Annotated in this window: 50 protein-coding genes and 4 tRNA genes (2 of these 54 running past the window's edge); 32 read left to right on the top strand and 22 right to left on the bottom strand. The window is 71.7% G+C overall.

What is annotated here, in order from left to right:
- A protein-coding gene (locus J2S42_RS15875; protein WP_307239922.1) for a nucleoside deaminase crosses the window boundary here: on the top strand, positions 1–66 show its end. The gene continues 402 nt to the left of window position 1, outside the view; 66 of the gene's 468 nt are visible here — the last part of the coding sequence; its start codon lies off the left edge, out of view; the stop codon is at positions 64–66.
- Here J2S42_RS15875 and J2S42_RS15880 read toward each other — a convergent pair.
- Complete coding sequence (locus tag J2S42_RS15880) at positions 60–893, bottom strand: class I SAM-dependent methyltransferase (protein WP_307239924.1); 834 nt, start codon at positions 891–893, stop codon at positions 60–62. The genes J2S42_RS15875 and J2S42_RS15880 overlap by 7 nt on opposite strands.
- 52 nt (positions 894–945) lie before the next feature.
- On the bottom strand, positions 946–1,197 hold the full coding sequence (locus J2S42_RS15885) for a hypothetical protein (RefSeq protein ID WP_307239926.1): 252 nt from the start codon (positions 1,195–1,197) through the stop codon (positions 946–948).
- Positions 1,198–1,366: 169 nt separating this feature from the next.
- On the opposite strand from J2S42_RS15885, the gene J2S42_RS15890 reads away from it, so the two are divergent.
- Both J2S42_RS15890 and J2S42_RS15895 read left to right on the top strand, forming a co-directional pair.
- On the top strand, positions 1,367–6,016 hold the full coding sequence (locus tag J2S42_RS15890) for a diguanylate cyclase (protein ID WP_307239928.1): 4,650 nt from the start codon (positions 1,367–1,369) through the stop codon (positions 6,014–6,016).
- A gap of 102 nt (positions 6,017–6,118) precedes the next feature.
- Positions 6,119–7,852: a serine/threonine protein kinase gene (locus J2S42_RS15895; protein WP_307239930.1), complete on the top strand. Its 1,734-nt coding sequence runs from the start codon at positions 6,119–6,121 to the stop codon at positions 7,850–7,852.
- On the opposite strand, the gene J2S42_RS15900 is transcribed toward J2S42_RS15895, so the two are convergent.
- Entirely contained in the window at positions 7,845–8,606 is a 762-nt protein-coding gene (locus J2S42_RS15900; RefSeq protein ID WP_307239932.1) for a GntR family transcriptional regulator, read from the bottom strand. The genes J2S42_RS15895 and J2S42_RS15900 overlap by 8 nt on opposite strands.
- Before the next feature lie 163 nt (positions 8,607–8,769).
- Here J2S42_RS15900 and J2S42_RS15905 point away from each other — a divergent pair, with 163 nt between their 5' ends.
- The 4 genes from J2S42_RS15905 (at position 8,770) to J2S42_RS15920 (ending at position 13,444) form a co-directional block, all read left to right on the top strand.
- Positions 8,770–9,840: a M20 family metallopeptidase gene (locus J2S42_RS15905; protein ID WP_307239934.1), complete on the top strand. Its 1,071-nt coding sequence runs from the start codon at positions 8,770–8,772 to the stop codon at positions 9,838–9,840.
- Positions 9,841–9,982: 142 nt separating this feature from the next.
- Positions 9,983–11,845: a lectin-like domain-containing protein gene (locus J2S42_RS15910; protein ID WP_307239936.1), complete on the top strand. Its 1,863-nt coding sequence runs from the start codon at positions 9,983–9,985 to the stop codon at positions 11,843–11,845.
- 38 nt (positions 11,846–11,883) lie between these two features.
- A complete protein-coding gene (locus J2S42_RS15915; protein WP_307239939.1) occupies positions 11,884–13,158 on the top strand; it encodes a serine hydrolase domain-containing protein in 1,275 nt (424 codons plus the stop codon).
- A 64-nt stretch (positions 13,159–13,222) separates the two neighbouring features.
- Positions 13,223–13,444 (top strand): hypothetical protein, encoded by a 222-nt coding sequence (locus J2S42_RS15920; protein WP_307239941.1) that lies wholly within the window; start codon positions 13,223–13,225, stop codon positions 13,442–13,444.
- Between the two features lie 1,061 nt (positions 13,445–14,505).
- On the opposite strand, the gene J2S42_RS15925 is transcribed toward J2S42_RS15920, so the two are convergent.
- Positions 14,506–14,581: transfer RNA gene (locus tag J2S42_RS15925), tRNA-Lys, on the bottom strand.
- A 209-nt stretch (positions 14,582–14,790) separates the two neighbouring features.
- Here J2S42_RS15925 and J2S42_RS15930 point away from each other — a divergent pair.
- From J2S42_RS15930 to J2S42_RS15940, 3 genes are all read left to right on the top strand, one after another.
- Positions 14,791–16,047, top strand: coding sequence for a L,D-transpeptidase (locus J2S42_RS15930; RefSeq protein ID WP_307239943.1), 1,257 nt, complete (start codon positions 14,791–14,793; stop codon positions 16,045–16,047).
- A 279-nt stretch (positions 16,048–16,326) separates the two neighbouring features.
- The gene (locus tag J2S42_RS15935) at positions 16,327–17,577 is read left to right on the top strand and encodes a L,D-transpeptidase (RefSeq protein WP_307239945.1); all 1,251 of its coding nucleotides are present in this window, start codon (positions 16,327–16,329) and stop codon (positions 17,575–17,577) included.
- Between the two features lie 201 nt (positions 17,578–17,778).
- A tRNA-Lys gene (locus J2S42_RS15940) sits at positions 17,779–17,851 on the top strand.
- 52 nt (positions 17,852–17,903) lie between these two features.
- On the opposite strand, the gene J2S42_RS15945 is transcribed toward J2S42_RS15940, so the two are convergent.
- The 6 genes from J2S42_RS15945 to J2S42_RS15970 all read right to left on the bottom strand — a co-directional run bounded on the left by J2S42_RS15945 (position 17,904) and on the right by J2S42_RS15970 (position 24,680).
- On the bottom strand, positions 17,904–19,106 hold the full coding sequence (locus J2S42_RS15945; RefSeq protein ID WP_307239947.1) for a DUF1996 domain-containing protein: 1,203 nt from the start codon (positions 19,104–19,106) through the stop codon (positions 17,904–17,906).
- Positions 19,107–19,242: 136 nt separating this feature from the next.
- Positions 19,243–19,318: transfer RNA gene (locus J2S42_RS15950), tRNA-His, on the bottom strand.
- 87 nt (positions 19,319–19,405) lie between these two features.
- A complete protein-coding gene (gene orn / locus J2S42_RS15955; RefSeq protein ID WP_307239949.1) occupies positions 19,406–19,996 on the bottom strand; it encodes an oligoribonuclease in 591 nt (196 codons plus the stop codon).
- Between the two features lie 219 nt (positions 19,997–20,215).
- A complete protein-coding gene (locus tag J2S42_RS15960; protein WP_307239951.1) occupies positions 20,216–22,120 on the bottom strand; it encodes a hypothetical protein in 1,905 nt (634 codons plus the stop codon).
- Positions 22,121–22,266: 146 nt separating this feature from the next.
- Positions 22,267–22,995: a YcnI family copper-binding membrane protein gene (locus tag J2S42_RS15965; RefSeq protein WP_307239953.1), complete on the bottom strand. Its 729-nt coding sequence runs from the start codon at positions 22,993–22,995 to the stop codon at positions 22,267–22,269.
- A 14-nt stretch (positions 22,996–23,009) separates the two neighbouring features.
- Positions 23,010–24,680 carry a copper resistance CopC/CopD family protein gene (locus J2S42_RS15970; RefSeq protein WP_307239955.1) on the bottom strand — a complete coding sequence of 557 codons (1,671 nt, stop codon included), beginning with the start codon at positions 24,678–24,680 and terminating at the stop codon, positions 23,010–23,012.
- A gap of 256 nt (positions 24,681–24,936) precedes the next feature.
- On the opposite strand from J2S42_RS15970, the gene J2S42_RS15975 reads away from it, so the two are divergent.
- The 3 genes from J2S42_RS15975 to J2S42_RS15985 are packed head-to-tail and all read left to right on the top strand — an operon-like array spanning position 24,937 to position 27,414.
- Positions 24,937–25,401 (top strand): MauE/DoxX family redox-associated membrane protein, encoded by a 465-nt coding sequence (locus J2S42_RS15975; protein ID WP_307239957.1) that lies wholly within the window; start codon positions 24,937–24,939, stop codon positions 25,399–25,401.
- Positions 25,402–25,408: 7 nt separating this feature from the next.
- A complete protein-coding gene (locus J2S42_RS15980; RefSeq protein WP_307239959.1) occupies positions 25,409–26,125 on the top strand; it encodes a DsbA family protein in 717 nt (238 codons plus the stop codon).
- A gap of 29 nt (positions 26,126–26,154) precedes the next feature.
- A complete protein-coding gene (locus J2S42_RS15985; protein WP_307239961.1) occupies positions 26,155–27,414 on the top strand; it encodes a hypothetical protein in 1,260 nt (419 codons plus the stop codon).
- 148 nt (positions 27,415–27,562) lie between these two features.
- Here the strand turns inward: J2S42_RS15985 and J2S42_RS15990 are convergent, their stop codons facing one another.
- The 4 genes from J2S42_RS15990 to J2S42_RS16005 are packed head-to-tail and all read right to left on the bottom strand — an operon-like array spanning position 27,563 to position 30,046.
- Positions 27,563–28,312, bottom strand: coding sequence for an energy-coupling factor ABC transporter ATP-binding protein (locus J2S42_RS15990; RefSeq protein ID WP_307239962.1), 750 nt, complete (start codon positions 28,310–28,312; stop codon positions 27,563–27,565).
- A complete protein-coding gene (cbiQ, locus tag J2S42_RS15995) occupies positions 28,309–29,031 on the bottom strand; it encodes a cobalt ECF transporter T component CbiQ (protein ID WP_307239964.1) in 723 nt (240 codons plus the stop codon). The genes J2S42_RS15990 and cbiQ overlap by 4 nt, the downstream gene beginning before the upstream one ends.
- The gene (locus J2S42_RS16000; RefSeq protein ID WP_307239966.1) at positions 29,028–29,354 is read right to left on the bottom strand and encodes a PDGLE domain-containing protein; all 327 of its coding nucleotides are present in this window, start codon (positions 29,352–29,354) and stop codon (positions 29,028–29,030) included. The genes cbiQ and J2S42_RS16000 overlap by 4 nt, the downstream gene beginning before the upstream one ends.
- The gene (locus J2S42_RS16005; protein WP_307239968.1) at positions 29,351–30,046 is read right to left on the bottom strand and encodes an energy-coupling factor ABC transporter permease; all 696 of its coding nucleotides are present in this window, start codon (positions 30,044–30,046) and stop codon (positions 29,351–29,353) included. Before J2S42_RS16005 ends, J2S42_RS16000 begins: the two co-directional genes overlap by 4 nt.
- Positions 30,047–30,152: 106 nt before the next feature.
- Between J2S42_RS16005 and bcp the strand changes: the two genes are divergently transcribed.
- The 5 genes from bcp (at position 30,153) to J2S42_RS16025 (ending at position 32,111) form a co-directional block, all read left to right on the top strand.
- Positions 30,153–30,629, top strand: coding sequence for a thioredoxin-dependent thiol peroxidase (gene bcp / locus J2S42_RS16010; RefSeq protein ID WP_307239970.1), 477 nt, complete (start codon positions 30,153–30,155; stop codon positions 30,627–30,629).
- A gap of 35 nt (positions 30,630–30,664) precedes the next feature.
- Positions 30,665–31,048 (top strand): hypothetical protein, encoded by a 384-nt coding sequence (locus tag J2S42_RS16015; RefSeq protein ID WP_307239971.1) that lies wholly within the window; start codon positions 30,665–30,667, stop codon positions 31,046–31,048.
- Positions 30,982–31,140, top strand: coding sequence for an HNH endonuclease signature motif containing protein (locus tag J2S42_RS41950; RefSeq protein ID WP_370879193.1), 159 nt, complete (start codon positions 30,982–30,984; stop codon positions 31,138–31,140). Before J2S42_RS16015 ends, J2S42_RS41950 begins: the two co-directional genes overlap by 67 nt.
- A 34-nt stretch (positions 31,141–31,174) precedes the next feature.
- Positions 31,175–31,249: transfer RNA gene (locus J2S42_RS16020), tRNA-Leu, on the top strand.
- Between the two features lie 106 nt (positions 31,250–31,355).
- Complete coding sequence (locus tag J2S42_RS16025) at positions 31,356–32,111, top strand: hypothetical protein (RefSeq protein ID WP_307239973.1); 756 nt, start codon at positions 31,356–31,358, stop codon at positions 32,109–32,111.
- On the opposite strand, the gene J2S42_RS16030 is transcribed toward J2S42_RS16025, so the two are convergent.
- The 3 genes from J2S42_RS16030 to J2S42_RS16040 all read right to left on the bottom strand — a co-directional run bounded on the left by J2S42_RS16030 (position 32,077) and on the right by J2S42_RS16040 (position 33,559).
- Complete coding sequence (locus tag J2S42_RS16030; RefSeq protein ID WP_307239975.1) at positions 32,077–32,484, bottom strand: hypothetical protein; 408 nt, start codon at positions 32,482–32,484, stop codon at positions 32,077–32,079. The two genes, J2S42_RS16025 and J2S42_RS16030, sit on opposite strands and share 35 nt — an antisense overlap.
- Positions 32,485–32,564: 80 nt before the next feature.
- Positions 32,565–32,855 carry an EndoU domain-containing protein gene (locus tag J2S42_RS16035; RefSeq protein WP_307239977.1) on the bottom strand — a complete coding sequence of 97 codons (291 nt, stop codon included), beginning with the start codon at positions 32,853–32,855 and terminating at the stop codon, positions 32,565–32,567.
- Between the two features lie 74 nt (positions 32,856–32,929).
- Positions 32,930–33,559 (bottom strand): macro domain-containing protein, encoded by a 630-nt coding sequence (locus tag J2S42_RS16040; RefSeq protein WP_307239978.1) that lies wholly within the window; start codon positions 33,557–33,559, stop codon positions 32,930–32,932.
- A gap of 60 nt (positions 33,560–33,619) precedes the next feature.
- On the opposite strand from J2S42_RS16040, the gene J2S42_RS16045 reads away from it, so the two are divergent.
- From J2S42_RS16045 to J2S42_RS16060, 4 genes are all read left to right on the top strand, one after another.
- Entirely contained in the window at positions 33,620–35,170 is a 1,551-nt protein-coding gene (locus tag J2S42_RS16045) for an ADP-ribosyltransferase domain-containing protein (protein WP_307239980.1), read from the top strand.
- Positions 35,171–35,379: 209 nt separating this feature from the next.
- Complete coding sequence (locus tag J2S42_RS16050) at positions 35,380–36,069, top strand: hypothetical protein (RefSeq protein ID WP_307239982.1); 690 nt, start codon at positions 35,380–35,382, stop codon at positions 36,067–36,069.
- A 23-nt stretch (positions 36,070–36,092) separates the two neighbouring features.
- Entirely contained in the window at positions 36,093–36,446 is a 354-nt protein-coding gene (locus tag J2S42_RS16055; RefSeq protein WP_307239984.1) for a hypothetical protein, read from the top strand.
- Positions 36,447–36,490: 44 nt separating this feature from the next.
- Positions 36,491–36,877 carry a hypothetical protein gene (locus J2S42_RS16060; RefSeq protein WP_307239987.1) on the top strand — a complete coding sequence of 129 codons (387 nt, stop codon included), beginning with the start codon at positions 36,491–36,493 and terminating at the stop codon, positions 36,875–36,877.
- Positions 36,878–37,010: 133 nt separating this feature from the next.
- Here J2S42_RS16060 and J2S42_RS16065 read toward each other — a convergent pair whose 3' ends face one another.
- Positions 37,011–37,733: a winged helix-turn-helix transcriptional regulator gene (locus J2S42_RS16065; RefSeq protein ID WP_307239988.1), complete on the bottom strand. Its 723-nt coding sequence runs from the start codon at positions 37,731–37,733 to the stop codon at positions 37,011–37,013.
- Positions 37,734–37,937: 204 nt separating this feature from the next.
- On the opposite strand from J2S42_RS16065, the gene J2S42_RS16070 reads away from it, so the two are divergent.
- Positions 37,938–38,177: a hypothetical protein gene (locus J2S42_RS16070; RefSeq protein ID WP_085067341.1), complete on the top strand. Its 240-nt coding sequence runs from the start codon at positions 37,938–37,940 to the stop codon at positions 38,175–38,177.
- Between the two features lie 55 nt (positions 38,178–38,232).
- Here J2S42_RS16070 and J2S42_RS16075 read toward each other — a convergent pair whose 3' ends face one another.
- The 3 genes from J2S42_RS16075 to J2S42_RS16085 are packed head-to-tail and all read right to left on the bottom strand — an operon-like array spanning position 38,233 to position 45,799.
- Entirely contained in the window at positions 38,233–43,101 is a 4,869-nt protein-coding gene (locus J2S42_RS16075) for a DNA repair ATPase (RefSeq protein ID WP_307239993.1), read from the bottom strand.
- Positions 43,098–45,110, bottom strand: a complete 2,013-nt coding sequence (locus J2S42_RS16080; protein WP_307239996.1) for an SPFH domain-containing protein — start codon at positions 45,108–45,110, stop codon at positions 43,098–43,100. Before J2S42_RS16080 ends, J2S42_RS16075 begins: the two co-directional genes overlap by 4 nt.
- A 50-nt stretch (positions 45,111–45,160) precedes the next feature.
- Positions 45,161–45,799, bottom strand: coding sequence for an OB-fold-containig protein (locus J2S42_RS16085; RefSeq protein WP_307239998.1), 639 nt, complete (start codon positions 45,797–45,799; stop codon positions 45,161–45,163).
- A 285-nt stretch (positions 45,800–46,084) separates the two neighbouring features.
- Here J2S42_RS16085 and J2S42_RS16090 point away from each other — a divergent pair, with 285 nt between their 5' ends.
- The gene (locus J2S42_RS16090) at positions 46,085–46,603 is read left to right on the top strand and encodes a GNAT family N-acetyltransferase (RefSeq protein WP_307240000.1); all 519 of its coding nucleotides are present in this window, start codon (positions 46,085–46,087) and stop codon (positions 46,601–46,603) included.
- A 16-nt stretch (positions 46,604–46,619) separates the two neighbouring features.
- Here the strand turns inward: J2S42_RS16090 and J2S42_RS16095 are convergent, their stop codons facing one another.
- Positions 46,620–47,606, bottom strand: a complete 987-nt coding sequence (locus J2S42_RS16095; RefSeq protein WP_307240001.1) for an expansin EXLX1 family cellulose-binding protein — start codon at positions 47,604–47,606, stop codon at positions 46,620–46,622.
- Positions 47,607–47,717: 111 nt separating this feature from the next.
- On the opposite strand from J2S42_RS16095, the gene J2S42_RS16100 reads away from it, so the two are divergent.
- The 8 genes in view from J2S42_RS16100 to J2S42_RS16135 are tightly spaced (at most 36 nt apart) and all read left to right on the top strand, a layout consistent with a single transcriptional unit that may run on beyond the window.
- Positions 47,718–48,560 carry a MurR/RpiR family transcriptional regulator gene (locus tag J2S42_RS16100; RefSeq protein ID WP_307240003.1) on the top strand — a complete coding sequence of 281 codons (843 nt, stop codon included), beginning with the start codon at positions 47,718–47,720 and terminating at the stop codon, positions 48,558–48,560.
- 17 nt (positions 48,561–48,577) lie between these two features.
- A complete protein-coding gene (hutU, locus tag J2S42_RS16105) occupies positions 48,578–50,200 on the top strand; it encodes a urocanate hydratase (RefSeq protein WP_307240005.1) in 1,623 nt (540 codons plus the stop codon).
- Positions 50,197–51,390: an allantoate amidohydrolase gene (locus J2S42_RS16110; RefSeq protein ID WP_307240007.1), complete on the top strand. Its 1,194-nt coding sequence runs from the start codon at positions 50,197–50,199 to the stop codon at positions 51,388–51,390. The genes hutU and J2S42_RS16110 overlap by 4 nt, the downstream gene beginning before the upstream one ends.
- A complete protein-coding gene (locus J2S42_RS16115) occupies positions 51,387–52,697 on the top strand; it encodes a formimidoylglutamate deiminase (protein WP_307248794.1) in 1,311 nt (436 codons plus the stop codon). Before J2S42_RS16110 ends, J2S42_RS16115 begins: the two co-directional genes overlap by 4 nt.
- The gene (gene hutI / locus J2S42_RS16120; protein ID WP_307240008.1) at positions 52,685–53,851 is read left to right on the top strand and encodes an imidazolonepropionase; all 1,167 of its coding nucleotides are present in this window, start codon (positions 52,685–52,687) and stop codon (positions 53,849–53,851) included. The genes J2S42_RS16115 and hutI overlap by 13 nt, the downstream gene beginning before the upstream one ends.
- Positions 53,848–55,383, top strand: coding sequence for a histidine ammonia-lyase (hutH, locus tag J2S42_RS16125; protein ID WP_307240010.1), 1,536 nt, complete (start codon positions 53,848–53,850; stop codon positions 55,381–55,383). The genes hutI and hutH overlap by 4 nt, the downstream gene beginning before the upstream one ends.
- A gap of 36 nt (positions 55,384–55,419) precedes the next feature.
- On the top strand, positions 55,420–55,959 hold the full coding sequence (locus J2S42_RS16130) for a SigE family RNA polymerase sigma factor (RefSeq protein ID WP_307240012.1): 540 nt from the start codon (positions 55,420–55,422) through the stop codon (positions 55,957–55,959).
- Positions 55,959–56,411, top strand: partial view of a hypothetical protein gene (locus J2S42_RS16135; protein ID WP_307240014.1) — the 5' portion only. The gene runs 264 nt beyond the window's last position; 453 of the gene's 717 nt are visible here — the first part of the coding sequence; it begins with the start codon at positions 55,959–55,961; its stop codon lies beyond the right edge, outside the window. Before J2S42_RS16130 ends, J2S42_RS16135 begins: the two co-directional genes overlap by 1 nt.

The raw sequence follows: 56,411 nt of genomic DNA on the forward strand, positions 1-56,411 counted from the left end.
GACGCGACCGACCGGGTGGCGCCGTTCACCGCGTGGGCGAACCGGGCGGACCGGGTGGATTACTGACCGGACGGCCCCGTCATGGCTTCGCGACGGTGCCGGACGTCGCCGCCAGCGCGCGGCCGGGCCGGGTCGCGGCGCAGGACCACCACGTACTCGCTGCGGGCCGCGTCGAGCAGGCCCAGGCTGAGCGCGCGGACCAGGCCGCGGACCAGCGCCCAGCGCCGGCCGGTGATGCGCAGCCGCCGGCGGAACCGGGCCTGCTTCTCGTCCTCGAAGTAGCCCTCGAAGACCGGTGCCAGACCGTGCCGGGCGACCAGCGCCGCGATCGCGGCCGGTGCGATGGTGCGGCGCAGCGTGGTCGGGTACGGGCCGTAGCCGGGCTTGCCCGCGTTCGGGAAGCCGAGCACCCGGCGGCGGAACCAGACGTGGAACGCGTGCGGCGTGAGCTTGGTGAACAGCGACTTCGGGCTCCACAGGTGCGGCACCGCGAGCACCACCAGGCCACCCGGCGCGATCATCCGGGCGAACCGGGCGATCAGCTCCTCGGGCCGTTCGACGTGCTCCAGCACGTACCAGCAGGTGATCAGGTCGAACGAGTCCGGCGGCGCCGCGTAGTCGTGCAGGTCGCCGACCACGCGCTCGTGCAGCCGCGGGTTCAGGTGCATCGCGGTGTCGTCGGTGTCCACGCCGACGATGTACGCGTCCTCCGGCACGTCCAGGCGGATGCGCTTGCCGGCACCGGCCTCCAGCGCGCGCAGCGGTGCCCCGGCCGGCGCCCGGAGCAGCGCGGTCACCGTGCGCTGGAGCGCGGCCGTGACCTCACCGGGGGTGCCGAGGACGGGATCGGCACCCCAGCTGACCCGTGGCCTCTTGTCCGATTGTTCCGACATAAAGGCATTATTCAGATTTGGCGAGCAGGGTCCGGTGTGCCGCGCCGGAACGTCAGTCGAGCGGACGCTTGAAGTGGTAGCGGTGGACCTCGGTGGTGCCCTGCAGATTGTTCACGTCCTCGGAGGCGGAGATCATCTCCCACCCGGCTGCGCCCGCCTGGTTGAGCTGCGAGATCACGGCGGTGCCGTACATCGTCACGTCCTGCACCGTGCCGTCCGGCGCGTACCAGGCGAAGCTGATGACCCACTGGCCGCCGTCCGGCACACGGCGGCGGATGAGCAACGCGTACTCCCACTTGACCATGTGGACATTATGCGGACCGAATCACCCGATCGGTGATACCCGGCACGGACCGGACGCACGCGGATGTGCGTGAAACGAAAAGCTGAAGACGACCGGCAGGGTGCCGAATGGGAGCGTGACGGGTGCTTTTCCGCCGCCCGGTTGACGTCCCGCTGGAGGCACGGCCGCGATGGTCCTGGTCGACGAGGTGCTCTACGAGAGTGACCGCACCCTCGTGACGCGCCGGGTCACCGCCGGGGTCGTGGTCAAGCGACTGCGCGGGCCCGGCGCGGAGGCGCGAGCCCGGCACGAGCGCGCGATGCTGACCCGGGCGGCCGGCGTACCGGGCGTGCCGGCGCTGGCCGAGAGCGGCGACGACGACACACTGGTGCTGGTGGACCCGGGCGGCGGCCGGACGCTCGGCGCCGCGCTCGCGGACGGCCCGCTGCCGGTGACGGACGCGCTCCGGCTCGCCACCGGGCTGGCCGGGACGCTGGCCGGACTGCATCGGCGCGGGCTGCTGCACCGCGACATCACACCGGCGAACGTGTTGCTCGGCCCGGACGGCACCACCACGCTGATCGACTTCGGACTGGCCACCGCGCAGGTGGAAGGGCCGGACGCGGGCCGGCTGATCGGCACGCTCGCCTACGTGGCGCCGGAGCAGACCGGGCGCACCGGGCGGGGTGTGGATCAGCGGGCCGACCTGTACGGGCTGGGCGCCACGCTGTATGCCGCGCTGACCGGCCAGGCCCCGTTCCCGGAGGACGACCCGCTGCGGCTGGTGCACGCCATCCTGGTCGCGGTGCCGGAGGAACCGGCCGTACGGAACGAGAACGTGCCGATCGTGCTCTCCGCGATCGTGATGCGCCTGCTGGAGAAGGAGCCGGACCATCGCTACCAGAGCGCGGAAGGGCTGGCGCACGACCTGGACCGGGTCGCGGCCCGCCGGCTCACCGGCTTCACGCTCGGCGAGCGAGACTTCCCGGCGCGACTGGTCGCACCGCCGCGCCCGGTCGGCCGGGCCGCGGAGCTGGCGGCGCTGCGCACGGCCGTGACCACGGGCGTGCCGCTGGTGACGATCGGCGGCCCGCCCGGGATCGGCCGGAGCAGCCTGCTCGCCGAGATCCGGCCGCTGGCCGAGGACGCGGGTGCGCGGTTCGTCAGCGGGCGATGCGATTCGCGGCTGGCCGGCGGCGACGGCGACGGGCTGCGCGAGGCGTTCCGCGCGCTCGGCGGGCTGCTGCTGACCGAGCCGGAGACGGTGCTGGCCGCGACGCGGGACCGGCTGCGGGAGGGAACGGGCGAGAACGCGCCGCTGATCACGACGCTGGTGCCGGAGTTCGGGCTGATCCTGGGCCTCGATCCGGGGCCGGAGCCGGGGGCGGTCGATCCCGCGCAGGTGGAGAACCGGCTGGTGCAGACGACGGCCGCGGTGCTACGGGCGGTGGCCTCCCCCGCGTACCCGCTGGTGCTCGCGCTCGACGACGTCGATCTGGCGCCGCAGATCGCGGCCCGCTCGATCGAGGCGGTGGTGGCCGCGGATCCGGTCCCGGGCGTGACGCTGGTGGTCACGCACCGCGCCGTGGGCCCGGTGTTCGCCGAGGCCGGCGGCGACGCGCTCCGGCTGCGGCTCGGCGGGCTGACGCCGGACGCGGTCACCCGGTTGATCACGGAGGTCCTGCGCGCGCCGGTGGCTGACCCGGCCGGTCTCGCCGCCGCCGTGCACGAACGCACCGGCGGGCACCCCGCGGAGACACTGGCGCTGCTCAACGAGCTGCGGGCGACCGGGACGCTGCGGATCGGCACGGACGGCTGGACCTGGGACGCGGACGCGCTGCGCCGGCACCTCGGCGAGGGCGACGCGGGGGAACGGTTGGCGACCCGGATCCGCGCGCTGCCCGAACCGGCTCAGGAGTTGCTGACCGCGACTGTCTGCCTGGGTGGCGACGCCGCACCGGAGCTGCTCGGCGCCGTGAGCGGGCGGCCGGCCGGCGCGGTGCTGGACGCGCTGGCACCCGCGCTGGACGACGGGCTGGCCGCGTTCGCCGGCGAGTCCGTGCGGATCCCGCACGAACGGGTGCGGGACGCGCTGCGCCACGGCGCGGTCGTGGCCCGAACCGGGATCGCGCGGCGGCTGGCGGCCAGCCCCGCGTACCGGCCGGCGGCAGCCGCGCTGCTGCTCGATGCGGAGCCGCTGACCGGCGCGGACGACCGCGCGCTGGCCGGGCCGCTGTTCGCGGAGGCGGCGGCCGCGCTGCGGATTCTCGACCCGGAACGCACCGAGCGGTTCCTGTCCGCGGCGCTGCGCGTGGACGGCGGCACCGACCGGAACGCGCTGCTGATGCTGCACGTCGAGCGGCACGCCGCGCTCTGCCGGCTGGGACGGTCGACCGAGGCCGACGAGGAGTACCGGTACATCGAGACCAACTGCCCGGACCCGATCGGCCGGGTGCCCAGCGCATGCGTGCAGATCGGCTCACTGAACGGCCGCGTCCGGTTCGCGGACGCGCTGGACCTGGGCAGCGACCTGCTCGGCCGGATCGGGGTGCCGGTCGTGCGCGAGCCCGGGGAGCTGCGCGCGCTGGCCGACACCGGTATGGCGCGGCTGGCCGAGTGGGCGGCGGCACTGCCGGAGACCGGCGACCCCCGCCCGGAGAACCGGGATCGCGCGCATCAGGCCCGGGCCCGGCTGATCAGCGCGCTGCTGCCGAACGCGCTGGTGGCCGGCCCGATGGTGATGGCATGGCTGCAGACGACCGCGCACCGGCTGTGGACCGCCGACGGCCCCGCGGCGTGGCTGGCCGGGCCGGTCGCGGCGAGCGGGTTCGGGCTGATCGCGGCGCGCGGCGACTACCACAGCGGCTACCGCATCGCCCGGCACCTGCTGGCCGAGGCGGAGCGGCGCGGATGGGAGCGGTCCGCGGCGGAACTGCGGTTCATCCTGGTCTCGTGGACCGGGCACTGGCACGAACGGCTGGAGGACGTGCTGCCGGTCGCGCGGGCCGCGTTCACCGGGCTGACCCGCGCGGGTGCGACCACCCAGGCCGGGCTGGCGTGCAGCGGGCTGGCCGCCTACGTGCTCGACTCGGGCTCGCTGGAAGCACTGGAGGAGCAGGTCACCGGCGCGCTGCGGTATGCGCGGCGCACCGGGCACGCGCAGGCCGGGCTGATCCAGACCGCCTACCGGCAGTTCGTACGGGCGATGCAGGGCCGGACCCGCACGCCGGGCGGGTTCACCGACGACGGGTTCGACGAGGTCGCGCACCTGGCCACGGTGGCCGGTAACCCGCCGGCCGCACACACCGCGTACGCGCTGCGCGGGCTCGCCGCGCTGATCGCCGGCGACGACGAGGCGGCCCGGGCCGCGGTCGCGGAGGCCGCGGCACGGATCGACCGGAACCCCGGCTTCTACCTGGTCACCACGACCACCGTGCTGTGCGTACTGACCGGCGTGGACCTCGACCGGGCCGCCGGGTGGCTGGCGGCGCGCGCGGAGAGTGCACCCGGCAACTTCTCCCACCTGGCCTCGCTGGCCGAGGCGGAGCGCGCCCGCCGGGACGGCGACCGGTGGACCGCCACCGTGGCCTACGACCGGGCGCTGCGCGAGGTGAGCCGCCGGCGGCGCCCCTGGCACTACGCGGTCATCGCGGAGCGGGCGAGCGCGTTCCAGCTGGCCGAGGGCAACGAATACGCCGGGAACGGGCTGCTGCGGCTGGCCCGGGACGGGTACGCGGCGTGGGGCGCGACCGCGAAGGTCCGCGCGCTGGAGGCCGCGCACCAGTGGCTGCGCGGCCGGCCGGCCGAGTCGAGCCGGTCGGTGAGCAGCACCGGTGGACTGGACAACTCCGACCTCGACCTGCTCGGCGTGCTGGACGCGGCCCGCACGCTCAGCTCGGAGACCCGCGTCGACGCGCTGCGCGAACGCGTCGACGAGGTGCTGCGCGCGCTGACCGGCGCGACCGACGTGCTGCTGGTCGCCTCCGGCACGGACGCCGGCCCGCGTTCGGTGATCCGGTACGTGCAGCGCACGCACGCGGCCGTGGTGAGCGAGGACGCGGTGCGCGACGATCGGTTCGCGCGCGACGAGTACTTCGCGGGCGTGTCCCAGTGCGCGCTGCTGGCGCTGCCGGTGGTGACGCGCGGCGAGAACCGCGCGGTGCTGATCCTGGAGAACCGCAGCAGCCGCAACGCGTTCACCGCGGACCGGCTGGACGCGGTCCGGCTGGTCACCGGCCAGCTCGCCGTGTCGCTGGAGAACGCACAGCTGTACGCGTCGCTGGAGGCGAAGATCGCGGACCGGACGCGCGAGCTGGAGGAGGCGAACGCGCGGCTGGAGCAGCTCGCGGTGACCGACCCGCTGACCGGGCTGACCAACCGCCGCCGGCTGGACGCGCTGCTGACGGCCGAGTGGCGGCGGGCGGCGCGGCCGCGGCACCCGCTCTCGGTCGCGATGATCGACATCGATCACTTCAAGGGGTACAACGACCACTACGGCCACCAGGGCGGCGACCGCTGCCTGGCCACGGTTGCCGCGACCGTGGCCGCACACGTGCGCTCCACCGACCACGTGGCCCGCTACGGCGGCGAGGAGTTCTGCATCATCCTGCCGGAGACACCGCTCGCCGACGCACTGGTCGTGGCGGAACGGGTACGGTCCGCGGTGGAGGCACTCCACGAGCCGCATGCACTCGCACCGAACGGCATCGTCACGGTCAGCATCGGCGTGGCGGCCGCGCTCCCCCGCCCGGACGGCGACGTGGACACGCTGGTGAAGGCCGCGGACGAATGTCTCTACACCGCCAAACGCGCGGGCCGGAACAGGGTCTCCACGGACTGACAGAGATCCGATAGTGGTGTAAGGGCCGGTAGCGGCCTTGTGTGACGAGGTTTGACGCACCGGGTATCAACTCACTGGTTTCGTCCGGGTACGGTCCACTTCGTGTCCGACACCCCGCAGCGCGAGATCGCCGGCCGCTATCGACTCCTCCGCCCCCTCGGCCAGGGCGCCATGGGCCGTGTCTGGCTGGCACGCGACGAGATGCTGCAACGCGACGTCGCGCTCAAGGAGATCGTGCCCCCGGCCGGGCTGACCGGCGACGAGGTGCAGGAGCTCCGGGAGCGCGCGCTGCGCGAGGCACGCGCGATCGCGAAGGTCAGCCAGAGCAACGTGGTCCGCATCTTCGACGTGCTCCGCACGGGCGAGGAGCCGTGGATCGTGATGGAGTACGTCAACTCCACCTCGCTGCAGAAGGAGATCGCGACGAACGGGCCGATCACGCCGGCCCGCGCGGCGGAGATCGGGCTCCGGGTTCTGGGCGCGCTGCGGGCCGCTCACGCGGTCGGCGTGCTGCACCGCGACATCAAGCCGGCCAACGTGCTGCTCGGCGCGGACGGCCGGGTGGTGCTCACCGACTTCGGCCTGGCCACCGCGACCGACGACCCGGGCATGACGCGCACCGGCGTGGTGATGGGCTCACCGGCGTACCTCGCACCGGAGCGGGCCACCGGCGGGCAGGTCGGCGCGGCCGCGGACCTGTGGTCGCTTGGTGCCTCGCTGTACGCGGCCGTGGAGGGCCGCGCGCCGTACACCCGGCCGTCCTCGATAGCCACGCTGGCGGCGCTCGCCACCGAGCTGCCGCCGATGCCACAGAACGCCGGCCCGCTGCTGCCGGCGCTGGAGGGCCTGCTGCGCCGCGACCCGGCACGCCGGGTGGACGCGTTCGAGGCCGAGCGCCTGCTCCGGCACGCGCTGTCCGGCGCTCCCGCGCACGCCGGTTCCGGCATGCCGTCCGGCACCTGGGCCAACCCGGACGCGGCCGCGTCCGGTGGGAACAGCGCCGCGCACCAGCAGGCCGTGCCGGTCGGCACGCTGTCGCAAGCCCGGCACCGGCACGTGGTCGGCGGTCCGACCACGGTGCTGCCGTCCGCGACCACCCGCCCGGACGGCGGACCGACCGTGGAGATCCCGCCCGCGCCGTCCGTGCCGCTGCCCGGCTTCGGCGGCCCGCCGGCGCGTTCCCGCGGCGAGAACGGCTCGCTCTACCTGCTGATCGGCGCGCTCGTGGTAGTGCTGATCCTCGCGATCGTGCTCGGCATGCGCGTGTTCTACCCGTCGAACAGCGGCGGCAACATCAGGAACGAGCCGGACTTCACGCTGCCCACCCTCGCCACGTCCACGTCGCGGACGCCCACCGCCGCGCCGACGCCCACGCCGTCCCGGACCCGGAGCGCGCCGCCGTCGCCGACCCCGCCCGCGCCCACGTCCGCCGCGCCGCAGGTGATCACGCCGGTCGCCGCGGACCGCTCGCTGGTCAACGTGGGCAGCAACCGGTGCTTCGCGGTCGCCGGCAGCAACCCGGCCGCCACCGAGCCGATCCACATCTGGGACTGCGACGGCACGCCGGGCACCAAGTTCACGCTGCCCGGCACCGGCGCGCTGCAGGTGCTCGGCAACTGCATACAGGCGGACAGCCCGACCGTCGGCAGCCAGCTGCACATCGCGCCGTGCACCGGCGAGCTGTCCCAGACGTTCGGCCTCAGCGGGGGCGGCGACCTGATCAGCATCCAGAGCGGCAAGTGCCTGGACGTGACCGGCGGCATCTTCGCCAACGGCACGCCGGTACAGCTCTACGAGTGCAACGGCACGCCGGCGCAGAAGTGGTTGCTCAGCTGAGCGGCTCGTCAGCCCGCCACCGCCGCTCGAAGACGATGCGGTGGCGGTCGCCGGGCAGCACGTTGACCGTGCACTGCACCGGGCGGTCGTCCGCGGTGTAACCGGTGTCGTAGTGCAGTGCGACCGGCGTGCCCGGCCCCAGCCCGAGTCGGCGGATCTCGTCCGGCGTGGGCATACGGACGAAGATCTCGTCGACCGCGCGCTCCTGCCGGTGGCCCAGGCCGGCCAGTACCTCGTCGGTGCCGCGCGGGATGTAGGCCGGTGACATGATCTCCGAGTCCTTGACCAGGTCCAGCGGGAAGTGCGAGTCGTTGATGTTGACCGGCTCGCCGTTGATGAACCGCACCCGCCGCCGGATCACGACGGCGGTGCCCACGTCGACCCGTAGCCGCTCCGCCAGGTCCGGTGCGGCCTGCACCAGCGCGACCTCGATGTGCATGCTCGGCACCCGGCCCTCGTCGCTGATCTGCTGCGAGAACCGGTCCATCGTGGACCGGGACGGCATCGGCCGGGACTTCTCCTGCGGGCGGTAGAGCATCCGCTCCCACTCGCGCACGAAGTATCCGTGCGGCCGGCGTGCCACGATCAGCCCCTCGGCGACGAGCACGCCGAGCCCGCTGCGCACGGTCTGCCGTACCACGCCGAACTCCTCGGCGATCTCGTGCTCGGTGGGCAGCCGCACGCCGGGCGCCAGCTCACCGGACGCGATCTTGTCCCGATAGACGGCGGCGATCCGCCGATAGGTCGGCTCCATGCCCCTCCCCACATCGTCCAGACAATCTAAACCACAGCCTCTTTTCCCACGTCCGGCGTGGTGGCGTTCCGAGTGCTCCCGCGAGCACCGGTCCCGCGGTGGTCCCGCACACCTTGACCAGTTGCACTATATTGTCTAGTCAATCTAGTTTTGGAGGTGCACCGTGCACGCAGGAGAGATGACGGACGACCTGGCCACGCTGGTCGCGGTGGAGTCGCCGTCGACGGACGACGAGGCGCTGGCGGTCAGCGCGCGGGTGGTCGCCGCGCTCGGCACCCGGCTACTCGGCACCGCGCCGCAGCGGCACGGCCCCCACCTGGTCTGGCGGCACGGGCCGACCACGGTGCTGGTCGCCGGCCATCACGACACGGTCTGGCCGGTCGGCACGCTGGCCCGGTGGCCGTTCACGATCGACGGCGACCGCGCGACCGGCCCCGGCTGCTTCGACATGAAGGCCGGCCTGGTCCAGCTGTTCCACGGCCTGGCCACGCTGCCGTCGCTGGACGGCGTCACGGTGCTGGTCAACGCGGACGAGGAGATCGGCTCGACCGGCTCGCGCGGGCTGATCGACGAGGCCGTTACCGGCGCCCGGGCCGCGCTGATCTGCGAGCCGAGCGCGACCGGCGGCGCGCTGAAGACCGCGCGCAAGGGGATCGGCCGCTGGCGCGTCGAGGTCACCGGGCGCGCGGCCCACGCCGGGCTGGAGCCGCATCTCGGGGTGAACGCGGCCGTCGAGCTGGCACACCAGACGCTCGCCGTGGCCGCGCTCGGCCGCGGCGACACCACCGTCACACCGACCCTGGCCGACGCCGGGACCAGCGACAACACGGTACCGGCCGGTGCGGCGCTGACGATCGACATGCGCGGGTTCGACCCGGCGGAGTTCACCCGGGTGGAGACGGCGCTGCACGACCTTCGCCCGGTGCTGCCGGGCGCCGCGATCACGGTGACCGGCGGCGTGTCCCGGCCGCCGATGCCGCCGGACGCGTCCGCGGCACTGCACCGGCTGGCACACGTCGCGGCCGCGCGGCTCGGGCAGCCCGCGCTGCCGGGCGTGGCGGTGGGCGGCGCGTCGGACGGCAACCTGACCGCCGCGCGCGGCGTGCCGACGCTGGACGGGCTGGGCGCGGTCGGCGGGAACGCGCACGCGGAGGGCGAGTGGGTCGATCTCGCGGCGATGCCGGGACGGGCCGCGCTGCTGGCCGCGCTGATCACGCAGATCCGGAGCGCCTGACCGTCCGCCCACTATGCAGTGACACAGCGTGCCGTCACGTACGGTGGCGAAAATACTTTTTGGACGCCGATTGAACTAAGGCACACCCGTTTTCGTTTTCCTGGCGGATTCGGCCTAGAGAGGGTTCCCCGCTGTGCCTCAGATGAGCCTCCGGACACTGACCGATGTCGGCCGCGGCGCCACCGGCATCGTCCTCACAGGACTCGCGATCGTCACGTTGGTCGCCGCCACCATCAGCTGGGGCGTCGCGATCGCCGCCGACGACGACCTCACCGGCCGCACGGTCGACGACCGGCAACTCGCCGCCGTCCTCAGCGCCGCGCACTCCTGCCCGATGCTCTCCTCACACCGGCTCGCCGGGCAGCTGATGGCCGAGTCCGGCCTGAACGCGGCCGCGACCGGCACCGAGTCCGGCGGCTCCGGACTGGCCGGGCTGACCGACGAGGACTGGAAGAAGTGGGCGCCGTGGCCTGGCGCCGCCCGCACCGACACGTACGCGTCCGTGCTCGCGATGGCGCACAAGATGTGCTCGCTCAGCGGCGAACTGCGGCAGGCCGGCCTCTCCGGTGACGCGTGGCGGCTGTCGCTCGCCGCGTACCGGTCCGGCTCGGCCGCGGTCGTGGCCGCGAAGGACGTGCCCGAGGCGGCCGCCGGCTACGTCGACCGCGCCAGCGGGTACGCGTCCTACTACGAGAAGCTTCCCCAGTTCGGCCGCGCCGGCGCACCGCTCGCCGAGGACGCCTCGGCCACGCCCGAGGCGAAGCCGCTCCCGGAGGAGTACGTCAGGCTGGTCGCCGCCGCGGGCACGCGCTGCCCGGAGATCTCGGCCGCGACCGTGGCCGCCCAGCTGATGGCCGGCTCCGGGTTCGACCCGAACCACCTCGGCGCCGCCGGCCGGGAGGGCATCGCCCAGTTCCGCAGCGACGTCTGGGAGCGGTACGGCCCGCGCGGCTCCGTGTGGGACCCGGCCATCGCCATCCCCGCGGTCGGCACCGCGCTGTGCATCCTGACGGCCGAGCTGAGCGGCGTCGAGGGCGACCCGTACATGCTGGCGCTCGCCGCGTTCAACTCCGGACCGGACACGGTCCGCCGCGCCGGTGGCATCCCGGACGCGGTGACCCGCGCGCACCTGCAGAAGGTCACCGACTACACGTCCTTCTACGGACTCGACACCCGGATCGGCGGCAAGCCCGCAGCCGCCGGCCCGTCCGCGTCGGCGTCCGCGCCCGCCTCGCCCGGCCCGTCCGGCTCGGCGAGCCCGGGCGCGTCCGGTTCCGCGTCCCCGTCCGCCGGGTCCGCCGCGTCGGCGGCCGCCGCTCCGGGCGCACCCGACGCGGCACCGGCCAAGCCGGTCAGCTTCAGCTACCCGAGCTTCGGTGGCACCAGCGGGCTGCGGCTCAACGGCGCCGCGAAGGTCACCGGCGGCAAGCTGGCCCTGACCAGAGCCACCAGTCAGGTCGGCAGCGCGTACTCGACCACCGCGATCGACCCGGCCAAGTCGTTCAGCACCTCGTTCACCGCGGTGATCAGCCAGCCCACCGACGGCATGGCGTTCCTGCTGCAGAGCGCCGGCGCGGGCGCCATCGCGGCCGGCACCGGCGAGTCGATGGGGTACAGCGGGATCAGCCCGAGCGTCGCGGTCGAGTTCGACACCTGGGACAACAGCGGCAGCGGGCACGGCGACCCGGCCGGGCAGCAGCACATCGGCATCATGTCCAACGGCAACGTCAAGACCCACCTGGCCTGGGCCGACCCGCGCTTCGACATGCGCTTCGGCCAGGCGTTCCACGTGTGGATCGACTACGACGCCGGCGCGAAGCGGCTCTCCGTCTTCGCCAGCCAGAGCACCGGCAAGCCGGGCTCGCCGATGGTCAGCCACACCATCGACCTGGGCAAGAAGTTCGGCGGCGCCACGGTCTACGCCGGGTTCGCCGGCGCGACCGGCAACACCAACCTGACCGACTCCAGCGAGTCGGTCACGAAGTGGACGTTCACCGGAAAGTAGGGCTGTGACCGGCCCGTCGGCGTGCCATCATCGTCGGCGTGCCGGTCACTCGCCGTACCGTCGTCAGATCCGCTCTTCTGGCGGGCGCGGCCGCCGGCTTCGGTGGCTGCGCCCGGCCGGACGCGTCCGCGGCCCCGGGCAGGTGGGTGCACCCGTCCGGCTCCCCCGCCGCGCCTCTCTCCGCCGCCCCCGCCTCGCCCAGCCCCGCGGCCTCCGATCCCGCGTTCGATGCCGAGCTCGAAGCGATTCTGACCACGCACCTGTCGCCGACCCGCGACAACCCCGGCCATCCCGGGTACGCCGGGGCGGTCGCGCTGGCCTGGCGGGACGGGCTGCCGCTGGCGAGCGCCACGGTCGGTGACGCGCTCCGGTACCGCGCCGGGCCGGTCGAGCTGCCGGCCGCCGACCGCGTCCCGATGCGCCCCGACTCGGTCTTCGACCTCGCGTCGATCACCAAGGTCTTCACCGCGGTGCTCACGCTGCGCCTGGCCGACGCCGGCACGCTGGACCTGGACGCACCGCTGACCCGGTTCCTGCCCGAGTTCCCCGCGCCCGGCGTGACCGCCGCGATGCTGCTCACCCACACCGGCGGCATGCCGGTCTCGCCGTCGAGCCCGCGCGGCTTCCTGACCACCCCGCCGGTGGCCGCGCCCGGCACCGTGTTCCGCTACTCCGGCGTGGGCCCGATGGTGCTCGGCCGGCTGATCGAGAAGCAGACCGGGATGCGGCTGGACCGGGCACTGCGCGAACACGTCACCGGCCCGCTCGGCCTCACCGCCACCGGCTACCTGCCCCTGGACTGGGTCACCGACGTGGACCGGATCGCGGCCACCGACGCCCGCTCGTCCCGCGGCCTGCTCCGCGGCGAGGTCCACGACGACATCAGCGCCACCCTCGGCGGCGTAGCCGGGCACGCCGGCATCTTCGCCACCGCCGCCGACGTCGCCGTACTGGGCCAGGTGCTGCTGGACGGCGGCACGTACCGCGGCACCCGGCTGCTCTCCACGTCGATCGTGGCACGCATGCTGACCAACGCGAACGCGGGCGTGCCGCTCGCCCCCGGCGAACGCCCCGGCCGCACCGCGGACTACGGCCTCGGCGTGGTGATGAACCAGCCATGGTTCATGGGCTCGCTGTCGTCACCCGGCGCTTTCGGCCACACCGGCTTCACCGGCACGTCCCTGCTCGTCGACCCGGTCCGGCGCACGGTGGTCGTGCTGCTCACCAACCGCGCCCATCCGAACTGGAACTGGGCCGAGCCCGACCCGTACCGCGTCGCCGTCCACGACGCGGTCGCCGGTTTCATTTCCTGACGCCCGGGTACGAATATCCAGGTAGACAGATGAACGTGACGATGCCGGAGAGGTGAATCATTCGATGGCAGGCAACGAGCACGAGGTCAACCGCAGCACCAAGAGCGGCCGTTTCGTCAAGCAGAGCACGGCCGACCGTTCCCCCGACACCACGGTGACCGAACACGTCGGCGGCGACTCCGACGGCGGCGACCGCGAGGTCAACCGCAGCGCCGCCACCGGCCGCTTCGTCCGCGAGACAACCGCCGAACTGCACCCGGCCACCACCGAGACCCAGCGAGTCTAGCTCCGCTCGGGAGCAGGGCGCGGGCCGAATCTCGGCCCGCGCCCTTTCGCATTCGCATACTTCCCTCGGGTAAGTATGCGATCAGCCATATCGCCGACTCACTTCACCAATGCAGGTGTGTCCTGCACTCCCGTCCCGGGACCAGCGGTTGGAGCTTGCCATTCTCGAGCGCGCCGAGTCGGCGCTGCAACGCAGCGCCGACATCGACTCCGGTGGGGTCGCGAGTCCCTGACCGGCAGGCTGTGGTGCTGGTGATCCGCGTGCTTTGCACGCCACCACGGGCGGGCCGATGCCCGGGATGACCTTCCATCCGGGTGGAATCGAAGATCCAGGTGTCGTCGTGACCGCTTCGCGCGGATCGAAGCAGCCGGCAGCGGCGTGCAGATCTCGCACCGCACCACCGAGCCGGCGACCGCCGCACCCCACGCCCGAAATATCGCGATATCGGGGACGAGGCGTCCGGCGACTCTCCGCCGGCCCGGCGCGAAGGCGGCGCCGCCAGCGCCGAGTGATCAATCAGTGGTACGAAAAGGAGATCAAATATCGAAGTTGATCGCCATTTTGTACCACTGATTGATCACTCAGCCGGGCAGGCGGGATTCCCGCGGACACGGACACCCGAAGGCAGAGCCAGATATGGCGACATTTCGCACGCGGCTTCGCACGCGCTCCGAAGCAGCCACTGCGTGCGCCGCGCTACGCCGTCTGACGCTGCGCTTCGCGCGTTCGTGTGGTGCCCGGCACGCCCGCGCCAGGCCGGGTGTCGTGCCTTCCGGCCGGGTCGCGCCTCCAAGCCGGGTCGGGTATCCGGGCCGGGTCAGGTCCCCGTGGGGGGGCGCGAATCCCTGGCCGGCGCAGATGCCGTCCCATGCGGTTCGGCGGGCAGGGAACAGATGCGGTGGGGCGCTTCGCAGAACCCCGGCCAGAGTCCGTAATCAACTTAAGCTGGGTGTCATTGGACCGGTGCCCGCGGGAGCATGCGGAAATGAAACCGCCGGAAGCGGGTATATCAATGGCCACAAAAGCGAATCCCCTGAGCGATTCACTCAGGGGATTTTCGATGGTGCGCCGCGTAGGACTTGAACCTACAACCCGCGGATTAAGAGTCCGCTGCTCTGCCAGTTGAGCTAGCGGCGCTCGTCGGCAACGGAGAGAACACTAGCACGGGCTTACCGCGGTCTTCCAATCGGTTGGCGGGGTGTGGTCTACGCAACGTGACGGGACGCGGCGGCGATGCGAGGGTGGCGATCGTCGGGCAGGATGGGGCGGGTGTCTCGGCAGGTCAGCGGATCAACCGCCCCGAGACACGCCCATGGCGGGACAAATATGCATAAAGGACGGGTCGGATGAGGCGTACCGCGTTGGTGGCGGCGCTGGCGATCATGATGCCCCTGGCGCTGGCGGCGTGTGGGAGTGACGACGAGACGGCGGCGGAGGCCGCGCTGCCGTCTGCCGCGCCTCCGCCGCCGGTCGCGACGTCGAGCGCGCCGGCGGTGCCGCTGGCACTGGAGATCACGCCGAAGGACAAGGCGAAGAACCAGCCGGCGAGCGTGGAGATCGGGACGGCGGTGGCCGGCGGCACGGTGGAGACGGTGAAGGTCGTCGACGGCGCCGGCAAGGAGGTCGCGGGCGAGATGCGGGCGGACGGCAGCTCCTGGGTGCCGGCGAAGACGCTGGCGTTCAACGCGTCCTACACCGCGACCGTGACCGCGAAGAGCGAGGCCGGTGAGTCGATCACGCGGACCACCAGCTTCTCGACGATGGGCCGGCCCGGCAAGGAGACCGGCACCGGGCTGTACCTGTTCGACGACCGGAAGTACGGCGTGGCGATGCCGGTGGTGGTCGAGTTCATCCCGGGCGTGCCGGAGAGCCACCGGGCCGCGGTGGAGAAGCGGCTGTTCGTGGAGACCGACCCGCCGCAGCCGGGCGTGTGGTCCTGGGTGAAGGGCGGCGACCAGGCGTACTACCGGGCGCCGGAGTTCTGGCAGCCGGGCACGAAGCTGACCGTGCGGATAGGGATCGGCGGGCTGGAGACCGCGCCCGGCACCTACGGCAACGAGGACCGGACCGCGACCGCGGAGATCGGCCGGAAGCTCGAGATGCGGGTCGACAACTCCGACAAGCAGATGAAGGTGTACGAGGACGGCAAGCTCACCCGGACGCTGCCGGTGAGCCTCGGCAAGCCGAAGATGCCGTCGGCCAGCGGCGTGATGGTCGTGATGGAGAAGAAGGAAGCGACCGTCTTCGACACGTACGAGCAGTTCGGCCCGGAGGAGGGCTATCGGGTCGACGTGGAGTTCGCGCAGCGGCTGACCTGGACCGGCCAGATGATCCACGCGGCGCCCTGGTCGAACGCCTCGCAGGGCCGGGAGAACGTCTCGCACGGCTGCGTCAACGTCTCCCAGGAGGGCGGTGAGTGGCTGTTCGGCAAGACGCTGATCGGCGATCCGGTCACCGTCACCGGCACCGGCGTGAAGCTGGACGAGGGCAACGGCTGGACCGCGTGGAACGTCAGCTGGGAGCAGTTCATCAAGGGCTCCGCACTGCCGATTCCGGACAATCTGCGGAACGTCACACCGTCGCCCACGAACAGTCCGTCGTAAGTCTCGGCGAGGCGACCAGCGACCATGACATTGAGTAACTGGTCGCCTCACCATTAAGTTGCGGTTACGACGATCGGTTCGTCCTTTCGGCTCTGTGTGATCATGTCGCCTGCGGGTACCGTTACGGGCCTGGCGGGCAGTGCGACCGTGCACTCCAGCCACCCGAAGGGTCCGGGTGCCTTCACGCGTCTCCTCTGCGCGGGGTGCAACCAGGGCCCGTCGTTCCACGTGTTCAGTGCGGCAGGTGGAGTCGGGATCGAGACCTGGGGTTAGGGGAAAATGCACGCTACCCGTTCCGAGCGGGCACCGTGGGGTGTGCCCGGCTCACGCATACGCCGGCGCGCTTTCGGCGCGCTCGTTCTCGCCGGAGTGATCGGCTTCGGCAGTGCCTGCAGCGGTGGTGACTCGTCGCCCACCTGGCAGAGCAATGACGCCGGCGCCTCCGCGGGCCCGGCCGCCACCACGGAGAGCCCGGCACCGATCGGCGCGACGCTCAAGTCGCCGGCCGAGGGCAGCAAGAACGCACCGATCACCACGGACATCTCGTTCGACCTGGTCAACGCGGTCTCCGGCGCGGTCGTGGTGAAGAACGCGAAGGGCGAGCCGGTCCCGGGCAAGCTGTCCGAGGACGGCAAGACCTGGGCGCCGGACAAGAAGCTGTCGTACGGCACGACGTACACCATCGAATACACCGGCACCGACGCGTCCGGCCGGACCGGGTCGACGACCGGCACGTTCACCACCATGGGCGAGCCGAAGAACACGGTTCGCACGGTCAGCTTCATGGGCGAGGGCGCGACGGTCGGCGTGGGCATGCCGCTGATGCTGTCGTTCAGCCGGGAGATCCCGGAGGAGTACCGCGCCGAGGTGGAGAAGCACCTCACGGTCGTCTCCGACCCGCCGCAGGAGGGCACCTGGGGCTGGCTGAGCGCCGACTCCATCCAGTTCCGCCCGGCGGAGTACTGGAAGGCCGGCACGAAGATCACCTACGGTGTCGACCACGCCGGCGTGGAGATGGGCAAGGGCTGGTACGGCAAGACCGACTACGAGGTCAACGTCACGATCGGCTCCCAGTTCATCATGGAGGTCGACAACAAGACCAAGCACATGACGGTGATCAAGGACGGCAAGAAGGTCAAGGACATCCCGGTCAGCCTCGGCCAGCCGAAGTTCCCCTCGGTCAGCGGCACCATGCTGATCATGGAGAAGCTCCGTAAGACGACCTTCGACACGTACGGCCAGTTCAGCGACGAGGACGCGTACCGCGTCGACGTCGAGTACGCCCAGCGCGTCACCTGGGGCGGCCAGTTCATCCACGCCGCGCCCTGGTCCAACGCGTCGCAGGGCCGGGAGAACGTCTCGCACGGCTGTGTCAACGTCTCCCAGGAAGCCGGCAAGTGGCTGTTCGAGCAGACCAAGCTCGGCGACCCACTGATCGTCAAGAACACCGGCGTCCCGTTGGTCAACGGCGACGGCTGGACCGTCTGGAACATGAGCTACGACGACTTCAAGGGCCTCAGCGCGCTCTGATCCGTCGAGGGGCCCCGCCGCGCATCCGCGGCGGGGCCTTCTCACATCCCGGCATACCCGCTCCTGGGGAGCAGGGTTCCGCCTGCTCCCGCGGGCTACGGTCGTCGCCGGCGCTCCCCCCGCACGATCCGTGGCCGCACGGACCAAACCGATTGGAGCCGCGCCGGGAGGCCGTGCTAACGTTCCCTCCGTTGCCGACGAGCGCCGCTAGCTCAACTGGCAGAGCAGCGGACTCTTAATCCGCGGGTTGTAGGTTCAAGTCCTACGCGGCGCACATAAACGAAAGGCCCCGACCGTCCGGTCGGGGCCTTCTCCGTTCCCGGGGGCTACTTCAGGTAGCCGTAGTTGTCGCAGGTGCGGCGCTGCTCGACGCAGTTCTTCGTGCGCTTGTTCATGGTGTCGACGTCCCACATCACGAACGCGTCGCCGTGCATGGAGGAGGAACTGCGGACGTCCTTGTCGGAGGCGAGGTAGTAGCCGGCCTGGCTGCCCTGGACGCCGTACTGGATGTCGAACGTGATCGCGGGGATCTTCACCGGGTGGCTGGCCGGGCAGGCGTTGTCCCAGCCGTACGCGACGTGGTCCTTGTGGTTCGGGCTGTCCAGGTGCTTGCCGTCCCAGCAGTCCGGGAACTGCAGGATGAAGTGCAGGTAGGCCTGCTTCTCACAGATCGGCCAGTTGCCGTTGGTGCTGCGCGCCACGCCGTCCGCGTCGTGACCTGGCTCCCAGTAGGCGCAGTAGAACTGGCCGGTGGCGCCGCGCGGCGTCGGCACCTTCTTCTTCGCGTCCCCGGCGATCATGCGCAGGCCGTTCGGCATCGGCAGCTGGCCGGCCGAGTCGTTCATCAGCGACCGGTAGTAGACCCGGAACCCGGTCGGTTCGGCCGCCTTGTTCGTCCCGGCGTCGTAGAGCGTCGGCACCCAGTACGACGAGTGGTCCTGCTTCGGCTCGCACGTGGTCGCGGTGAACCGCACCAGATCATCCGCGACGGTCCCGGCGTCGACGCCCTCGTTGCCGAAGAACGAGTGCATGTGCGACGCACCGGGCAGCCCCGGCGCGACGATCGGGTCGTCCGGCAGCGAGTGGCTGTACTCGCAGTCGGCCCGGAACTCCGCCAGGTTGCCGACGCTGGCCGGCGCGGGCTCGTACGACAGCTTCTCGTACGCGGCGACCTGTGCCTTCCACGCCGCCTGATCCACCGCGATCCAGCCGGTCTTCGGCACCACCGGCTCCGGCGCGGCCGCCGCCGCCTTCGACGGCGACGCCGCGGACGGCGACACGGACGCCGAGGCGGATGCGGACACGGACGGCGACGCGCTCGCCGGCCCGGACGGGCCGGCCACGGCCGACGGCGGCACCGCGACCGCCGCACCCGCCGGGTCCGGCTCCGCCGCCGCGTCCGCGAGGGACACGGCCGCGGCCGCGACCGCGATCACGACGACGGCCACCCCGGCACCACCGGCGGCCAGATTCCGCTTGTTCACGGCGAGTCGCCGCAGGAAGCCGGCACGCGGCGCAAGATCAGACACGGATCACTCCCACCGAAGGACAGGACGAGCTGCCGCGGATGGTAGGCGCTCCCGGCCCGTACCCGTTAGGCCTTTGGACCCAGAACCACCCGGGCAAAGAAAACGAGGCCGGTCCGGAAGGACCAGCCTCGATTCATGGGGTGATCGACGGGACTCGAACCCGCGACCCCCGGGACCACAACCCGGTGCTCTACCAGCTGAGCTACGACCACCATGCGTCTCCACCCGGACCGACCGGCCCGTGTGGGGTGCTGACCAATGATAGCCATACCCCTCCGGGGGCGGTCGAGCGGGTTACCTCAAAGCTGTGCGGCGATGGCCTTGGCGGTCTCGACGTCCGGGCCGGGGGCCGGGACGAAGATGGCGCGGCGGTAATACTCCAGCTCGCGGATGCTCTCCCGGATGTCGGCGAGCGCGCGGTGGGACAGGCCCTTGGCGGGCTGACCGAAGTACGTACGCGGGAACCAGCGGCGGGCCAGTTCCTTGATCGAGGAGACGTCGATCATGCGGTAGTGCAGGTGGGCGTCGAGGCGGCGCATGTCGCGGGCGAGGAAGCCGCGGTCGGTCGCGATCGAGTTGCCGCACAGCGGCGCGGAGCGCGGATCCGGCACGAACTGGGTGACGTAGTCCATGATCATGTCTTCGGCCTCGGCCATCGTGACCGTGGAGGCGCGGACCTCCTCGGTGAGGCCGGACTTCGCGTGCATGTCGCGGACCACGTCCGGCATGCTCGCCAGCGCGGCGTCGTCGGCGTGGATCACCACGTCGACGCCCTCGCCGAGCACCTGAAGGTTGGGGTCGGTCACCAGGGCCGCTACCTCGATCAGGGCGTCCTTGCCCAGATCCAGCCCGGTCATCTCGCAGTCCACCCACACCAGAAGATCAGCCACGACGACAGCCTACGCGCAGCACTGCGTCACCGGCGCAGCGTGAGGCAGAGATTCCGGCTTCCCGCACGGCGCACGCGCTATAGCAGATCACCGTCTAGATGGACAGATCTGGTCGGATACCGCCTAAATCACTAAACTGTCTCTTATCCCCGCAATACCGCACCGTTCCCCCGGTGAAGCGGCCCTCCACCCCCGTGGAGGGCCGCTCGACGTGCCGGCCTAGCGCGCCGGACGCACCTCGTCGTCGGCCGCCTTCCGGCGTCGCCCGGCCCGCGGAGCGGGAGCCGCAAGATCAAGGGCACCATCCACCGGTACGGCCGACGCCTCCCCGGGTCCGGCCACCGATCCCCCCGCCGCTCCACCGTCACGATCCGCGGCCGGCCGGGCCGCCGGCGCACCGCCGCTCCCCCGCCGGCCCGCACCCGCGTCCCCGTCGGCCGCCACCGGCTCCACGACCTTGGCCGGCACCTTCCGCCGCGGCTGCCGCTTGACCGGCGCACCGTCCACCGGCGCACCGTCCACCGGCGCCACATCCACCGGCGCCACATCCACTGGTGCCGAACCCGCCGGTGCCGCGGACCGGACCAACGCCGAACCGGCGTTGGTGGCGCGCTTGGCGGGCGTCTTCCCGGCCGACGCAGCCGGCGCCTTCGCCATATTCGCCGCCGACGCCTTCGCGCCACCCGGGTTCCGTGCCTTCCCGGTCTCCGCGGCCGATGCCTTCGCTCGTTTCCGCGGCGCGGCGACGATCTCCGCGGTGTCGGGCTCATCGGGTCCGGCAGCCGCGGTACCCTCAACCGCCGTGGCCGGTCCCGGAACGGCGGCCGGTCCCCCGGCCGGCACCGGCGCGGCAGCCGGCATCGTGGTCGCGGGCCCGGCCGATGCCCCGCCCGAAGCAGCGTCGACCGCGGTCACCACGGATCGTCCGCGCACATCGGGGCAGGGAACGCCGGCCCGGATCGGCGGTTTGGTGTCCCCGGCCGGGTCCCGGGTCAACGGCGGCCAGGTCAACTGCGGCGTGACCGGCGGCCGCGCCGCGGGCCGGGCTTTCGTTCCCGCCATGGCACCGGCGCCGCCCTCTTCGGTCGCCCCCGCGCGCGCCGCATGAGTCACGACCGCTGCCGGCGCGGCCGGCCCCACTCCGCGTTCCGGCCGCGACGCGTCCGCTAGCGTGGCCGGCCGCACGTCAGCCGAACCCTCTCCGGCTCCCGTGTCAGCCGGCGCACCCGCGGACCCCGCGTCAGCCGGCGCATCCCCGGACCGCACGTCAGCCAGCGCACCCGCGGACCCCGCGTCAGCCGACGCACTCGCGGACCGCGCGTCAGCCGACCGGTCCGCGCGGCGGCGGGGCCGGCTGGTGATGCGGGTGACCAGCCGGTCGTCGTCGTTGGCCGCGTGGATGACCGAGGCGTGTGCGCCGAGCCGGGCCGCGACGTCCGGCAGCCGGTCCGGTTCGACGACGTAGACCAGTTCGCGGGGCCGGGACGGCCAGACGAGCGCGATCATCCCGCCGATGATCAGCAGCAGGCCGCCGCCGAGGCCGCCCCACGTCACGGCCATGAGCCAGGTGGGGCGGAGTTCCGCGGTGATCGCGACCGTACCGGCGGGCCGGCCGTTCGGGGTCATGACGACCAGCGCCAGGTCGCGGTTGCGGATCTCGCCGGCGGTCCAGGTCAGGCCGCCGATGCCGGAGCGGGTCCAGAAGTCCTGGCGGGCCGGGTCCGCGACCGGGGTGCGGGAGCCGGCGATCGTGCCGGCCCGGACCGGCAGCGGGCCGCGGGTGAGCGCGATCTGCTCCACCCGGGTGTGGCGGGCGGACCGCAGGTAGGTGGTGACCTCGGCGGCCGGTGCCAGGCCGACGAACGCGGGGCCCTCGTCGGTCGCGGCGGCGATCCGGATCCGGGTGTCGCCGGCCCGGGCGAAGGCGGCGTCGCGCCGGAGCAGGCCGTCGAGGTCCGCGACGAGCAGTGCCTGGCCGGGTACGTCGACCGGCTCGAGGTCGGCCCGGAACGCGCCGTCGGCGTCCCGGTGCTGGCCCACCGTCCACAGCCCGCCGGCGGTGAGCAGGAGCGGCAGTCCCGCGGTGAGCAGCAGTGTCCCGACGATCAGACGGATGATGCGCATCGGCTTCCCCCTTTGCCCGTTATCGGACCATACAGAGCGAAACGTCGGAATAAGTCGTATCGACACGGCTCGGATGTCCGGGAAAACCGGGGAAACGCGGCGGCCCGGCCCCACCACGGGACCGGGCCGCCGGACGTACGAGGAGATCAGGCGCTCTTCGCACCCTCCACGGGCGCTGCCGGGCGCGAGCCGCTCCGGGCGAACGCCAGCCCGCCGAGCACCAGCCCGACCAGGCCGGCGACCAGCCCCGCGATCGCGATGCCCAGTGCCGGCCCGGAGTCCGGCTCCGCGGACGCCACCGGCTCGGCCGCCGGTGCCTCCTCCGCGGCGGCCGCGGCGGTCAGCGTGAGCACCGGCGCGGGACTCTCCGGCTCCTCGCCGCCCGCGACCGGCTCGTCGATCCAGCGGACGACCTCGCCGTCCGAGTACGTCTGCAGCGCCTTGAAGACCAGCTGACCGGTCTCCGGCAGCGGGCCGAGCGAGACCGGGAACTCCTGGAACGTGCCGGGTGTGATCCGCGCGTTCTCGTCCGCGGTCCAGGTGATCTTCTTGACCACCTCGGTGATCTCCGCGCCGTGCGCGGTCACCGGCACCGCGGGCGCGCCCTTCTCGACCGCGACGGTCCAGCCGGGCACCGGCTTGGTCGACACGGAGCCGATCGGCGCGTTCTCCGGCAGGAAGATCTCCACCTTGACGGTGGACTCGGTGTCGCTCTCGTTCGGCACCCGGAAGTCCACCTTGGCGTACCCGCCCTGGGTGGCCTCCCGCGGGTTGACCGTGACGTGCGCGGACGCCGGGCCGGCGAAGGTGAGCACGCCGACGACCGTGGCGCCGAGGCTGAGCAGTGCCGCGCGGGCGGCGGTACGGGGAGACATGGCTGTCCCTTCAGTCAGGAGGCGACGTCAATCGTGACGGTGACGGTGGCCTGATCGATCTCGGTGGTGCGGAGGGTGAACTTGAACTCCCACGCACCGGCCGCCGGCAGCTGGAACTCGCTGATCGCATGGTTGTCGGCGACGCGGAGCATGGGTACGTCGATCGGCTCGATCCCGGCGGCCGGGAGCGCGGCGGTGGTGGTCCACTCCTCCGCCTTGAGCAGGTTCGTGGTGCCGGGTTCGTACGCGTACAGGTGCATCGAGTTGCTGCCGACCTTCGCCGGGTCCAGCTCGACCTGCAGCGTGTAGAGCTGGCTGTCGACCAGCACCGAGAAGTAGCCCTCGTCGGCCAGCACCGCGTTCTCCGACTCCGTGCGCGCGGGTGTCTGCTGGACCAGCACGGAGGTGACGCCGAGCACCACCACGGTGATGGCCAGCTCGGCCCAGACCGCGGTCCGGATCCGCCCCGGGTTCTCCGCGGTGACCCGCTTGCGGACCAGTGACCGGGAGTACGCGGCCACCCCGATCACGGCCGCGAACAGCACGGTCTTGGCGATGATGAACCGGCCGTACGTGGTGCCGGTGAGCGCGGCCGGCGTACCGATCTCGATCAGCGCGTTGACCACGCCCGCCAGTAGCAGCGCGCTGACCGCGAGCGCGGCCCACCGGGACCAGATCGGCAGGATCGCGCCGAGTTCCCGCTCGCTGGCCTGGCGCAGCAGGAAACCGACCAGCATGACCAGGCCGCCGAGCCAGACCGCCATGCTGATCAGGTGGATCGCGTCCACCACGACGGAGACGGCCGCGACCGGGGAGGCGGACGGGTGGCCGGTCAGCGGCCAGGTGAAGATCGCGGCGGTGCCGAGCGCGGCCAGCACGATCAGGTCGACCATGTTCTCGCCGGTGCGCCCGCCGTCGCCCCGGGTGGCCAGGATCGGGCGGAGCATGATCGCGATCGCGATCAGCAGGCCGAGCCGGACCAGCAGCGCGGTGCCGAACGAGCTGGCGACCACGTCACCGAGCCCGCCGGCGTCCAGGATGTTCCCGCCACTGGTGTACGGCGCCTGTAGATAGAGCGCGCCGAGCGTGCTGAACGCGACCAGGCCGAGGCCGGTGCGGACCAGCCGGGCCGGCACCCGGCGGCTGAGCCGGGCCGGCCAGAGGAACAGCAGCACCAGGACCGGGCCGACGATCAGCACGAGTCCGGCGTACCCGATGAACTTGACGACCGGGATGGTGTTCTTGACCACCGGGTCGGTGTCGTCGCCGTCCTCGCCGAGCGCGGGCACCGCGGACGTGGCGCCGACCGAGAACGTGAACGCGCCGCTGACCGGGTGGCTGTCCGCGGAGATCACCCGGTAGCTCACCAGGTACGTGCCACGCTGGTCGGCGGTGACCGGGATGATCAGCGTGGAGCCCTCCGCGCGCGCGTCACCGCCGACCCGGTCGCCGTTCGGCGCGATCACCTGGATCTTGCCGGTGACCGGGCTGACCCCCTCGCTGAACGTGAGCTTCACGTCCCCGGGAGCGGTCTGGACCACGGACTGGGCGGCGGGCGTGGTGCGCTGCAGGACGGCGTGCGCGCTGGCCGGGCTAGCCGGTCCGACGAACACCGTGAGCGCGCCCAGGACGAGCGCGGCGAGCACGGCCCAGCGGCGTCTTCTCTCGGCAGTCATGCCGGACATGCTCTCCCACGGATGTGGCGGTGATCGCCGGTGGTCGGCGTGGCGTGTGCCGCACTTACCGTTTCGACCCCAAATATGGAATCAAAACGGACAAAAAGCGGGGGGCGGGAGGGCATGCCCGGTTGGTCGGGTGGCCGGACCGGAAAGTTCCCGGCGATCACGGGACCTTCGTCCGTACCCGCCGCGTCGCCGTGCCGTCACCGTGGGCACGGAACCGGGCGACGGCCCGGAACGACCAAGGGAGGTGGACTTCTCTGTGCAGGATCGAGCCGGACCGTGGGCCGGACTCGCCGCCCGGCTCGGGCTCGCGGCCGTCTGGCTCTACGCCGGCGGCGCCAAGGTCGGCGATCTCGCCGGGTCGGCGCGCGCCGTCAACGCGTACCAGCTGCTGCCCTTCGACGTCGCCCAGGTGATCGGCGCGATGCTGCCGTTCGTCGAGGTAGCGGTCGGGTTGCTGCTGCTGGCCGGGCTCGCCACCCGGGTCTCGGCCGGGTTCTCCGCGCTGCTGCTGATGGTCTTCATCGCCGGCATCGCCAGCGCATGGGCCCGTGGCCTGCAGATCGATTGCGGTTGCTTCGGCAGCGGCGGGCAGCTCGCCGCCGGGGAGAGCCCCACCTACGGCTGGGAGATCGCACGGGACGTCGGGTTCCTGCTCCTGGCCGGCTACCTGATCGTCCGTCCCGACTCCAGATTCTCCGTCGACCGCTACCTGACGAGGTAATGCACCCATGAGCTCACGCAAAGATCAAAAACAGGCCAATCGCATGGTACGCGAGCAGCTCGCCAAGGAGCGGCGCCGCAGGACCACGCTGTGGACCTCGGTGGCCGCCGCCGCGGTGCTGCTCGTCGCCGCCGTTGCCGGGTACGGCTTCTTCGCCGCCCAGCGCTCCGGGGAGGTGATCACACCGGCCGCCGCGACCGCGGACGGCACCGGCTTCGCGGTCGGCACCGGGTCCGTCACCATCGACGTCTACGAGGACTTCATGTGCCCGGCCTGCGGCCAGTTCGAGAGCGCGGCCGCGTCGACCATCGACCAGCTGGTCAGCGAGGGCAAGGTCACGGTGGTCTACCACCCGATCTCGATCCTGGACCGTTACTCCAACGGCACGAACTACTCCACCCGCGCGTCCAGCGCCTCCGCCTGCGCCGCCGACGGCGGGAAGTTCACCGAATACCACAAGGCGCTCTTCGACAACCGGCCCGAAGAGGGCACGAACGGCCTCGACGACGCCAAGCTCATCTCGCTCGGCACCACGCTGGGTCTGGGGGATGACTTCACGCAGTGCGTCGAGGACGGAAAATACAAGACGTGGAGCGCACAGATCACGGACCGGGCGAGCGAACGCGGGGTCACCGGCACGCCGACCGTCTACGTCGCCGGAACCGTGCTCAAGGACCGTTCCGCGGCCGGCCTGACCAGCGCGGTCGAGGCCGCCGTCAAGTAGGCCGGCTGGCGGCCGCGGCAGGCCGCCTGGTGGCCGCGGTCGTGGCCGGCGCGCTGGTCGCGCCGGTCCCGGCCGGACCCGCGCTCGCGCACGGGGCGGACGCACCGGCCGGCACCAACTACCGCGCCCGGCTCACCGGCGTCTCCTCCGCCGTGCCCGGCCTCCGGCTGCGTGTCATCGAGGCCGGCGCCCGGCTCGAGCTGACCAACACCGGCAGCCGGGAGATCGAGGTGCTCGGCTACGAGCGCGAGCCGTACCTGCGGATCGGGCCGGACGGCGTCTTCGAGAACGTGAACTCCGCGGCCACCTACCTCAACGCCGGCATCTCCACGTCGACGACCGTGCCGGCCGGCACCGGGCCCACCGTGCCGCCGGTGTGGCGGCGGATCGCCGACCGGCCGTCCGTCCGCTGGCACGACCACCGCACGTACTGGATGAGCGAGGACCGGCCACCCGCGGTCGCCGCGGACCCCACCCAGCCCCATCGGGTACGGGACTGGACCGTCGACCTCCGCGACGGTGTCACCCCGATCACCGCCACCGGCACGCTCGACTGGGTGCCGCCGCCGTACGCCGGCGGCTGGTGGGCCACGGTCGTCCTGGTCGCGGCCGCGGTCGCCGCGCTCGGGTTCCTCCGCGGCCGGCTCGCGCTCTGGCCGATGGCCGCGGTGTCCGCGCTCGCCGGCCTGTCCGCGCTCGCCTACACGGCCGGGCGCGAGATCGACGCGGGCAACGACACGCTCGGCACCGCGCTGCCCGCGCTGCTCTCCACGCAACTGTGGCCCGCGCTCACCGGCGCCGGCGCGCTGGCCGCCGCCGCGTTCGCCGCCACCCGCCGGCCGTCCGCGGACTTCGCGCTCGCGCTGGCCGGCGTCTGCACCGGCGTCTTCGTCGGCCTCGCCAACGCGGGCGCCCTGATCAACTCCGTCGTCCCGGCCCCGTGGCCACCCACCGCGGCCCGCATCCTGGACGTGATCGCGCTCGGCGCCGGCTTCGGCCTCACCGCCGCCGCCGTCCTCCGCATGCGCGCCACCGCCCTCGCCGCGTCTTTCCACCTCCCGAACCCGTCACACCCCACCGGCTCGCCGGACTCGACCGGCTTGCCGGACCCCACGGGTTCACCGGGCGCCACCGGATCATCGGCCGCAACCGGATCGTCGGACCCCACGGACTCGTCGGCGGCCGGCGACACTCCGCCCCTCGTCGGCACCCGGCCGCGCGCCGGCCGCCCGCGCCGCGCTCCCCTCACGCTCAAAGCGGCCCTCGAAGATCCTCCCGACAGCGACTGACCAGCGCGGCCACCGGCAGGGAGTCGCGACGTGTGGGGTTCGTGGTGACCGCCCACCCAACCGGAAGGGAGGCCGCCCGCGGCCGACCGGTGCCCGCGGGAGCATGCGGGCAGCACCACGCCGGAAGCGGGAAAATCAGCATTTGATCCTAGATTGCCGGCACCGAGAAGCCGTAGGGCAGTTCGAGGCGGTGGGCGGCCAGGAGCGCGGTGTCGGCGAGGAGTGTGCGGGTCGGGGCGTCCGCGGTGATGCGGCCCGCGTCGAGGATGACGGCACGGTCGCAGAGTTCGAGTGCGTACGGCAGGTCGTGGGTGACCATCAGGACCGTGACCGGCAGGCCGCGCAGGATGTCGGCGAGTTCGCGGCGGGAGGCCGGGTCGAGGTTGGAGCTGGGCTCGTCGAGCACCAGGATCTCCGGGCGCATGGCGAGGACCGTGGCGACCGCGACCCGGCGGCGCTGGCCGAAGCTGAGGTGGCTGGGGATGCGGTCGCGGTGCTCGCGCATGCCGACCGCGTCCAGTGCCTCGTCGACGCGGGCCTGGAGTTCGGCGCCGCGCAGGCCGAGGTTGGCCGGGCCGAACGCGACGTCCTCCGCGACCGTCGGCAGGAACAGCTGGTCGTCCGGGTCCTGGAAGACGATGCCGACGCGGCGGCGGATCTCGGTGAGCGTGGCCCGGTCGCGGGTGACGGTCAGGCCGCCGACCGTGACCGTGCCGGTGCCGCCGCCGAGGATGCCGTTGAGGTGCAGCACCAGCGTGGTCTTCCCGGCGCCGTTCGGGCCGAGCAGCGCGACGCGTTCGCCGCGTGCGACGCGCAGCGTGACGCCGTCCAGCGCACGGTGTCCGTCGGGGTAGGCGAACGTGACGTCACGGACGTCCAGGCTCGGTGCTTCGGTCATATGAGGATGGTCGCGCCGACCGCGATCGTGGCCGTCACCAGGGGTACGGTCGCGGCCGCCGCCCACTCCGCCGCGCTCGCCCCGCCGCCGGCCTGCGGCAGGCTGCCGGTGTACCCGCGGGACAGCATCGCCAGGTAGACGCGCTCGCCGCGCTCGAACGCGCGCAGGAACAGCGCGCCGACGCCGGACGCGAAGCCGCGCAGCTGCCACAGGAACCGTGGGTCGTCGCCGCGGGCCAGCCGGGCGGTACGCATGCGCCGCGCCTCGTCCGCGAGCACGTCCAGGTAGCGGAGCATGAACGTGGCGATCTGGGTCAGCACCGGCGGGCAGTGCAACCGGTCCAGGCCGACGATGATGTCCCGGGTGCTGGTGGTCGCGGCCAGGATCAGCGCGACCAGCACCCCGAGCGTGCCCTTGACCAGCAGGTTGAAGCCGCCGTACAGCCCTTCCACGGACAGCTGCAGGCCGTGCCAGTCGACCTTCTCGCCCGCGACCGCGAACGGCATCAGCAGCGCCAGCAGCACGAACGGCGTCTCCACCAGGCTGCGTTTCGCCAGCCAGCCGGCCGGGACGCGGGCGGTCGCGGCGAGCGCGACGACGATCAGCGTGTGCACCCCGAACGCCCAGACCGCCTCGCGCGGCGTCGCCACCACCGCCACCGTGATCGCGACGGTCGCGGCGATCTTCACCTCGGGTGCGAGGCGGTGGATCGGGCTCATCGCCGGGTACGCCTGAGCAGCCAGAAAACGCCACCGGTGACGGCGAAGACCAGCAGCACGCCCGCGACGCCGGAGAGGCCGGTCGACAGGTACGCGTTGTCGATCCCCGCGACGCCGTAGTCGGCCAGCGGGCTGTCCGCCAGCTCGTGCTCCTTCGCGCCCTGCGCCATGCACGTGCCGCCGGTGATCTCACCGTCCGCGTTCGTCGTGCAGCCCCGCGTCGAGGCGGAGTCGAGACCGTCCGGCGCGGACGACGCGAAGCTGCTCACCACACCGGCCAGCAGCAGCGCGGCCAGCAGACCGGCCAGGACGAACTTCCTCATGCCGGAACTCCGATCCTCGGCTTGACCGAACGCAGCGCGTAGACCAGGTCGGGGCGGACCCGGGCGACCGTCGCGACCGTGGCCGCGCTGATCAGTCCTTCGCCCACGCCGATCAGCACGTGCGTGCCGGCCATCGCCGCCGCCACGCCGGTCAGCCCGACGCCGGTCAGCTCGGTGGAGCCGCCCAGCGCGTACTGCAGCACGAAACTCTGCGACGCCGCCACCACGCTCACCACGGACGCGACGAAAACCGAGATCGACAACCCCGTGGGGGTACGCGGGAGCATGCGCAGCAGCAGCACCGTGACCCCGAACGCGACCGCGGTGGAGACCAGTCCCATGTTCGTGATGTTCGGCCCCAGCGCCGTGATGCCACCGTCCGCGAAGAACAGCGCCTGCGCCGCGATCACGATCGTCACGCACAGCGCGCCGACCCACGGCCCGACCAGGATCGCGGCCAGCGCGCCACCCAGCAGGTGCCCGCTCACCCCCGGCAACACCGGGAAGTTGAGCATCTGCACCGCGAAGATGAACGCGGCGACCAGCCCCGCCATCGGCACCAGCCGGTCCTCGAGATCACGGCGGCCGTTCATCAGACACACCGCGATGGCGACGGCGGCCAGCACGGCATATGCGACGGAGACGGGCCCGTTGAGGACACCGTTCGATATGTGCAGGGCCTCGATGTCCATTGAGCGCCGCTCCCCTCCTCGGGTCGCGCTCAGACTATTCGTCGCTGCGCTCAGTTGCCAAGGAGTTGCAACTGTTGGCTTCGGCACCGCCGGTAGGGTTGCTCCCATGACCGAAGCCATCCGCCTCACCGCCGGTGACCCCGCCCCCACGTTCACCCTGCCGACCGACACCGGCGACCAGCTGTCCCTGGCGGACCTGCGCGGACGCAAGGTCATCCTGTACGTCTACCCCAGCGCCATGACCCCCGGCTGCACCAAGCAGGCCTGCGACTTCCGCGACTCACTGGCCTCACTGACCGCCGCCGGCTACCAGGTGGTCGGCATCTCCCCGGACACCCCCGCCAAACTGGCGAAGTTCCGCGAACACGACGCGCTCACCTTCCCGCTGGTCTCCGACCCGGACAAGTCCGTGCTGACCGCGTACGGCGCGTACGGCGAGAAGAAGCTCTACGGCAAGACCGTCGTCGGCGTCATCCGCTCCACCTTCGTCATCGACGAGGAGGGCACCATCGACCGCGCCCTCTACAACGTCAAGGCCACCGGCCACGTCGCCAAGCTCCGCAAGGACCTCGGTCTGGACTGAGCCGAACTGCCGGAGGGTCCGGCTAGCGTTCCGGCGTGGTCGAATACACGCCGGAGGCGCTGGCCCGCGCCGCGGCAGTCTCCCAGAGCGTCTACGGCGTGCTGCGTGAACTCGGCATCCGGATCAGCGGCGGCTCGCACGCGCACATCAGCCGGCGGCTCAAACAGTTCGGGATAGACACGTCGCATTTCACCGGTCGCGCACACAATCGGGGGAAACGCGATTCCTACCGGCTGACCCCCGACCAGGTCCTGGTGCGACGCCCACCCGACGCGCGCCGCGTCCCCGGCCCCGCCGTCTCGGCCGCGCGCTGCAACAGCGCGGCGTCCCACACGTCTGCGCAGCGTGCGGCGTGGGCGACCGCTGGCAGGGCCGACCGCTCAAGCTGCACGTCGACCACATCGACGGCGACTTCCTGAACAACACGGCAGAGAACCTCCGCTTCCTCTGCCCGAACTGCCACAGCCAGACCGCCACCTACGCCAACCGCAAACGCACCGGTCAACTATGATCCCGGAACAGCGCAGGTCACATCGTCGCTCGTGGGGGCCGTAGCCCAATTGGCAGGAGGCAAACGGTTTAGGTCCGTTCCAGTGCGGGTTCGAGTCCCGCCGGCCCCACTCCTTCGCCGCGCCTACCGGCCGCGGACTTCCCGGGCCCACCAGGGATCTCTCGACAACCGTTAACCGCTCGTCGAGAGCTGGCCCTTCTTCTGCCCTGGCTCAGGTGAACGCTTCGGAACTACTAGTCGCCTTCACCCTCGGAGACTCGGCCCCTCTCGGCAACATCTGGCGCATCACCGCAAAAAAGACAGACTTCTATATTGACCCTCTGGGTGAGGTGGACGCCTTCCACTTGTCTGCTCACGGGCCGAGCGCCAGCAACCCCAGCGGGCATCGGTTCCACGTCAAGGCAGACCGCAAGGCCGTGGCCGCAGTTAGGGGTAGGGGCGACTTCGTCCTTTACAACCTTCCGCGAAACGGCCGCACGTTCGCTGGTCAGCAGCTCGCTCCTGGAGTGTTTCGCGTGGCGCGCATCCGCTGGTCCTGGCATCTGCAACGGCCGCGCTACCGACAAGCCGCCTCGCTACCTGGCCCTTTGCCGGACATCACCAGTTCTCGATCGGGCGCGCGACTCTCCAGAGAACTCGGACTGAACGATGCCGCAGATCTCGACCTCATAGTGTCGTATGGCACGCCTTATTGGCCTGACGAGCACCGGACCTCGCGAGACAACTCCCGGCTCGGGCCGCTGCGGAATGATGCCGGGATGTGGTTGACCGCCACGTCGTACCGGCGGTCACAGATGACTACTCCGGCTCCGGAGGACCTCACGATGCCGCTCCCAAAGCCTGGCGATTCGCCCAATCGAATCATGGGGGCCGCGCCTGGTCGGGACGAGACCGGCGAAATGTACTGGTTCGTGGAGAGCATTACTTCGCGCGAGGTCATCGAAGCGTCCCGACTTGAAGCAGAAGCTTGAAAGACCCGCGGGACGTCAACCCGACCTCACGATGTGGTGGTTGCGCCGGGCAACTCGCCGAGTGGCCGTTGTCGGACGGGCTTGCCCGGCTGTTCGCGATGGGTTCAGGCCCAGGGAACTCCGGGAGATCGGGGCGGTATTGGCGCACCACCTCGCGTTCCGGCTGGCCCGCGAGAAAGTGCCAGTAGTCCTCGACCACCGATCGCACCAGGTCAATCGGATAGCTACCCTCCGCGCCCGGGAGCCAGTTGTTCGACACGGTGAACGCAGTCGGGCTGAACGAGACCTCGTAGTCGGAGCTGCTCCACCGCCGGTCTGTCGCGTGGTAGACCGGTGCGTCGTACTGGTCCATCGAGAAGGTGACAGCAGCCATGACGTGCCTCTCGGATCAGGTGACGGGCACGGGCGAGCCGTGCGTGAAGCCGCCCGAAGCATCGTAAAAACGTTCGATCGTCACGCCCCCGTACGAGCCCGCCACGTGTTGCCGGTCCGGGTGGAGTTCTCGAAGGCACCGGCTATGGCGTTGTCCACCTGAGCCGGTGTCCAGTCGTTCGGGAAGAACGTACTGACCCCCTCGTTACCGGCCTTCGGCTTCCAGCGCCCGGCGGGCGGATCCAATGTCGGATCGAAGAACTCCGGCTCGGCCTCGTAGACACCGTTCGCGCGATCGACCCTGGCGCCCGGGATCAGACGGCGGTCCGCATCAGGCGGCCGCTCGCCTGCCCTCTCCCGGTGGCCACCCACGCAACGTACCGTGATGTTCGTCGACTCGTTGCTCCGCCGGTGGCGGATTGCCTCCGCCACCGGAACGCCGGCGGTCAGGAGCGGCGGATGCGGGTGCGGGACGTGGCCGCGCCCAGTTGTGTGGTGACCGTGTCGCGCAGTTCGTCCCACGAGGTGAAGGCCGCCTCCTCGCGGAACAGCGTGTAACCCGCCCACATCAGGTTCGCGCAGACCTGCGGCGGCACCTTGCCGGTGGCCGCGCCCATGCCCACCAGCGCGACCGACCGGACGCTCCCCCGCTGTGCCGCGTTCTGCATGTGGACGGCCTGGAACGCGGCCGCGCAGGCCAAGGCGACGTTGAGCGTCTCCCGCACGTTCTCCGCGGAGTGCTCCATCGTGGGCGTGGAGATCAGGTACGCCGGGTTCGCGGCGCCGGACGGGACGCAGACCGCGCTGCCGATCGGCAGCGCGCCGTCGAAGGCGTCGCGGATGGCGCGCTGGACGCGCATCTGGATGCCGGGCCCGAGGTGGCGTTTGATGACCGCGTCGACGCCGCCGTTCATCGCACCGTGGCTGTTCGTGGGCGTGACCCAGGCGTCCACGCGCTGGTCGAGCAGCGAACCGCGGACGATGGTGACCTCTGGATTCTCGGCGAACGCGGAGCGCCAGGCGTCGACGACGCGCGCGTTGACATCGGTGAGGACCACGGAGAGCTCGGTTGTCATGGCGGGGACCGTAGCGGCGGGGTACGACAAATGTCAGACCCCGCCGCTACGGTCCCCGCCATGACTGACGCGAACGATCTGGCCGCGCTCTTCGAGGGTGGCGGCGAGGGCTGGCTGCCGGTGCTGCGTCCGCTGCTGGAGCGGCCGGGTGCGGAGACGTTCATCGGGCCGGGTCGCGGGCCGTCCGTGGTGCCGGTGCGGGAGCTGACGTTCCAGGCGCTGAAGCCGAATCCGCCGGCGAAGTGGAAGGTGGTCGTCTTCGGGCAGAACCCCTATCCGCGGCCGGAGAGCGCGACCGGCATCGCGATGTTCGACAACACGTTCCATGACTGGGCGGACAGTCAGTTCGGCCGGGTGGTGAGCATCCGCTGCATCATCAAGGCCGCGGCGATGTGGAAGTACGGCATTCCGAAGAAGACCCCGATCGCGGACGTGCGGGCGCTGCTGAAGAAGCACGGGACGGTGCAGCCGCCGGAGTGGTTCCAGGCGATGCTGACCCAGGGCGTGCTGCTGCTCAACGCGTCGTTGACCGCGAGCAGCGACGGCGCGCTGAGCACGGACGCGCACACCGGTTTCTGGCGCCCGGTGGTCGAGCAGATCATCGAGGAGATCCTGCGGGCGAAGCAGGAGTCACCGGACCCGGCCGACCGGGGCGTGGTGTTCGCCTGGTGGGGTGCGCACGCGAGGACCCTGAAGTCCTTCGTCCGCAGCATCGAGCCGCACTTCCCGGACGTCGAGGTGCGGCACATCGACCACCCGAACCCGGCGGCGCAGGGCGACATCTTCTGCGACAACGAGCACTTCGCGGCGGTCAACGCGGCACTGGAGTCGCTGCGGCTGGACCCGGTCGACTGGCTGCCCAGCACCGGCTGGAACGCGTCGCTGGGCAGCCAGGACGCGGATCGGATGGGCGCGTTCATCACCTCCACCATGGAGCTGCACCAGCTCTATCTGGAGCGGCTGGCGAGCGTCAAGGACGAGGGCCTGGCGCTTCCGGCGATCACCGGGGTCGCGGGTACGCCGATGATGGACTTCCTGTCCGCCACCGCGCCGATCGCGGCGGTGTCGTCCGGCCTGGCGAAGCGGTCGCTGGTGTTCGGCGAGAGCACGACGGACGCGCACGGGCTGTCCCCGGACGAGGTGGCCGCGCTGTATCTCTACACGTGCGAGTCCGCGTTCTACCGCGAGATCAACGCGACGCTGCGGCACCCGGACCGATCGCGGATCACGCCGTACCTCGGCTATCTGCGGTTGTTGTTCTCCGCGATGTCACGCCTGCCGGTCCGCACCGGCCCGCTGTGGCGCGGCGTGGCCCTGGACATGCGCGCGCAGTACCCGGTGGGCCGCACCGTGACGTGGTGGGGCGTGTCGTCGTGCACGTCCGAGCTGGGCGTCGCACGGTCGTTCCTGGGCGGCCGCGGCCGGCGAACCCTGTTCGAGGTCCAGCCACGGCGCGCGGTCGGCATCCGCCGCTTCTCCGCCTTCACCGGCGAGGAGGAGTTCATCCTGGCCCCGGGCACGCAACTGACCGTGACCGCGGTCCGGCAGGAGCGCGGCGGCCTGTGCACGGTCCGGCTGACCGAGCTGGAGGGCGAGCGAATGGTCGCCTGACGGCGCCCTCTCCACACTTCCATATTCCCGCTTCCGGCGTGGTCGCGTTCCGAGTGCTCCCGCGGGCACCGGTCGGCCGCAGGCGGCCTCCCTGCCGGTTGGGCGGGCGGCCGGGAAAACCCCGCGGCTCGGGTCCGGCCCGCGTCGCCGGCCTGCACGGATGGCGAGGAGCTACCATATCGATCGATCCGTCGATCGAAGTGGGGACGATGGCGCGACCGAGGGGCCCGCAGGGTGACGGCGACGGCACGTCACCGCGACGCCGCGGATCCGGGGACCCGTCGGCGAGTGTCGCCGAGGGGCAGGACGTCGCCATGGCGCTCGCCTACGACGGGCGCCCGAGCGACCCGAGCGTGTCGGGAGGCCGGTCATCGCCGGCATACGACAGCGACCCGGCCACGAACGAGCTGATGGCGAAGTACTACGGGTACGGCGACACGCCACCGAGGTTCGACATCGACCAGAACGACGGCGCTCACCCGCGGGCACACACCCGAGACCGGCACGGAGCCGACATTCCGCTTGAGCGGGACCCGGGCACGAAGACCATCGAGGGCCGGATCTACGGTGATACCGGCTGGCATGACGCCTCGAACTGGTCGTACCGCTGGACCGACGACTCCACCATGACGCGAACGATCAACGATTACGTCGCCCGGAACTGGGACGCGATCCGCAGCGACCTCGCGCAAGACGACAGGCACAGCGCCTACTTCAACGCGGGCCACAAGGTGGGTGAAGGTTACTTCAACACCGGGATGTACAGCTCCGCGCCGGACCAGTCGCGATTCTCCACGACCAGCCACGTGCGAATCACGATTCTCCCGGACCGCGGCACCGACCCACCCACTCCGTACATCCTGACCGCGTTCCCGGCTCCCAACCCGCCCGAGAAGTGATTGGCTAGGTTTGACTCATGGATATGTCCGCCCTGCCCGAGCCGATGCGGGCGAGACTCGCGGCGAAGAACGCCATGCCTCCGATGGAGGTCCTGCGTGAGTTCCTGATGGGCGACGTGGCCGACTTCAGCCTCGACGAAGTTCGTGACAATCTCGCCGAGATCGCCCGCGGCAGCACCCGCTCGCACGAACGTGCACTGGCCGCCATCGAGGCGGTGCTCACCGACCCGCCGCCGGCCGGAGAGCTGCTGCACCTGGTTAGTTGGTACGCGAACCGGGCACTTCGCGACAAGACGGATGCGGGCGCCGCGGGATTTCTCCGCGAGGTCGCCGACATCCTGCGCGACGTGATCACCGAAGCGACGCCCGGCCGCTGAAGCGCTGTGCGGCCCGGTTGCCGGGCGTGCCTAGCGTGGCGGGGGTGGATCGGGAGGAAATGCGGGCTCATTTCACGGAGCGGCTGCGGACGTGGCGTGAGGAGATCATGACGAAGCCGGACTGGGAGGCGGTCCGAGACTTCATGGGCGAGTTCGTCCACGACTGGGGCGGCGAGGACGAGTTTCGCGCCGAGCTGCACCGGGCGATGCGCCCCGACCCGTGGCGGATGGGCTACCTGCTGCGCTCCTTCGAGGCGTTCATGGCCGACCCGCCCCGCGACGGCACGCTGGCGTGGCTGGTCGAGGGCTACGGCAACTGGGGCGTCGACTACGGCACCGACGAGAAGTACATCGAGATCCTCGGCTACCTCCTGCGAATCCTGCGCGAGGAGTACGCCGCTGTCGAGGCGGAACGGCAGGCCTGCGGCTGACCTCAACCGGCGGGGGTCGGGACGCGGAAAGCCGCGTAGGCAGCGCGACCTACGCGGCTTTCGGTGGTCAGAAGCGGAACCGGTTCACCGTTCCGGGTATGCGGGCGACGTCCGGTTCGCCGTCTCGAATTCTTCAGGCCAGGATGCGCTCGATCTCCGGGGTCAGCAGCTGGGGCTCCGGGCGGGGCGGGAGGACGAGCTTGTAGCCGACCTGGCGGACGGTGCCGATCATGGACTCGTATTCGGAGCCGAGCTTGGCGCGGAGGCGGCGGACGTGGACGTCGACGGTGCGGTGGCCGCCGAAGTAGTCGTAGCCCCAGACCTCGCGGAGCAGCTGGTCGCGGGTGAAGACCCGGCCGGGGTGCTGGGCGAGGAACTTGAGCAGCTCGAACTCCTTGTAGGTGAGGTCGAGCGGCACGCCCTTGAGCTTGGCGGCGTAGGTGGCCGGGTCGATGAGCAGCTCGCCGGCGGTGACCATGCCGTTGGTGCCGGCGGCCTGTGCGGTACGGCGGGCGGTGACCAGGCGGAGGCGGGCTTCGATCTCGGCGGGGCCGGCGGTGACCAGCACCACGTCGTCGACCGCCCACTCGGCCGAGACCGCGGCCAGGCCGGCCTCGTCGACGACGGCGACCAGCGGGCTGGACAGGCCGGTGGCGCGCAGCAGGCGGCAGGTGTCGCGGGCCTCGACGAGGCCGGAGCGGCTGCCGAAGCCGTGTGCGCCGTCGACCAGGACGACGTCCGGGTTCGGACCGGTGATCAGCGCGGACACGTCGCGGGGCGCGATCCGCAGCGTGTGCGGGAGCAGGTCGAGCCCGGGGAGGACGCGCCGGGCGCGCTCGCCGGCGATGGCGGTCATCAGAAGGATCTCCACGGTGCCCCTAACCCCCGATGGTGTGCGGTCGGAAAGGCCAGATTCCAGCAGGTTTGTTTCCGGCTGGATACCGGGTGGGGAACACCACGTTTACCGGCCGAGATCACATCTGACGTGCGGTTAAGTCGTAACCGAACCGATCAAGATCAAAATATTCGGTATGGCCACGACCTGGGGTACGGTCCGGTAGTGAGAGTCGAATGCCACTGGTGGAACGGGAACCGCACCCCGAAGGGTCGTCGCGACGTCTACATCCGGACGGATGGTTCCCGTTGGGAGGTCGAGGCGCAGATCGGCGGCGCTTCCGGCAAATCCAAGGTGCAGGAGTGCCCCAGCCAGGCCTCGGCCGTGATCCTCGCCAACGCCTGGCGGGGCTCCAACCCGAGCTGGTTGGAGGTGCCTCAGCCGCGCACCCCCGCGCACAGCTGAGACACCGGCGCCGTGGCAGCGGCGCCCGGAAGATCCCACACAACCCCTCAGGAAGTCAGGGCGCCATCGACCGCGTCGCAGCGGCGCGGTCGATGGCCTCCGACACCCGGTCCGCGAGCAGCCCGACCGCGCCGACCGCGCGGCCCATCGGGTCGTCCCCGGCCCCGCCCAGCGCGGCCTGCCGGAGGAATGCGGCCTTGACCTCTTCCCAGCGCGCGGCCTGTGCGGGCGTGAGCCGCCCACGCAGGAGAGCCAGCTTCAGCAGGTTCGCCTCCGCGCCGCCGGTGAGCGTCTGCGCCTCGCCGAGGTAGTGGTCGTCGAGCACCAGTTCCAGCTCCGCGTCGTTCATCACCGGCACGATGCGTTCCGCGAGCTTGTTCATGTTCCGGTACGAGCCCTGCAGCTTGAACGGCGGCTCGGTGCGCGACTCCTCCGCCTGCGCCGCGGACGCGATGTAGGCGCGGTTGACGGTGAGCACGACCTCCTGCACCCGCAGCAGCTTGCGCAGCACCGCGAGGATGCCCTCCAGCTCGACCGCGGAGTACGGGTGGGCGAGCTTGTCCGCCTGCGCGGTCTCGTCGCCGCGGGCCAGCCGGACCAGCAGCTCGATGTCGCCGCGTTCCCGGGTGGAGAGCGGCGCCAGCACCGCGTTCGAGGTGAGCGCGTTCTCGATGTAGGACAGCGCGAACAGGTCGTCCCGCCCGGAGAGCACGTCGCCGAGGTTCCACACGTCCGCGCGGTTGGCCAGCATGTCCGGGATCCGGAAGCGCTGGCCGGTCTCGGTGTACGGGTTGCCGGCCATGCACACCGCGAACCGCTTGCCACGCAGGTCGTACGTGCGGGTCTGCCCTTCCCAGACGCCCTCCATCCGCCGCTGCGCGTCGCAGAGCGAGATGAACTTCTGCAGCAGCTCCGGGTTGGTGTGCTGGATGTCGTCCAGGTAGAGCAGCACGTTGTTGCCCATCTCCAGGGCGAACGAGATCTTCTCCACCTCCTGCCGCGCGGTCGCGTTCGGCGCCTCGGCCGGGTCGAGCGAGGTCACGCCGTGCCCGAGCGCGGGCCCGTTGACCTTGACGAACACAAGGCCGAGGCGGCTGGCCACGTACTCCATCAGCGTGGTCTTGCCGTAGCCGGGCGGCGAGATGAGCAGCAGCAGGCCCATCTGGTCGGTGCGTTTCGCGTCACCGGCCGCGCCGAGCTGCCGGGCCAGGTTGTCGCCGATCAGCGGCAGGTAGACCTCGTCGAGCAGCCGGTTGCGGACGAACGCGCTCATCACCCGCGGCGTGAACTCGTCCAGCCGCAGCCGGGCGCGTTCCGCGGCGGCGAGCGCGGTGCGCTGCCGCTGGTACTCGCGGTAGGCGGGCATGCGCTGCTCGCGGAACCGGCGGGTGCGCGGCAGGAACTCGTCCAGCCGTACCGTCAAGGACCGGCCGGCGATCCGCGGGTGCGCGCCGAGCAGGCCGGTGACCTCCAGCGACAGCGCGGCGGACGAGTCGTGCCGGGGCAGGTCCGCGGTCAGCAGCAGCGCGACCGCCTCCGGGAGTTCCGGCGGAAGATCAGCACCGGAGGAGGCCAGGTACGCGCCGAGCCACGCGGACGCCAGCTGATGCCGGGCCGCGAGATCATCGAGGGCGCGCAGGTCCTCGTCGAAGTCGCGTCCCGAGGGCGCCGCGGCGCCGCCGAGCGCACGGCGGAAACGATCCAGCAGCGTACGGGCGTCGGCGCTGGTCACGAACCCGAACGGCTCGCCGCCCAGCTCCTCGACCAGGTACTCCCCCAGCTGCTCCGGCTCGTCCACCGGCAGCCCGGCCGCGCCGAGGAAGACGGTCGCGGCGGCACCCAGCTCGGACGCCAGCGCCACCAGAGCGGGCCCGGCCGTGCCGAACACCGCACGCGCCCGGATCAGGGACGACGCCCGGCGGGTCCACACCGCGCGGTCGTCCTCGGCCACGCCGTATGCCCAGAACAGCTGCGCGGCCGCGCGCACCGCCGCCGGGTAGCGCAGCAGCCCGGCACCGGCGTGCAGGCGCACCAGCGCGTCCAGGATCAGCGCCGCGTCGACGTCGTGAACGCCGCGTTCGTACCCCTCGTCGTACCGTGTCTCGGCTTCTCTGCGGGTCAGGTCGCGCAGGTCGGCGGCCTGAAGGCCGGGGGTGAGCAGCGTGGCCGCGAGGTGCTCCGCGCGGTAGACCTCCGGGGACTCGGAGACCAGCAGCTGCTCCCAGAACGGCTTGGTGGCCGCGAACGCGGGGTCGCGGACCGGCGAGCGGAAGTCGGTCGCGGTGACCGCGAACGTCATCTCGCCGTCGTGCGGGACCATGGTCAGGTCCACGGCCTGCGTGTTGACCGCGAACCGGTGCTTGCCGAGCCGGATCGTGCCGCCGCCGTCCGCGAACAGGTCGAGGCGGTCGCGCAGGGACCGGCCGGCCTCCTGGCGTGCGGCCTTGACCCGGCCGGTCAGCTCCTCCGCGCGGACGCTGTCGCCGAGTTCGCGCAGCTCGTCCGCGACGGAGTGGAGTTTCGCGACCATCGGGTCGGTGGCGAAGTAGGTGTTGACGTCGTCCAGCGTGGCGAGCGTGGCGACCCGGCGGCCGACGCTGCCGAGGATCCGCTCGGCGGAGTCGACGAGCCGGTCCGCACGCCGGGACCGGTCGTCCAGCAGCGCCTGCTTGCGCGACGAGAACGCCTCGTAGACGTCGGTGCGTTTGGTGGACAGCTGCGCCAGGAAGTCGTCGAACTCGGCGAACCGGGACTCCAGGTTCTCCAGCTGCAGCATCAGCCGGCCGAGCTGCTCGTCGCAGCGCGCGGGCGTGTCCGCGACCGCGAGCGCGCCGGTGATCGCCTGGCCGAGCAGCGCGAACTCGGCCGCGAACTCGGCCCGGCCCTCGCGGTCGAGCAGCTGCCGGCGGCGGCCGTCGAGCACGGCGCGGGCCCGGTTGAGCCCGCCGAGCACCTCGCCGACGCGTTCCAGGATGCCGACCCGGATCGTGGCGTCCGCGATGTCCAGCGAGCCGACCACCTCGGTGACCGTCTGCAGCCCGGCGGCCTGCTCGTCGAGCCGGGCGACGACCCCGGCCGCGGACGCCACCGTCTCGATCTTTCCGGCGTCAATTTCAAGATCAGAGACGACCGCGTGGTACGGGACGAACGCGTCCGCGTCGCTGAGGAACGTGACCGCGCGCTGGGCGAACGCGGACGTCTCGGCCTCCAGATCGGCGAGGAGTGCATCGAGCGCGGAGAGGTCCACGTAGCGCAGCTCGCGCAGCGAGACGAGCCGGCCCTGTGCGGCCCGCAGCGCGGCCAGCCGGGTGATCCACTCCGGCGTCGAGGTCGGGGTCTCGCCCCGGGACCGCCGGATCATGGCGGTGATCTCGGACGACGCGGTGGCGAGCGCGGTCGCGGCCTGCGCGGTGAGCGCCTGCACCTTCTCGAACTCGTCCAGCACCTGCGACGCGGTCGCGCGCACCTCGGCCAGCGGCGTGGCCAGGTCGCCCAGCTCCTGCTCGCCGAGCCAGTGGTAGTGGTCGAACGCGCGCGTGCAGGCCGCGATCAGACCCTCGTAGACGGCCTGCGACGGGGACATCTCGCCGACCATCCGGGCCACCGAGACCGCCTCGGAGATGCCGCGGACCAGTTCCGCGTTGCCGATCCGGGCGAGCGTGCCCTCGCCGGCCGGCTGCGCGGCCGCGTACGTGTCGGACAGGAACGGCGTCTGCCACACCTGCACCGGGTGCACCCGGGTCGGCTCGTCCGTCGCGGACCGGAACACCACCAGCGTGCCGTCGTCGAACAGCGAGTACCCGTGGCAGGTGAACGGGTTCGCCACCTCCTTGCGGATCAGGTTGTACGGCAGCAGCAGGTAACGGCCGTCGGCACGGGCGTGGAAGACGTACAGCACGTCCTCGCCGTTCGGTGACCGGATGACCTTCTCGAACTCCAGGTCCGCCGCGTCCGTGTCGAACGTCTTGGTGACGCCGGTGTCCAGGTAGTAGCCGCCCGGGAAGATGATCCCCTGGTCCTCCGGCAGCCGCTGGCAGGCCTGCCCGATGCCGTCCAGCCGCACCACGGTCCGGGTCCGGGTGTTGAACACCAGGTACCGGTGGGCGGTCTCCTTGTACGGCAGGATCTTCAGCAGGATCAGCGTGCCGACCCGGGCGTACGAGATCTCCGCGTCCGCGAGGCTCTGCAGCGGCTCGTCGACCGGCTCGCCGTAGATGCCCTCGCCGTCCTCGGTGTTGTTCTCCACCTTGATGGTGAGCGTGCCGCCGACCGTCTCGACGAAGACCTCGTCCTCGATCGAGACGTGCGGGTGCCGTCCGAGGACGTGCTGGTCGCGGGTGGTCTCGGTCCACTCGAAGTCGTGCGCGGCCGGGAAGACGTGCTCCCGGTCGCCCCGGCCGTCCAGGTAGGAGACCGTGCCGTCCGGCGCGATCTGCCAGCGCAGCACGCGCAGGTCGTCGGCGCGGGCGCCGGTCTGGAAGACGGCCAGCAGCCGCCCCTCCAGCCGGCGCAGCTGCAGCAGGCGTGCCTGCCGGTAATACTTGTACAGCTCCGCGAACTCGCGCTGGAACCGCTCGTCGTCGAGCAGGCCGGGCAGCGGCGCCGACTCGGAGAACTCGAACGCGTCGCCGGTGCGGGCGAAGCCGTGCAGCGCGAACACGTCACCGACCGACGTCTCCGACTTGAGCCCGATGAAGACGTTGTAGCCGAACAGCATCCGCCCGCCCACGGACACGATGTCCCGCGGCACGCAGTTGTTCTCGGTCCGGATCCGCTCGGTGCCGAGCAACCGCAGCTCGGCACCGCCGAACGTCTCCGCGCGCTGTGCGTTGAGACGTTCGGCACGGCGGGCCAGCTCCGCGGCCTGCTCGGCGAGCCGGCCGCGGAGTACCTCGTAGGTGCCGGCGTCCAGGTTTTCGGTCACTTGGCGGCCGGGGTCAGCTCGGCGACGGACTTGTCCGCCACGCCGAGGCGGCGCGCGCTCTCCAGCAACTCACGCAGTTTCGCCTCGTCGGCGCTGCTGGCGGACTTCATCTGCTGGATCAGGAACGCGGACAGCGTCAGGTTCGACACGTCGGCCGTGGAGATCGAGCCGAGCAGCCGGCCGAGGTCCGCCGGGAGGTTGCCGTTGCCGTTCACATAGGGCGCGACGAGCGTCTGGGCGACGTCGGAGTTCGCCACGAACCCGTCCACGCTCTTGCCGAGCGTGATCGAGCCGAGCAGCTTGTCGAAGAAGACACTGTCCCCGCCGACGATGTCGATGTTGGCCTTCTCCAGGCCGGCCGCGACCACCATCGCCTGCGACTCCGCGACCTGCCGGTGCACGTCGATGCCGGCCAGCCGGATCTCCTTCTCCGCCTCCAGGCGCAGCCGGTACTCCTCGTGCTCACGGGACGCGTCGGAGAGCGCGGCCATCGCGGCCGCCTTCTCGGTCAGGCCCTCGGCCTCGCCCTTCAGCTTCTCGCGCAGCGCGTCCGCGCCCGCGAGGGCCTTCTCCCGCTCGACGATCGCCTCGGCGCGGCCGACCTTCTCGATCGCCTCCGCGCTGCGCTCCTTGACCTGGGCCTCGGCGAGACCCGCGGCGGCCGCGGTGGCCTGCTTGGCCTCGGCCAGCCGGATCTCCGCGCGGGTGTCCAGCTCGGCGGCCTGCTGCCGGGCCTCGGCCAGCGTCAGCTCCTCGCGGGCCTTGAACTTGGCGGCCTGCTCCGCGGCCTCGGCGGCCTTGATGTTCTTGACCAGCGTCTCCTGCGCCTCGGCCTCGGCGTTGATGATCACGGCCTGGCGGGTGCGCTCGGCCTCCTCGACCACGCGCAGCCGCTTGATGTTCTCCTCCTGCTCGGCCACGGTCTTCTCGACCGCGATCCGCTCCCGGACGACCTCGGCGATGGCGCGCTTCTCGGCCTCCACCTCCTTGTCCTTGGAGATGGTGGAGAGTTCGGTCTCCCGCTGGCGGGCGATGACCTCCAGCATGCGGTCCTTCTCGATCCGTTCGGTCTCGATCGCGATGACCCGCTCGCGGTTCTTCGCCGCGACCGCGATCTCCCGGGCCTGGTTCTCCGCCTGGATGCCCAGCTGCTCATCGGTGCGCAGGTCGGCCGTGCGGGAGCGCAGGCGCTCCTCCGCGTACACCTTGGAGGTCTCCGCCTCCTCGCGGGCGCGCATGGTCTCGATCTCGCGCTTCTGCCGGATCTCCGCCTCGGCCTGACGGCGCTGCAGCTCGAGGATCGCCTCCCGGGCGTCCACGTTCTGCCGGGTGATCTCCTTCTCCTCGGAACGCTGGAACTCGTTGGTGCGCACGTTCTCGGCCGCGGTGAGCTCGGTGATCTTGCGGATGCCCTGCGCGTCCAGGATGTTCTTCGGGTCCAGCCGGCCGATCGGCGTCTGCTCCAGGAAGTCGATCGCGGCGTCCTCCAGGCTGTAGCCGTTGAGGTCGGTGCCGATCACCGCGATGATCTGGTCGCGGAACTCGTCGCGCTTGGTGTAGAGGTCGACGAAGTCGAGCTGCTTACCGACCGTCTTCAGCGCCTCGGAGAACTTCGCGTTGAACAGCTCCTGCAGCGTGTCCTGGTCGCTGGCGCGCGCGGTGCCGATCGCCTGCGCGACCTTGATGACGTCCTCGATGGTCTTGTTCACCCGCACGAAGAACGTGATCCGGATGTCCGCGCGGATGTTGTCCCGGCAGATCAAACCCTCGTTGCCGGTACGTTCGATCTCGATCGTCTTCACCGAGATGTCCATGACCTCGGCCTTGTGCAGCACCGGCATCACGACGGCACCGGTGAACGTGACGTCCACCTTCTTGACCTTCGAGATGATCAGCGCCTTGCCCTGCTCGACCTTCCGGAATAGCCGGCTGACCAGGAACGCCAGGCCGAGCAGGACGAGCAGGACGACGGCGAGCAGCACGCCGAGACCCGTGGTGAGCACATCCATCGAGAATCCCTTTTTCGTGGGGGGTTTGGGATATGAGAAACGCGCGTCTGTTACGCGGAATGTTCGGAAAGGCCGGGAACCGCGTCCACCGGCATGATCCAGAAGAATTCACCCTGGGCGTCGAAGTCGTAGATGACGGCCCTGGACCCGGCTCGGAACGGTTCGGCACCCGGCTGGCGAACCTGAACGATCGCAGAGGACCCGTCCTTGGCGTGCACCTCGGCCTGACCGAACGTCGCGGTCACCGAACCGGTGCGGACCACGCAGGTGGCGCCCATGAAGTCGCCGCGGGACGGCTGCGGGCCGACCGGCATCAGGCGGGACAGCAGCCCGGCCAGCACCCGGGTGATGCCGAACGCGAGGACCAGGGCCACCAGAATCACCAGCAGCGACAGCACGATCATGACGCCACCGTTCAGATCGGTGGTGCCGAGCACCACGGTCCCGGCCAGGCTCGCGAACCAGGCGAACGCCACCATCAGCGAGATGATCACCGTAACCGGCACGCCACCGAGCCCGAGCCAGGCGAAGAACCCGGTGAGCCCGCCGGCCTCACCCGCATCCCCGTCCAGGCCGTCCACGTCGGCACCGCCGATCAGCACCACGACCCAGTAGCCGACCACGACGACGAGCAGGAAACTGAACAACACCGCCGGGAACCCCAGCGCGGCATCGATGAATCCGCCCATCGTGGCAGCAGCCTCCCCGTGGCCCGTTGTCACGCGCGGTCACCGCCCGGACGGCCATGACCTGCATCTTTTCGACAAAGATGATGATGGCACAGCGGGTCAAGGTCACGATCGACCGTTCAGCCGAGGCCGGTCGGCGGCCTCCGGATGACCGGGACTGCCCGCCGGCCCGCGGCGGCGCCGTCACGTACCCGGGCGGCTTTTATGCGATTTCGTCATGAGATGCCGATCCCAATTCGGGCACGGCGTAGCGAGACAGTGGCTCTCGGCTATGAAAATGATGGGATGAGCGTGACGTGGCAGGTGGATCCGGAGCTGGACGACCGGCTCCGGGAGGAGATCGTCGACCTGTGGCACGCGGCGTCCGAGGCCGGGGGTGCGGTGGGGTTCGTGCCGCCGGTCGAGCGGGATGCGGTGGCGGCGGTGGCGCGGGCGACGTTCGAGTCCCTGGCGGACGGGGAGGATCGGCTGCTGGTCGGGCGGGACGGGGACCGGCTGGTCGGGCTGCTCTTCTTCACCGGGAACCGGTCGGGGCTGCGGATGCACTGGCGCACGCTCAAGCGCGTGATGATCCACCCGGACCGGCAGGGCCGGGGGTACGGCCGGGCGCTGCTCGCCGAGGCCGAGCGGGTGGCGCGTGAGTCCGGTCTGGAGGCGCTGCACCTCACGGTCCGGGCCGGCAATGACACCGAGCGGTTCTACCAGCGCGCCGGCTACAAGGAGGTCGGCCGGGTGCCGGGCGCGATCCGGGTCGGGCCCGGCGACGACCGGGACGAGATCCACATGTGGCTCCCGCTCCGCTGACCGGGCCCGGCCGCGGTCAGCCGCAGGAGGTCTTCTGCACGTCCAGCGTGGCGGCGGCCAGCGGCTGCACGCCGATCTCCGCACCGGCCGTGGCGGACGGGGACGCGGAGGCCGACGGGGACACGGAGGCGGACGCCGAGGCGGAGGGCGACGGGGACGCGGACTTCGGTGCCGCCTTGGCCGGGGCCGGGGCGGCCTGCGCGGCCGGGGCGCCGGCGTCGCCGCCGGAGGCCGAGCCGGTGTTCGCACCGGCGCCGTACATCTTCACACCGCTGGACTGGGTGCTGCCGGGGGCGAGCTTGACGCCGTCCACGGTCGCGGTGTTGCCCTGCGTGTCGGTGGCCCTGATGGTGAACGGCCCGGGGCCGAGGCCGCTGTCCGCCTGCCAGTAGTTGTAGTCGTACTTCTGCAGCGTCACGAAGTTGCCGCCCGCGGTCTTCGCCTGCACCGAGCGCAGCGCGTTGCCGGTGTTGTCGATCCGCACCGAGAACCAGTGCTGCGACGCGCCCTCCTTGACCCGGAACGTGAGCGGGCCGGGCAGCGGCGGGTTCGCGACCGTGGTGTAGGTGACCGGGATGATGCCGTCGACCGGGTTGCCGATCTTGGCGAACGCCTCCTTGCTGAGGTCGATGTGGCCCGCCGCGCACTCCGGGCACTGGTCCACGACCTTGACCCGGACCGAACCCTTCGGGCCGGTCACGTTCAGGTATCCACCGCAGGCGGCCGCGTCCGCGTACTCCCCCGGGCCCATCGCCACGTGCATCAGGTCGGCCGGCGGGCCGTCGTAGGAGCAGTTGCCGCCGCCTCCGGCGATGTCGTAGAACGTGGCCTTGCCGCTCAGCGCGGCCGCGCACGCGGCGGACGAGCCGGTCTGCAGCATCAGCGCCAGCCCGACCACCCCGGCGAGCGCGGCGACACCGGCGGCGGCCAGCCAGGTGACCATCGAGCGCGGCCGGCGGCGCTTGCCGGGAAGCGTGGACAGCAGAGTCGTCTCGTCATGCACGTCCTGGGATGCTTCCGCACGGTACGTAGCGGAGGCCAGATTTCTAATCAGAACCTAAGAGAACGTCACCCGGTGGTTGCTCGTGAATACTTTCATGCATACGATCCTTCCATGAATGAAAAGGGCGCAGATCGGGTGCTCGCGCTCTTCGCCGACGCCCGGCTGACGCCCACCCAGCGGCGGATCGCGCACACGCTGATCCAGCACGCCGGTGCGGCCGCATGGCTGTCCGCGGCCGAGGTGGCCGATCTGGCCGGTGTGAGCCAGCCCTCGGTCACCCGGTTCGCGATGGCGCTCGGCCACGACGGCTACCCGGCACTGCGCCAGCTGCTGCGCGAGGCCGCCACCGCGTCCCCGGCCGAGAACCAGGACCACAAGCCCGACGAAGTGCAGCATGCGGTACGGCGGGAGAGCGCGAACCTCGGCCGCCTCGCCGACGACCTCACCGACCCGAGCCGGCTCACCGAGGCGGGCGCGCTGCTGGCCGGGTCGCGGCCGCTGCCGGTGCTCGGGCTACGGGCCGCCGCGCCACTCGCCGCGTACTTCGGGTTCTTCGCCGCGAAGGTGCTGCCGGACGTGCGGGTGCTCGACTCCGGCGGCACGCTGCTGACCGATCGGCTGGAACAGGCCCGTGCGGCCGGTGCGACCGCCATGCTGGCGATCGTGCTCCCACGGTATCCGCGCGAGGCGCTGGACGCGCTGGGCGAGGCCCGCGCGCTCGGCCTGCGCACCGTGGTGATCACTGACTCGCCGGTCAGCCCGGCGGCGGAACGGGCCGAGTGCGTGCTGACCGCGCCGGTGGGTGCCGGCCTGGTCTTCGACCTGCACACCGCGCCGATGACGCTCGCCATGGTGCTGCTGCAGGCGATCTGCGACGCGGTGCCGGAGGAGACCCAGCGCCGCCTGGAGGAGTTCGAGTCGTCCGCCGTACGCCGGCAGATCTTCGTTCCCTAGCCTGGAGGTTGAGAAGGATGGCGATCAGGGCGCCACGTGGCACCACGCGCACCGCCAAGGGCTGGCCGCAGGAGGCCGCGCTGCGGATGCTGATGAACAACCTCGACCCGGACGTGGCGGAGCGGCCGGACGACCTGGTCGTCTACGGCGGCACCGGGCGGGCCGCGCGGGACTGGCCGTCGTACCACGCGATCGTGCGTGAACTGGGCGACCTGGCCGACGACGAGACGCTGCTGGTGCAGTCCGGGCGGCCGGTCGGCGTGTTCCGTACGCACGAGTGGGCGCCGCGGGTACTGCTGGCCAACTCGAACCTGGTCGGTGACTGGGCGACCTGGCCGGAGTTCCGCCGGCTGGAGAACCTGGGCCTGACCATGTACGGGCAGATGACGGCCGGTTCGTGGATCTACATCGGCACCCAGGGCATCCTCCAGGGCACCTACGAGACGTTCGCGGCCGTGGCGGCGAAGCGGTTCGGCGGCTCCCTCGCGGGCACGCTGACCCTCACCGCGGGCTGCGGCGGGATGGGCGGCGCGCAGCCGCTCGCGGTGACCATGAACGGCGGCGTCTGCCTGATCGTCGACGTGGACCCGGCCCGGCTCCGGCGCCGCGTGCAGACCCGCTACCTCGATCAGGTCGCGTCCGGCCTGGACGAGGCGGTCACGCTGGCGCTGGCCGCGAAGAAGGAGCGCCGGGCCGTCTCGATCGGCGTCGCGGGGAACGCGGCGGCCGTCTTCCCGGAGCTGCTGCGGCGCGGCGTCGAGATCGACGTCGTGACGGATCAGACCTCGGCGCACGACCCGCTCTCCTACGTGCCGCTCGGCGACCCGGCCGGCCTGTCGCCGGAGGAACACACCGAGCGGGCGCGGGCGTCGATGGCCGCGCACGTGGCGGCGATGGTCGGGTTCCAGGACGCGGGCGCGGAGGTCTTCGACTACGGCAACTCGATCCGCGGCGAGGCACAGCTCGGCGGCTACGAGCGCGCGTTCGACTTCCCCGGGTTCGTGCCCGCCTACATCCGGCCGCTGTTCTGCGAGGGCAAGGGCCCGTTCCGGTGGGCCGCGCTCTCCGGCGACCCGGCGGACATCGCGGCCACCGACCGCGCGGTGCTGGACCTGTTCCCGGAGAACGAGTCGCTGGCCCGGTGGATCGCGCTGGCCGGGGAGCGCGTGGCGTTCCAGGGGTTGCCGGCTCGGATCTGCTGGCTCGGGTACGGCGAGCGCGACCGCGCCGGCGTCCGGTTCAACGAGATGGTGGCGTCCGGCGAGGTCAGCGCGCCGATCGTGATCGGCCGCGACCACCTGGACTGCGGTTCGGTGGCGTCGCCCTACCGGGAGACCGAGGCGATGCGCGACGGCTCGGACGCGATCGCGGACTGGCCGCTGCTGAACGCGCTGCTCAACACCGCGAGCGGCGCGTCCTGGGTGTCGCTGCACCACGGCGGCGGTGTCGGGATCGGCCGGTCGCTGCACGCCGGTCAGGTGTGCGTGGCGGACGGGACCGCGCTGGCCGGGGAGAAGATCCGGCGGGTACTGACGAACGACCCGGGGATGGGCGTGATCCGGCACGTGGACGCCGGCTATCCCGAGGCGGCCTCCGTGGCGGCCGAGCGTGGCATCAAGATCCCGATGGCGGCGTCATGAGCGCTTTCACCGACCTCTGGCACGAGATCTCGGACATCGGCGGCACGGCGAAGGACGGATATGTCCGGCTGGCCTGGACGCCGCCCGAGTGGGAGTTGCGCACCTGGTTCGAGGCCGAGGCACGCTACCGGGACCTGGAGTTCGAGGTCGACGGCAACACCACGATGTGGGCCACCTGGAACCCGGCCGGCGCCACCGGGCCGGCCGTCGTCACCGGCAGCCACCTGGACAGCGTGCCGCACGGTGGCGCCTACGACGGGCCGCTCGGCATCGTCTCCGCGTTCCTCGCGATCGAGCTGCTGCGCGCGCGGGGCGTCACGCCGGTCCGGCCGGTCCGGATCGCCGCGTTCGCGGAGGAGGAGGGCTCCCGGTTCGGTGTCGCCTGCCTCGGCTCCCGGCTGATGACCGGCACGTTCGACCCGGAGCGGGCTCGCGCGCTCACCGACGCGGCCGGTGTCACGCTGGCCGAGGCGATGGCCGGCTACGACTTCGACCCGGCGCGGCTCGGTCCGGTGCCGCTGACCGGCATCGCCGCGTTCGTGGAACTGCACGTCGAGCAGGGGCGGGCGCTGACCGTACCGGTGGGGGTCGGTTCGTCGATCTGGCCGCACGGGCGCTGGCGGATGGACTTCACCGGCGAGGGCAACCACGCCGGGACCACGCTGATGGGCGACCGGCGGGACCCGATGCTGACCTACGCGTTCGCGGTGCTGGCCGCGAACAAGGACGCGCGGACGCACGGCGCGCACGCCACGGTCGGCCGGGTCGCGGTGCATCCGAACGCGACGAACGCGATCCCGTCCCGGGTGACCGGCTGGCTGGACGCGCGCGCCGCCACCACGGCCATGCTGGACGAGCTGCTGGCCGGCCTGGGCACCAAGATCGCGACGCGGGCCGCGAAGGACGGCACCACGGTCACGATCACGGCGGAGTCCACCACCGGCGAGGTCGGCTTCTCGGACCGGCTGATCGACCGGTGCGTGACCGTGCTCGGCGAGAAGACACCGGTGCTGCCGACCGGCGCCGGGCACGACGCGGGCGTGCTGTCCGGGTTCGTACCGACCGTGATGCTGTTCGTGCGGAACCCGACCGGTGTCTCGCACGCGCCCGGCGAGCGCGCGGACGACGAGGACTGCGAGGCCGGCGTCGAGGCGCTCGCGGACGTGCTGGCGGAGCTGGCATGCCGATGACCTGGCACGCCGACCTCGCCTGGCTGGGCGACGCTCCGGTCGCGGATGTGCTGATCACCGCGGACGGCGGCCGGTTCACGTCGGTGACGCCGGGCGTGCCGCGGCCACCGGACGCGGAACGGCTGGCCGGGCTGACGCTGCCCGGTCTGGCGAACGCGCACTCGCACGCGTTCCACCGGGCGCTGCGCGGGCGCACACACGCGGGCCGGGGCACGTTCTGGACCTGGCGGGAGCAGATGTACGCGGTCGCGGCGCGGCTCACCCCCGGCTCCTACCTGCGGCTGGCCCGAGCCGTGTTCGCGGAGATGGCGCTGGCCGGGATCACCTGCGTGGGTGAGTTCCACTACCTGCACCACGGTCCGGGCGGGCAGCGCTACGACGACCCGAACGAGATGGGCGCGGCGCTGATCGAGGCGGCGGCGCAGGCCGGGATCCGGATCACGCTGCTGGACACCTGCTACCTGACGGCGTCGGTGTCGGGCGAGCCGCTGAACGGGGCGGCGCTCCGGTTCGGCGACGGGTCGGCGACCGCGTGGGTCGACCGCGTCGAAGTCCTCAAACCGGGGAAGAACGCCCTGGTCGGTGCCGCCATCCACTCCGTTCGTGCCGTCCCGCGTGACCAGCTGCCCGAGGTCGCGGCGTGGGCCGCCGGCCGGGGCGCCCCACTGCACGTCCACCTCTCCGAGCAGCGTGCCGAGAACGACGCGGCCGTCGCCGCGCACGGCCGCACCCCCACCGCCCTGCTGGCCGAGGCCGGTGCGCTCGGGCCGCGGACCACCGTCGTGCACGCCACCCACCTCACCGAGCGCGACGTGGCGACGCTGGGCGGCAGCCGTACCCGCGCATGCCTGTGCCCCACCACGGAACGTGACCTCGGCGACGGGATCGGTCCCGCCGCGGCCCTCGCCGCCGCCGGGTCACCGCTGTGCACCGGCAGCGACAGTCATGCCGTCATCGACCCGCTGGAGGAGGCGCGTGCCGTGGAGCTGCACGAACGCCTGCGTACCGAGCACCGTGGCCATTTCACCGCCGGCGCGCTGATGCAGGCCGCGACCGCGGATGGGCATGCCTCGCTCGGCTGGGACGACGCCGGCACCATCACCGTGGGTGCGCGCGCCGACCTGGTGACGGTCACGCTGGAGTCCGCGCGCACGGCCGGGACCGACCCGGCCGGGATCGTCTTCGCCGCGAGCGCCGCAGACGTCACCGACGTGATCGTGGACGGCGACCGGATCGTCCGGGACGGGCGCCACACCCGCCTGGACGTGCCGCGCGAGCTGCGGGAGGCGATCGCATGGCTCTCCTGATCGACCGGATCGGCGAGCTGGTCACCAACGAGCCCGGCTGCTGCGCACGCGGACACCTGACCACGCTGAAGGACGCGGCGGTGGTCACCGAGGCCGACAAGATCGTGTGGGTCGGCCGGTCCGCGGACGCGCCCGCCGCCGACCACCGCCTCGACGCGGACGGCCGGGCGGTGCTGCCCGGCTTCGTGGACAGCCACTCTCACCTGGTCTTCGCCGGGGACCGGGCGTCGGAGTTCGCGGCCCGGATGGCCGGCGAGCCGTACACCGGCGGCGGCATCCGGACCACGGTCGCGGCCACCCGCGCGGCCACCGACGACCAGCTCCGCGAGGCGGCCGGCCGGCTGCGGGCCGAGGCGCTGCGGCAGGGCACCACCACGATCGAGATCAAGAGTGGGTACGGGCTGTCCGTCGCGGACGAGGCCCGGTCGCTGCGGATCGCCCGCGAGCTGAGCGAGGAGACCACGTTCCTCGGCGCGCACGTGGTCCCGGCGGAATATGCCTCGCGGGTCGACGACTACGTGTCGCTGGTCTGCGGGCCGATGCTGCACGCGGCCACGCCGTACGCCCGGTGGATCGACGTGTTCTGCGAGACCGGCGCGTTCGACGCCGACCACGCGCGGGCGATCCTCACCGTGGGCAAGGCGGCCGGGCTCGGCGTCCGGGTGCACGCGAACCAGCTCGGGCCCGGGCCGGGCGTACAGCTGGCGGTGGAGCTGGACGCGGCCAGCGCGGACCACTGCACCCACCTGACCGACGCGGACGTGGAGGCGCTGGCCGGGATGTGGACGGTGGCGACGCTGCTGCCGGGCGCGGAGTTCTCCACCCGGTCGCCGTACCCGGACGCGCGCCGGCTGCTCGACGCGGGCGCCACGGTCGCGCTGGCCACGGACTGCAACCCGGGGTCGTCGTACACGTCGTCGATGCCGTTCTGCATCGCGCTCGCGGTCCGCGAGATGCGGATGACACCGGCCGAGGCGGTCTGGGCGGCGACCGCCGGTGGCGCCCGCGCGCTGCGCCGCGACGACATCGGCGTGATCGCACCGGGCAAGCGCGCCGACCTGATCGTCCTGGACGCCCCCTCGTACCTGCACCTGGCCTACCGGCCCGGGGTGCCCCTGATCAGCGACGTCGTGCACAACGGAGTGAAGCTATGACCGTCATCGTCACCCCGCTCGGGGTCTCCGCCACCGACGTGATCGCGGTGGCCCGCGACGCCGCCACGGTCACGATCTCGTCGGAGGCGCGGGACAGCATGGCCCGCAGCCGGGACATCGTCGACCGCATCGAGGCGGGTGGCCGGCCGGTCTACGGCGTCTCCACCGGCTTCGGCGCGCTGGCCAGCACGTTCATCGACCCGTCACGGCGGGCGGAGCTGCAGCACGCGCTGATCCGGTCGCACGCCGCGGGCGTCGGCGCGCCGATGCCGCGCGAGGTGGTCCGGGCGATGATGCTGCTGCGCGTACGGTCGCTGGCCCTGGGCCATTCGGGTGTCCGCCCGCTGCTCGCCCAGGCACTGATCGACCTGCTCAACCACGACATCACGCCGTGGGTGCCGGAGCACGGTTCGCTCGGCGCGTCCGGCGACCTGGCACCGCTCGCGCACTGCGCGCTGGTGCTGCTCGGCGAGGGCTGGGTGCTCGGCAAGGACGGCGCCCGGATGGCCGCATCCGAGGCACTCGCCCAGGCCGGCCTCTCCCCCATCGACCTGGGCGCCAAGGAAGGGCTCGCGCTGATCAACGGCACCGACGGCATGCTCGGCATGCTGCTGCTCGCGATCGAGGACGCCCGGCACCTGTTCACCATGGCGGACGTGACCGCGGCGCTCGCGGTCGAGGCGATGCTCGGCTCGGAGCGGCCGTTCCTGCCGGAGCTGCACACCATCCGCCCGCACCCGGGCCAGGCCACGTCCGCGGCGAACATCCACCGGCTGCTGCAGGGCTCGGCGATCATGGACTCGCACCGGGACGACGTGGCGCACGCGGTGCAGGACGCGTACTCGATGCGCTGCGCGCCGCAGGTGGCCGGTGCGGCCCGGGACACGCTCGGGTTCGTCACCACCACCGCGGCCCGCGAGCTGGTCTCCGTGGTGGACAACCCGGTGGTACTGCCGGACGGCCGCGTCGAGTCGACCGGGAACTTCCACGGCGCGCCGCTCGGCTTCGCCGCGGACTTCCTGGCGATCGCGGCCGCGGAGGTGGGTGCGATCGCGGAACGCCGCGTCGACCGGCTGCTGGACGTCACCCGCAACCGCGACCTGCCGCCGTTCCTGTCCCCGGACGCGGGCGTGAACTCCGGCCTGATGATCGCGCAGTACACGGCTGCGGGCATCGTGGCGGAGAACCGCCGGCTGGCCGCACCGGCCTCGGTCGACTCGCTGCCGACCAGCGGCATGCAGGAGGACCACGTCTCGATGGGCTGGGCCGCGACCAAGAAACTGCGCACCGTACTGGACAACCTGACCAGCATCCTCGCGGTCGAGCTGCTCAGCGCGGTCCGCGGCATCCAGCTCCGGGCGCCGCTCACACCGTCCCCGGCCGGGCGGCTCGCGGTCGACGCGGTGGCCGCGTTCGCGGGTGCGCCGGGACCGGACATCTTCCTGGCCCCGGCGATGGAGGCGGCGCGTACCGTGATCGCCGGGCCGGCACTGCGGTCCTCGATCGAGGAGACGGTCGGGCCACTCGCCTGATGCAACCCTTTCGGCGGCGACTCGGTCATGGTGAACGTGAAACAGGACAGGGGCTCGGAATTCCACGCGTTCGTGGCCGCGCGGCGTGGACATCTGCTGCACACCGCGCGGCTGCTGACCGCGGGCGACCCGCATCTGGCCGAGGACCTCGTGCAGACCGCGCTGACCAAGCTCTACGTCTCCTGGGCGGCGTTCCTCCGGGCCGACAACCCGGACGGCTACCTGCGCAGGGTGCTGGTCAACGCGTTCATCACGGAGCGCCGCCGCGCCTGGTGGCGCTTCGAGCGACCGGCCGAGCGCCTGCCGGAGCGCGCCGACTCCGGATCCGTGACGGCCGACACGGATCCGGAACTCGCCCGCGCCCTCGGTGAGCTGCCGGCGCGCATGCGGGCCGCCGTCGTCTTCCGCTACTTCCACGAGCTCAGCGTGGCGGAGACGGCGGCGGCGCTCGGCTGCTCGACCGGCACGGTCAAGAGCCAGACGGCCCGGGCCCTGGACAAGCTGCGGGCCGCGTTGGAGCGGCCCGCGGCGCCTCGTTCCACACCGCCCCAGCACACCGAGGAGTTGGTCCGCTAATGGATCTCCACAGCCGTATGCAGCGGCTCGGCGGCACGATCGAGGAACCGTCGGCCGCCGCGATCGAGGGCGACCTGGCCCGCGGTCGCAAGGCCGTCCGGCGCCGCCGGGCGGCGCGGGTCGCCACCGGATCCGCGGTCGGGGTCGCGGCGATCGCGACCGCGTTCGCGCTGACCGTCACCGGCCCGGCCGGCACCCCGCCGGCCACCGTCCCCGCCCCCGCTCTCGCGGAGGCGAGTGCGTCCGGCGTCCAGCTGGTCGCCTACTCCGGCGAGCAGCCGGAGGGCTTCACCATCGACAAGGTCCCGCAGGGCTACACGGTCCAGACGCAGAACGAGCATGCGCTGGTTCTAGCGCCGGAGCAGCTGCCCAGCGTGCGCTTGAGCGACGTCCCGGACTCGGTCCTGGACAACCCGCAGGCGTTCATTTACAAGATCGCGGTCTACCTGGCG

This window comes from Catenuloplanes indicus (assembly GCF_030813715.1).
GTDB lineage: Bacteria > Actinomycetota > Actinomycetes > Mycobacteriales > Micromonosporaceae > Catenuloplanes > Catenuloplanes indicus.

Excerpts from the sequence above, each read along its gene's own strand:
- J2S42_RS15880 (WP_307239924.1), bottom strand. The coding sequence starts at position 893 with ATGTCGGAACAATCGGACAAGAGGCCACGGGTCAGCTGGGGTGCCGAT.
- J2S42_RS15885 (WP_307239926.1), bottom strand. The coding sequence starts at position 1,197 with ATGGTCAAGTGGGAGTACGCGTTGCTCATCCGCCGCCGTGTGCCGGAC.
- J2S42_RS15890 (WP_307239928.1), top strand. The coding sequence starts at position 1,367 with ATGGTCCTGGTCGACGAGGTGCTCTACGAGAGTGACCGCACCCTCGTG.
- J2S42_RS15900 (WP_307239932.1), bottom strand. The coding sequence starts at position 8,606 with ATGGAGCCGACCTATCGGCGGATCGCCGCCGTCTATCGGGACAAGATC.
- J2S42_RS15910 (WP_307239936.1), top strand. The coding sequence starts at position 9,983 with ATGAGCCTCCGGACACTGACCGATGTCGGCCGCGGCGCCACCGGCATC.
- J2S42_RS15920 (WP_307239941.1), top strand. The coding sequence starts at position 13,223 with ATGGCAGGCAACGAGCACGAGGTCAACCGCAGCACCAAGAGCGGCCGT.
- J2S42_RS15930 (WP_307239943.1), top strand. The coding sequence starts at position 14,791 with ATGAGGCGTACCGCGTTGGTGGCGGCGCTGGCGATCATGATGCCCCTG.
- J2S42_RS15935 (WP_307239945.1), top strand. The coding sequence starts at position 16,327 with ATGCACGCTACCCGTTCCGAGCGGGCACCGTGGGGTGTGCCCGGCTCA.
- J2S42_RS15960 (WP_307239951.1), bottom strand. The coding sequence starts at position 22,120 with ATGCGCATCATCCGTCTGATCGTCGGGACACTGCTGCTCACCGCGGGA.
- J2S42_RS15965 (WP_307239953.1), bottom strand. The coding sequence starts at position 22,995 with ATGTCTCCCCGTACCGCCGCCCGCGCGGCACTGCTCAGCCTCGGCGCC.
- J2S42_RS15970 (WP_307239955.1), bottom strand. The coding sequence starts at position 24,680 with ATGTCCGGCATGACTGCCGAGAGAAGACGCCGCTGGGCCGTGCTCGCC.
- J2S42_RS15980 (WP_307239959.1), top strand. The coding sequence starts at position 25,409 with ATGAGCTCACGCAAAGATCAAAAACAGGCCAATCGCATGGTACGCGAG.
- J2S42_RS15990 (WP_307239962.1), bottom strand. The coding sequence starts at position 28,312 with ATGACCGAAGCACCGAGCCTGGACGTCCGTGACGTCACGTTCGCCTAC.
- cbiQ (WP_307239964.1), bottom strand. The coding sequence starts at position 29,031 with ATGAGCCCGATCCACCGCCTCGCACCCGAGGTGAAGATCGCCGCGACC.
- J2S42_RS16000 (WP_307239966.1), bottom strand. The coding sequence starts at position 29,354 with ATGAGGAAGTTCGTCCTGGCCGGTCTGCTGGCCGCGCTGCTGCTGGCC.
- J2S42_RS16005 (WP_307239968.1), bottom strand. The coding sequence starts at position 30,046 with ATGGACATCGAGGCCCTGCACATATCGAACGGTGTCCTCAACGGGCCC.
- bcp (WP_307239970.1), top strand. The coding sequence starts at position 30,153 with ATGACCGAAGCCATCCGCCTCACCGCCGGTGACCCCGCCCCCACGTTC.
- J2S42_RS16030 (WP_307239975.1), bottom strand. The coding sequence starts at position 32,484 with ATGGCTGCTGTCACCTTCTCGATGGACCAGTACGACGCACCGGTCTAC.
- J2S42_RS16040 (WP_307239978.1), bottom strand. The coding sequence starts at position 33,559 with ATGACAACCGAGCTCTCCGTGGTCCTCACCGATGTCAACGCGCGCGTC.
- J2S42_RS16045 (WP_307239980.1), top strand. The coding sequence starts at position 33,620 with ATGACTGACGCGAACGATCTGGCCGCGCTCTTCGAGGGTGGCGGCGAG.
- J2S42_RS16050 (WP_307239982.1), top strand. The coding sequence starts at position 35,380 with ATGGCGCGACCGAGGGGCCCGCAGGGTGACGGCGACGGCACGTCACCG.
- J2S42_RS16055 (WP_307239984.1), top strand. The coding sequence starts at position 36,093 with ATGTCCGCCCTGCCCGAGCCGATGCGGGCGAGACTCGCGGCGAAGAAC.
- J2S42_RS16065 (WP_307239988.1), bottom strand. The coding sequence starts at position 37,733 with ATGACCGCCATCGCCGGCGAGCGCGCCCGGCGCGTCCTCCCCGGGCTC.
- J2S42_RS16080 (WP_307239996.1), bottom strand. The coding sequence starts at position 45,110 with ATGGATGTGCTCACCACGGGTCTCGGCGTGCTGCTCGCCGTCGTCCTG.
- J2S42_RS16085 (WP_307239998.1), bottom strand. The coding sequence starts at position 45,799 with ATGGGCGGATTCATCGATGCCGCGCTGGGGTTCCCGGCGGTGTTGTTC.
- J2S42_RS16090 (WP_307240000.1), top strand. The coding sequence starts at position 46,085 with ATGAGCGTGACGTGGCAGGTGGATCCGGAGCTGGACGACCGGCTCCGG.
- J2S42_RS16100 (WP_307240003.1), top strand. The coding sequence starts at position 47,718 with ATGAATGAAAAGGGCGCAGATCGGGTGCTCGCGCTCTTCGCCGACGCC.
- hutU (WP_307240005.1), top strand. The coding sequence starts at position 48,578 with ATGGCGATCAGGGCGCCACGTGGCACCACGCGCACCGCCAAGGGCTGG.
- J2S42_RS16110 (WP_307240007.1), top strand. The coding sequence starts at position 50,197 with ATGAGCGCTTTCACCGACCTCTGGCACGAGATCTCGGACATCGGCGGC.
- J2S42_RS16115 (WP_307248794.1), top strand. The coding sequence starts at position 51,387 with ATGACCTGGCACGCCGACCTCGCCTGGCTGGGCGACGCTCCGGTCGCG.
- hutI (WP_307240008.1), top strand. The coding sequence starts at position 52,685 with ATGGCTCTCCTGATCGACCGGATCGGCGAGCTGGTCACCAACGAGCCC.
- hutH (WP_307240010.1), top strand. The coding sequence starts at position 53,848 with ATGACCGTCATCGTCACCCCGCTCGGGGTCTCCGCCACCGACGTGATC.